Raw genomic sequence first — 57671 nt, forward strand, 5'->3', positions numbered from 1 at the left:
TACCGCTACTTCATCGGCGAACGGCTGGCGGCGATGGACTTGTGCGTAGAGGGCGGCGGCTGCATCGTGGTGCTCAAGACGGCCTACGACGAGGGTATCGGCAACGGCCTGTCGCCGGCGCTCCTGATGCGCGAGGAAGCCACGCGCGACATCATCGAAGCGCGCCGCTTCGAGCGCATCGAATTCTATGGGCGGGTGATGGAATGGCACTTGCGCTGGACCGGCGAGGTGCGCACCATGTACCACCTGAACGCCTATCGCTGGCCCTGGCTGGGCCGGCTGCACGCACGCGCCGCCGGGCGCTGATTTCAGCGCACCGCTTCGAGCGAGCGCGGCGCGACCCCGGCCTGGGGCGCCAGCGCCGCCCCCACCTGCGACAGGGCCAGGAACTGGCCGCCGATCTCGTCGCGGAACCAGGCGCAGTAATCGTGGATCGTGGAAATCAGGCGCTCGCGGTCGGCCGCGTCGCGCACATAGGGCGTGTGGCCAGGCACCAGCGAGGGGCTGTGGTAGGTCAGCGAGAACACTTCGCAGCCATCGGCGCGCAGCGCGCGCGTCAGGCGCCGCATCTCGGCGCCTGTGGCGACTTCGGGACTGAGGCGGATGCGCTCGAGCGCGCGGGTGCGCGCCAGCACACCGCCCATGCGTAGCACGCGTCCCGCCGGGCTGCGCGCCAGGTCGAACAGGCGCGACCCCATGCCGCGCAGCCAGCCGGCATAGCCGGTGGTCACCGGCAGCTCGAGCAGGCGCCGTCCGCCGGCCTCGAACCAGTAGGGATGCTCGTCGAAGGCGCGGAAATCGGGGGCGCCGTCGTCCTCGAAGCGGGTATAGGGCACCACGCTGGCGTCGATCTCGTAGCCCAGCGCGGCCACCGCCTCGGCGCTGTGCGGCCCCAGGCCGTAGCGGCCCGACTTGAAGGCGGTCGGGGCACGCCCGAAAGCGTTGCCGATGGCGTTGGTGAGCATGCGCAGCTTGGCCAGCTCCAGCTCGCGCGGCAGGTTGCCGGCATAGGAATTGAAGCGCGTGACCTGTTCTTCATAAGGCGGCGAGACCCAGGGGTGCAGTTGGGTGCCGATATCGCAGCGTCCTTCCTGCATCAGCCGGCGCAGGGTGGCGACGGCCTGCGGGGCGGTGGCCACCGGCCAGTCGACCATATAAGCCGGCACGATGCCGAAGCGGTCGAACACGCGCTCGTGCATCAGCGGCTGGGCCGCGACCGAGGCGGTATCGACGCTGGCGCGGTCGAATGGCCGGTCCCAGGCGAATTCTTCCTCGGTATCGACGATCACGATCAGGACCGGCGGCCGTCCGGCCGCCAGCCGGGCCGCTACATGGTTGGTTGTGCTTAGCATTGCATCATTTCCGCGAAGCCCGAGTGCGCCACATCGGCGCAGCACAACGGCCGGCACTGTGTCCTTGGATAAAGGGACCAGCCATGTCGCCAGTCCATTGATGTTGTCATCCTAGCACATTAAATAATTATTCAATGTCAACTTCGCAAGGATGCGTGCGCGCGCCCAAGGCATATTCAGCAAATCCGAAACATTGCCGGTGCACAAAAACGCGTTATTCGGCTCAAGTTCTGATTTTGACCCGTCACAAGTGTAAAAAAACCAAGAATATTGTAGCTTTTTTACGTCTTTCGGCAAAAATACGCTTGACTTTATTTGCGTAAATACTTTCAAGTTCGACATTTTCGTTGTTTTTGCGCAGAAAATCAGCAAAATCTGTTCAAAATTGGCCCATGGAAATGTTTGTCAGGGTAAAGTTCAGTTCCACACGGAAATTAATTCCACTGCGAAACGACACCCCAACTCCCATGACCCCTGACCAGATCACCCCGAGCCGCGCGGAACGTGGCAGCAATCACAGCGCCAAGCCGGCCCGCCTGACTGCACGCTGCACCTCCGTCATCGCCACCGCACTGAGCGCCGCCATGCTGAGCGCCTGCGGCGGCGGCGGTGGCGACGACCTCGCGCCCGACGCGGTGTCGTACACCGACTCCGGTACGTCGCTGGCCAAGACCACCACCGGCTTCACCCCGAAACCGACCACCCCGACCGTCCTCACGCCGGTGACCACGCCGGCCGCGATCGTCGCCGGCCCCACCTTGACCGATGTCGAGATCCAGAATACCGGCCTGGCCCAGACGAATGTGCCGTTTACCTTTGGCCAGGTAGTCGCGGCCGGCCAGATGGCGCCGACCGAAGGCCTTGCGGCCCGCCTGTCGAACGGCACCCTGCTACGCCTGCAGACCGATATCAAGGCGACCCACGCCGACGGCTCGGTGCGTCACGTGATCGTGTCCGGCATCCTGCCGACCCTGGCCGTCGGCCAGATCGAGAAGATCCAGCTGGTCAAATCGACCGCGTCCGAAAAAAGCAGGGTGACCCTCGAAGGCCTGGCCGCGAGCGGCCTGAGCGCGAACGTCGTCATCACCGCCGACGGCGTGCAGTACAACGCCTCCCTGGCCGATGCGCTGGCTTCCCCGAAGCCTGTCAGCTGGCTGTCGGGTTCGGTTGCCAACGAATGGATCGTGAGCACCCCGGTGAAGAACGGCGCCGGCGTCGTGCATCCCCTGCTGACGGCCAGTTTCGCCGTACGCTGGTATCCGGGCTTGTCGAAACAGGCACGGGTCGACGTCGTCGTCGAAAACACGAAGACCTTCAAGGCAGGCGCCCGCAACCTCGTATATGACGTGAGCGTCGATGTCGCCGGCCGCCGCATCTACACCAAGGCTGGCCTGACCCATTACCATCACGCGCGCTGGCACCAGAGCGCCTGGTGGGACGCTGCCCGCGCGCCACAGGCGCACGTGCGTCACAATACGTCCTACCTGATCGCATCAAAAGCGGTTTCTAACTACGACCAGAACGTCGTGCCGTCGGAAAGCATGCTGGCCGATCTGGGCAAGGGCATCACCACGGCCAACACCGGCCCGATGAAGATCGGTCCCGTCATGGCGGCCATGGGCACCACGGGCGGTCGCGCCGACATCGGCCCCCTGCCTTCCTGGTCAGTCGCTTATCTGCTGTCGAAGGACCAGCGCGCGCTGAACTCGATGATGGCCGCCGCCGATGGCGCCGCCAGCTGGTCGATCCACATGCGCGACGAGAACACCGGCAACCCGGTGCGCGCCGACAGCGCGGCCAACAAGAATATTTCGACCCACATGAATCTGGCAAACAAGGCTCCGCTGCCGGTGCCGCGTTGCGCCAATAACAACAAGCAGCTGTGCAGTACGCCGTATTCGCACGATACCGCCCACCAGCCGTCGATGGTCTACCTCCCGTATCTGCTGACCGGCGACTACTACTATCTCGAAGAACTGCTGTTCTGGGCGGCTGCGAATCCGCTGGAAACCGATCCAGGCAATTCCGGCTATGGCCAGGGCCTGGTGCGCTGGCAGCAGGTACGCGGCCAGGCCTGGTCGCTGCGCACGCTCGGCCATGCCGCCTACGTCACCCCGGACAGCCACCCGCTGAAAGACTATTTTGTCAAACAGGTCGACAACAACCTGAACTTCTATCACGCGACTTATGTGGTCGGCAATCCAAACCAGCTGGGGGTGTACGACGGCTCTGGCGCCAGTTCGTTCAAGGTGGCCGCTTCGGCCCCATGGCAGGACGACTTCCTGACCTGGAGCTTCGGCTACCTGACCGAACTCGGCTTCGAGAAGGCCCTGCCGATCCTCCAATGGAAGGCGAAGTACGCTGTCGGCCGCATGACCACGCCGGGTTTCTGCTGGATCCAGGCCTCGGCTTATCACCTGGAGTTCCGCCCAAGCGCCAAGGAACCGATCTTCAGCGACCTGACCGCCATGCACACCTATAACTTTGCCGGCGACAGCATTCTGAACGAAAGCAAGCGCCTGAAGCATCCGCAGGGCCTGAAGTATATCGACCAGCCTTGTGCAAGCGTCCAGCAGAGCGATTGGCTGCGCGTCGCGTCGAAGGGGCGCTGGTCTCCGGGCCGCATGTCGGGCTACTCCGATTCGACCATGGGCTACCCGTCCAATATGCAGCCGGCGCTGGCGGTTGCGGCGACTTCGCGCATCGCCAACGCGACCCAGGCCTGGACCGTTTTCAGCGGCCGCGCAGACAAGCCCGACTACAGCAAGGGCCCGCAATGGAACATCGTTCCACGCTGACCGCAGGCGGCATCCCGGCCGGCTTCGCCTGAAGCCAGCGTTCGGGAGCCGATCCGGGGCGGCGCCACCTGGCGGTGGCGCCGCCTTTTTTTACGCCGGGGACGCCGTTCGCCAGGCGCGCAGCCGGCAGCGCAGGCTGCGCAGGCCAAGGCCGGCCAGCGCCAGCGGCGCCGGTGCGCGGCGGCGCGCCGGGATGGTATAGAACAGCAATTCGGCCCAGACCCGGGTACATGCCTCGGCCCGCACTTCTTCACCGCGACGCAATCCGTTCTCGACCATGGCCTGGTACAGCGCCGGCTCGCTCGCCAGGCGCGCCAGCGCCTCCCCGGCCTCGCGCGCCGACGCCACTTCGATGTAATCCAGCGGCGAGCGGCGCAACTCGCGGTAGGCCTGCTCGGGACCGAGAATGGCCGGCACGCCGGCCAGCCAGGCATTGATCAACTTGCTGGCCGGCTTCTTGACGTGCAGGTGCGACACGTCCTTGCGCATCGCCAGCACCACGTCGGTATCGTGGTAGTCGTTCCAGCTGGTCTGGTAAGACGCGGCATTGCCGCCCCATGCCACCGCGTCGCAGCGCCATTCGATGCCCTGGCGCCGCAGGCCGTCGGCCCACTCGGGTGCGGCGAATTCCGGCGTCATCTCGCCCACCGTCCCCTTGAAGGACACCGTGCGCACGGTGTTGCCGCGCTGCGGATCGCGCGCCACCAGGCCTGGCTGCGGCCAGTGCTGGACGTGGAAGGCGCTGCCGCCGTGCGCGGACGCGGCGTTCTGCACGATCTCGACATCGGCATGCGGCTGGTGCGGACGGTCGGCGCGCGCCGCCACGATGGTCAGGGCCGCCCCCCAACGCCGCCGGCACAGCAGCACCGGCACATGGTCGGCATGGACCACCACCAGGCCCGCATCCGGCGCCAGCGCGCTGAGCGCCACCGGATACCCGGCCCGCTTCAGGCGCAGATAGGTTTGCCCGACCCATACCTGCACCCCGGTGCTGAAAAGGCGCCAGTCGCGGTCCGGATCGGCATCCTGCAACAAGCGTACTTGTTGCGGATCCGGCAAGAAAAATGTTACCTGCTGCTTACTCAATGGCGCTCCGTCAGGGATTTGGATGGCGGTATGCCGTCTTCAGGCATGAAGATAATGTCATCTGGCAAAAAATGCAGCACGGAACGCGTGCGCTGCACAATTCAGCATATAATAATCGCGCGCTATTGCAAGAAATGCAATAGTATCACGCCAGCGTCCGGCAAAGCTGCGACGCTTGCCGACATGCGGATACAGGAGTCAGTGAGGATGTCTTTAATTCAGAGGATCGTTCAGCGCCTGAAACGGGATTATTTCCGTTCCCGGCACACGAAGGCGACCCGGCAAATCTTGTCGACCCCTCCGGTCGAGCGCGGCAACCTGCCGTTCATGCTGCTGTCGATGGTCCATACCCGCGACGTTCTCGCCTACCTGGTCGCGCTCAAGTCCTTCGTCCGTTATGCGAACGCGGAACGGGTGGTCGTGGTGTGCGATCCCTCGATCACCGATGAGGACCGTGCCGTGCTGCGCCAGCACGTGCCGCACATCGAGCTGCACCACGCCGACGAATTCGTCCATCCCGACATTCCGCGCGGCGGCGTGTGGGAAAGGCTGTACGCGATCTCGGGCTTCGTGCGCGAAACCTATGTGGTCCAGCTCGACGCCGATACCGTCACGGTCCAGCCGATCCCCGAAATCGTGGAAGGCGTGCGCAACGGCACCGGTTTCGTGCTGGCCGACCTGCCCGACACCCCGCTGCGCCAGCTGCCGGCGGTGCGCGAGCACGCGCTGCGCGTGCTCAAGCCGGGCGCCCACATCCAGACCATTTCCGAGAGCGAGATGGTCAATGTCGGCCTGCCGCAGGACGCCCTGTACGTGCGCGGCTGCGCCGGCTTCACCGGCTTCCCGCATTCGGACACCATGCGCGACGCCATGCTGGACTTTTCGCGCCGCATGACCGCCAAGCTGGGCGAGGACTGGAAGCGCTGGGGCACCGAGCAGGTGACCTCGAACTACCTGGTGGCCAATGCCCGCGGCACCCGCACGCTGCCCTTCCCCAAGTATGGCACCCCCGATTGCGCCACCGCGGAAACGGCTTTCCTGCACTTCATCGGTTCGATGCGCTTCATTAACAGCAAGTATGAAGCCACCTCGCGCGACGTGATTCGCGCGCTCGACGCCGCGCCAGGGGCCGGCGCCACGCTCGCGCAGTCGACCACGGCGGGCTGACGCACCGACGCCCACCGCTGCGATGTCCGGCCCGTCCTCTTTTTCCGCGCCGCGCCTGTTCCGTCTGCTGGCGGCGGCGCTCGTGCTGACCAGCACCGCCGCGCTGGCGGCATCCCCTCTCGCTGAAGTCCGCCTCCAGAACCTGCGCTCCGACCAGGCCGACGTCCCCTTCACCTTCGGCCAGGTCTTCGCGCCGGGCGACCTGGGCAAGAACGAGCGCCTGGCGGCGCGCCTGCAAGACGGCGCCCTGCTGCCGCTACAGGTCGATGTCAAGGCCACTCATGCGGACGGCTCGGTGCGCCATGCGGTCCTCTCCGGCGTCCTGCCACGTCTCGGCGCGCGCGCAAACGCCGACCTCGACCTGGTGAAGGAGCAAGCGCCGCAGCCGCGCGCCGCCGACGTCACCGTCAAGCGCCTGCTCGCCGACGGCCTGACGGCCAGCGTCACGCTCACGATCGATGGCGTGACCTACCGCGCCACCCTGGCCGAGGCGGCCGCCGGCGCCAGGGGCGAGAAGAACACCGGCGCCTGGCTCGACGGCCCGCTGGCGCGCGAGTGGCGCGGCCTGGCGCCATTCAAGGCGCAGGGCGGCGCCGCCCATCCGCTGCTGGACGCGCGCTTTGCCGTACGCTGGTATCCCGGCCTGGAACGACAGGCACGGGTCGAGGTCGTCGTCGAGAACACCAGGACCTTCCAGGCCGGCGCGCGCAACCTCGACTACGACGTCGAGGTCGAGGTGGGCGGACGCACCGTGTATGCCAGGGAAGGACTGCGCCATTACCATCACGCGCGCTGGCGCCAGCTGGCCTGGTGGAACGAGACGCGCGCCCCGGAACTGCACATCCGCCCCGACAGCGCCTACCTGATCGCCTCGCGCGCCGTGCCCAACTACGACCAGGGCATCAAGCCGAGCGAACGTTCGCTGGCTGACCAGGCTTCCCGGCTCGGCTCCGGAAAAACCGGCCCGATGACGATCGGACCCGTCAACCGCTACATGCCGGCGACCGGTGGGCGCGACGATATCGGACCTTTACCGGGCTGGTCGGTGCAATACCTGCTGTCGGCGGACTTGCGCGCGCGCGCCAGCATGATCGCGGCCGCCGAGGGTTCGGGCAGTTGGTCGATCCACCTGCGCGATGAACGCACCGGATACCCGCTGCGCACCGACACACCGGCCAATCGCCTCGTCTCCACCCACATGAACCTGGCAAACAGGCCGCCGCTGCCGGTGCCGCGCTGCGCCGGCAAGGGCTTGTGCGACACGCCCTACAAGCACGACACCTCGCATCAGCCTTCGCTCGCCTACCTGCCCTACCTGCTTACCGGCGACTATTACTACCTGGAAGAGCTGCACTTCTGGGCCGCCAGCAATCCGCTCGAAACCGATCCGGGCAATTCGGGTCGCGGGCAGGGCCTGGTGCGCTGGCAGCAGGTACGCGGCCAGGCATGGTCGCTGCGCACGCTCGGCCACGCCGCCTACATCACCCCCGACGCCCATCCGCTGAAAGGGTATTTCGCCAAGCAGCTCGACAATAACCTGGCCTTCTACCATGCGACGTATGTGGTGGGCAATCCGAATCGCCTGGGCGTGTACGACAGTTCGGGCGCCAGTTCGTTCAAGGTGAAGGCATCGGCGCCATGGCAGGACGACTTCCTTACCTGGAGCTTCGGGTATCTCGCAGAACTCGGCTTCGACAAGGCGCTGCCCATCTTGCGCTGGAAAGCGAAGTATGCGGTCGGGCGCATGACGACGCCCGGTTTCTGCTGGATCCAGGCCTCGGCCTATCATCTCGAATTCCGCCCTGGGCCGAAGGAGCCGCTGTTCGACGACCTGGCCACCATGTACCAGTTTAATTTTGGCGGCGACAGCATTCTCAACGAAAGCAAGAAGCTGAAGCATCCGCAGGGCCTGAAATATATCGACCAGCCCTGCGCGAGCCGCGAGCAGAGCGACTGGCTGCGCACGGCCAGCAAGGGACGCTGGTCGCCCGGCCGGATGTCGGGCTATTCGGACTCGCCGCTGGGCTATCCGGCCAATATGCAGCCCGCGCTGGCGGTAGCGGCGACGTCCGGCATTCCACATGCCGCAGAGGCCTGGAAACGCTTCGACGCACGGGCCGACAAGCCGGACTACAGCAAGATGCCCGTATGGGCCATCGTTCCCCGAAACAAAACGCAGGACGACTGAGTCGCCATGTGGGCAATCACTGGCAGGCACACTCAGTTTTCATGTAAGAAATGTATCGTGCGACCCTGAGGAAATAGGGATGCAGCATATAATATTGTGCATTACAGCAATCGATCGCATGCCGCCAGGCGTGCATGCCGCAGATATTCGTCCATGAAGAATCCGATCCGAGTTCGCACTGCAGACAGCCATCCGTGCCTTGCCCGGCCTGGCGCGCCCATCGTCGCGCCGGGGCCGTGCGCCTGAAGCGCCATCGCCGTCATCGACAGTCCTGACAACCATGGCAAACCTGCGACGATCGCTGTTCATCACCTTCTGTTCCTCGACCGGGGCGACGGTGCTCAAGTTCATCGTCAGCGTCCTGCTCGCGCGCATCCTGAGTCCGAGCGAGATCGGCGTCTTTTCGATGACCGTGGTGTTCGTCAATTTCGCCCATGTGTTCCGCGATTTCGGCGTCAACCAATACATCCAGCGCGAGAACGATCTCACTCCCGAGAAACTCCAATCGGCGGCTGGCGTACTGTTTTCCTCGTCCTGGCTGATCGCCCTGTGCCTGTATCTCGCCAGTGGCCCGATCGGCGCCGCGTTCGACGAGCCTCAGATGGTGCCGGTCATGCAGGTGCTGGCCCTCGGATTCGTGTTCATTCCTTTCGGCTCGATCACCAATGCCATGCTCTCGCGCAAATTCGAAGCGCAGAAGCAGGCCTACGTAACGGCAGCGGGCACCCTGAGTTATTGCGCCAGTTGCCTGGTGCTGGCCAAGCTCGGATTCGGCAGCATGAGCCTGGCGTGGGCCAACCTGATCAATATTCTCGTGAGTATCGTGGCCCTGGCTCCCTTCCGGCCACGCACTATGCCATGGCTGCCCGCGTTCACCCACTGGCGCGGCATCGTCAATTTCGGCGCGGGTTCTCTCATTTCGAATACGTCTGTGGCGATCAATAATGCGATTCCCGACATCCTGCTCGGCAAGCTCGGCTCGGCAAGCCAGGTCGGCCTGCTCAGCCGCGCCAATTCCACCGTCCAGATTTTCATCCACATCGCCGGCTCGACCATGACCTACGGCGCCGTTTCCTACATGGCGCAGATCTTCCACCGCGGCGAATCGCTGGCGCCGGTGCTGACCCGCGCCACCGTCCTGCTGACCGGGGTCGGCTGGACCGCGCTGGGATTGACGGCGGTGCTCGGGCACGACATCGTCCTGGCGCTGTACGGCCCGACCTGGCTCGAGGCGGTGCCCGCCATCCTGCCGCTGACGCTTGCGGCCGCCTCGGTAATGACGTTCCAGTATGTCAGCTTCGCGCTGACCGCGATTGGGCGCCCTTACATGAGCGCGGTGTTCGTGCTCGCCATCCTGTTCGCGCGCATCGGGTTCGGGGTATGGATGTACGATGGTTCGCTGGTGCGCTTCGCATGGTCGCTGTGCCTGGCAACGGTGCTGACCATGCCGCTGCGCGCCTACATCCAGCGTCATTATTTCGACCTCGGCATCGGCCGCCTGCTGCGCGCCCTGCTTCCGAGCGCGGTGGTGGCGCTGGGCACCAGCGGCGCCGCCATGCTGCTGGCGATGGCGCTGCCGTCCTCGCTGGCGCCGCTGCTGCGCCTGCTCGCCATGGCGCCGGTCATCGCCGTCGCCTGGTACCTGCTGCTGCGCCTGACGCGCCATGAACTGGTGGGCGAGGTGCACCGCCTGGCGGCCCCGATCAAGACCCGGCTGGCGCTGCTGCGCCCCAATCCGTGAATGGAATTCGCATGATCCTCGACCAAATCAAGACCATCCTCACCGACGTCCTCAGCCTGGGCGATGCCGGCCGCCAGCTGAGCGCCGACTCGCCCCTGCTGGGCGCGCTGCCCGAACTCGACTCGATGGCGGTGATCAGCCTGATCGCCGCCCTCGAGGAACATTTCGACATCGCGATCGACGACGACGACATCAGCGCCAGCACCTTCTCCACCCTGGGCAGCCTGGCCGCTTTCGTGGACGACAAGCGCGGCGCATGAAGGCCGCCGCCGGCGCGCCGGCCGAACCCTTCTTCCTGAAGGCGGACGGCGGGCAGCGCTTCTGCCTATATCACCCGCCGGCCGGCCCGGCGCGCGGGGCGCTGCTGTACGTGCATCCCTTCGCCGAAGAGCTGAACCGCGCGCGCCGCATGGCGGCGCTGCAGGCGCGCGCCTTCGCCGCGGCCGGCCACGCCGTGCTGCAGATCGACCTGGCCGGCTGCGGCGACAGCAGCGGCGACTTCGGCGACGCGCGCTGGGAACTGTGGAAGGCCGACCTGGCCCAGGCCGCGGCCTGGCTGCGCGAGCGAACCGACGCGCCGCTGCGGCTGTGGGGCCTGCGCCTGGGCGCCCTGCTGGCGCTCGACTACGCGCGCACGGCGGCGCACCCGGTGGCCGGCATGCTGCTGTGGCAGCCGGTGCTCAAGGGCTCCACCTACCTGACCCAGTTCCTGCGTCTGCGCCTGGCCGGCGCGCTGCTGGCCGATGGCGACGCCGGCGGCGGCACGGCGCAATTGCGTGCGGCGCTGCTGGCCGGCGAAGCGCTCGAGATTGCCGGCTACGACCTCGATCCCCACCTGGCGCGCGCGCTCGATGCGCTCGACCCGCTGGACGCCTTCCGCCCGGCCTGCCCGGTCGACTGGATCGAGGCGGTCACCCAGGCCGGCGCCGAGCCGTCCCCCGGCGCCGCGCGCGCCGCCGCCGCCTGGTGCGACGCCGGTGTCGACCTGCGCCTGCACCCGGTCCACAGCGCGCCGTTCTGGACCACCACCGAGATCACCGAGAATGCGGCCTGGCTGGAGACCGGCACGGCCGCGCTGGAGGCAAGACTGCATGGGCATTGAAGGCGTGGAGATCAGGCATATGGAAGCCGCTACCGATCCGGACCGGCCCCCGGAAGAACGGGCGCTCGCCTTCGACTGCGGCGGCGAGCGGCTGTACGGCATCCTGAGCCTGCCGGGTCATGCCGCATCCGGCGCGCGCGGCGTGCTGGTGGTCGTCGGCGGCCCGCAGTACCGGGCCGGCAGCCACCGCCAGTTCACCCTGCTGGCGCGCGACCTGGCGCAGGACGGCGTGCCGGTGCTGCGTTTCGACTACCGCGGCATGGGCGACAGCGAGGGCACGATCCGCCCGTTCGACGACGTCGAGGACGACCTGCGCGCCGCGATCGACGCCTTCATGGCGGCCTCGCCCGGCCTGCGCGAAGTGGTGCTGTGGGGCCTGTGCGACGCCGCTTCGGCGATCGGCATGTATGCGGCGCGCGACCCGCGCGTGACCGGACTGGTGCTGCTCAATCCCTGGGTGCGCACCGAGGACGGCCTGGCGCGCGCCACCCTGCGCCATTACTACCGGGCGCGCCTGCGCGACCCGGCCTTCTGGAAACAGCTGCTGCGCGGGGGCCTCGACTGGCGCCGTTCGCTGGCGTCATTGGTGGCGCTGCTGCGCAAGGCCAGGGGCGGGCCCGCGCCTGCCACCGCCGCCGCCACCGCTTCGCTGCCGGAACGGATGCGCGCCGGCCTGCAGGATTTTCGCGGGCAGGTATTGCTGGTGATCGCCGGCGCCGACCTGACCGCGCGCGAATTCTGCGACCTGGCCGACGCCGACCGCGCCTGGAAAGGCGTGCTGGCCCCGCCGCGCGTGACGCGGCGCCAGATCGACGACGCCGACCATACCTTCTCGCGCCGCGCCTGGCGCGACCAGGTCGCGCGCTGGACCGCCGAGTGGCTGCGCTCCTGGTAAATCCTCAGCGGCGCAGGCAGGCGCCGAAATCCTCGAAGGCGCCGTAAGCCTTCGCCTGGCCACGCGCGGCGCCGCACAAGTCGACGCCGTCCTGGCGCGGCATGGCGCGTGCCGGCGCCCTGTCGTGCCAAAGGAAATCGCCGCTGGCCGGCGCCGCGAACAGGGCGCGCACCGGATGCAGTCCCGCGTACGAGCGCCACAAGGCCGCGTCGCGGTTATCGCCCAGGCGCAGCAGGCCGCCGTCGCGGCTGCGGATCGGACCGTCGACCAGGTTGCCGTCGATCCGTGCGCTGCTGGTGGCGAAGCGCACGTCGATGCCGGCGGTGTCGACCAGGGTGTTGTCCTCGATCCGGGAATCGGCCGCGCTATTGAGATAAATACCGACGTCGGAACAGCCGACGACCAGGTTGGCGCGCACGACACCGCGCTCTTGTTCCGTAATGCAGCGGCCGTCGCGGCAATACGGCTTGCCGGTGCCGCCTCCCCCCAGCGACAGCCCGACGCGCTGGCCCGGCTGGCCAGCCAGCGCCTGCTCGCACCACACCAGGTTGCGCTCGAACAGATTGCCGCTGCCGCCGCCCTTGGCGAAGGCGCCGTAGCTGATCCGGTCGCCGCCCGCCTTGACGAAGTCGCGGATGATGTTGCCGCGCACGGTCCAGTCGCTGGCCGCGACCAGGTCGATCGGGGTCACCGGTTTGCGCGTCGCGCGCGGCGCCGGATTGGACAGGGTGTTCGCCTCGATCAGGCCATGGTCGGGAAAGCGTCCGGCGGCGCCGTTGATCTTGAAGTGGGCGTTGAAGCCTTGCAGGGTGTTGTTGACGGCCGCGAAGTGGCTGGCCGCGCCGGTCACCTGGAAGGCGTGCTCGCAGTCGTCGTGGGCGGCGCAGGCGCCGTCGATGGCGAGGTTCTCGAAGCGCCAGTGCGGGGCGTTGACCCGGATCGCGACCGGCACGTTCGACAGCAAGGTCACCGTGCCCGGCCGCGCGGCGCGCAGCACGACCGGCGCCTGCGCGCTGCCGGGCCGGCTGGCTTCCAGCGCACGGTGTTCGATGCGATAGCTGCCTGGCGCCAGCGTGATCGTCGTGCCCGGCGTGGCCGCGGCCATGGCGGCGCGCAGGGCGCCGACGTCGCCGACCGCGGCATCATCGGAAGCGGCGGCTCCGGCCGGCTGCGGCTGGGCGCCCAGCGTCAGGGCCGCCAGGTCGGGCGCGGGAGCGCCGCCCGCTGCGCCGCGGTCCAGCGCCAGCAGGCTGCGGCTGGCGAACTGGCCGGCGCCGACGATGACGGCGTTGTGGCCGCTGCTGCGCTTTTCGATGTAGGGCGCCAGGGTGCGCGGCATCACGCCGGCACGCTCGGCCGCGAACAGCCCCGCCGCCACGCCGCAGCCGGCCAGCAGGGTCGCCGCCAGCGCCAGACGCGCGCCACGCTTCATGGGAAGCACTTCATAGGAAGCACTTCATGCGCTGCTCTTGATGCCGTGCCGGTTCATCAGGTCATACAGGGTCGGACGGCTCACGCCCAGCATCTCGGAAGCCTTGACGATATTGCCGTCCACCCGCGCTAGCGCGCGCACGATGGCCGCGTGTTCGGCCTCGTCGCGCACCTGGCGCAAATTCAGCGGTTGCTCGACCTGGGTGCCGTCATCGGGCAGGCCCAGGTCGTCGGCCACGATGGTCGGGCCGTCGGCCATGATCACGGCGCGCTTGACGCAGTTTTCCATCTCGCGCACATTGCCCGGCCACTGGTAGCCCTCGATGGCGGCGATCGCGTCGGGCGCGAAGTGCAGGGTCGGGCGCGATTCCTGGGCGCAGAACTTGTTCTTGAAATGGTGGGCCAGCAGGGCCGCATCGCCCTGGCGCGCGCGCAGCGGCGGGATCGTGACCACGATCTCGGACAGGCGATAGTACAAGTCTTCGCGGAAGCGCCCGGTGCTGCACAATTCCTTGAGCTTTTGGTGGGTCGCGCACACGATGCGCACGTCGACCGGGATTTCCTCGTGGCCGCCGATGCGCTCGATCACGCGCTCCTGCAGCGCCATCGGCAGGTCGCCCACTTCGTCGAGGAAGAACGTGCCGCCGTTGGCCAGTTCGACCTTGCCCTTGGTCTGCTTGGCGGCGCCGGTGAAGGCGCCCTTCTCGTAGCCGAACAGTTCGCTCTCGAGCAGGTTCTCGGGAATCGCGGCGCAGTTGATCGCCACGAAGCGCTCCTTGGCGCGCGGCGACAGCGCGTGCAGCGCGCGCGCCAGCACTTCCTTGCCGGTGCCCGATTCGCCCAGGATCATCACCGAGGCCGAGGTCGGGGCCACCTTCTCGATGTTGCGGCACACCTTGAGCATGCCAGCGTCGCGGCTGATCACGCCCGCCATCGGCGAATCGGCCTGGTTCGACTGCATGCGGCGGTTTTCCATCTGCAGGTTGTGCAAAAAGAACGCGCGCTGGATCACCAGGTTCAGCACCTCGGGCTCGCACGGCTTCTGGTGGAAGTCGTAGGCGCCCATGGCGATCGCCTTGACCGCGTTGGCGCGCTCCTGGTTGCCGGTCAGGACGATCACGCGGGTGTCCGGCGCCAGCGCCAGGATCTGCTCCAGCGTGGCCAGGCCTTCGGTCGAACCGTCCGGATCGGGCGGCAGCCCGAGGTCCATGGTGACCACCGCCGGCTCGTGGCGGCGGATCTGCGCCAGCGCGCTTTCGCGGTCGCCGGCGACGACCACGTCATACGCATCGAAGCTCCAGCGCAGCTGCTTCTGCAGGCCGGGGTCGTCTTCGATGATCAACAGTTTCGGTTTGTTTTGGGTCACGGCTATTCCTCAGTTCACGCTGCGCGATCGATGGCGCCGGCGGCAATGCCGGCGCCGGCCTCATGGTACAACGGCAGGGTGACGGTAAAAGTGGTTCCGACCGAGGGCGTGCTGGTCAAGTCCAGCGCGCCGCCCAGTTCAGTGATGTATTCGCGGCTCTCGAACACGCCGATGCCCATGCCGGCCGGCTTGGTCGACTCGAACGGCTTGAACAGGCGCTCGCGAATGAATTTCTCGGTCATGCCGGCGCCGGTGTCGGCCACCGTGATCGCGACCCGGTTGCCCTGGCGGCGGATGCTGACGTTCACTTGGCCGCTCTTGGGCGTGGCCTCGATCGCGTTCTGGATCAGGTGGCCCAGCACGCGCTCGAGCCGTTCGCGGTCGGCCAGCACCATCAGGCCCTGCTGCTCGACCTGCAGCGACGGATGCGGCTCGAGGGCGCTCTTGAGCGCGATCGCCTGGCGCACCACGGCCTCGACCGACAGGGCGCGCGGCCGCGCCGGGGCATCGTTGCGGCTCAGTTTCTGCAGCATCGACGTCATCTTCTGGATCGAATGGTCGACCGTATCGAGCATGTCGCGCTGGAACTCCGGATTGTCGCGGTGCTTTTCGGCGTTGGCGTTCATCAGGGACAGCTGGGACACCAGGTTCTTGAGGTCGTGCACCACGAAGGTCGACATGCGGTTGAACGAATCGAACTGGCGCGCCACCATCAACTCGTTGGCGGCGTCCTGCTGCGCCAGGTAGCTGGCGGCCTGGCTGCCCGCGATCTCGAGCAGGTCGAACACTTCCCAGTTCAGGGCCACCGTGCTGCGCGCGTCCTGCAGCACCACGAAGCCGAACAGTTTCGAGTGCATGATCAGGGGCACCACCAGCCAGCCGCGCGGGAATGCCTTGAGCCATTCCGGCAGTTCGAGGTCGCCGTACTTCTCGGGCAGGGCCTTGTATTCGTGCAGGTCGATCACCCACTGGGTGGTTTCCAGGAAGCGGCAGAACTTCGAATCGGCCGGCTCGACGGCGCTGCTGGAAGCCTGCCAGCCGGCCGCCGGGCGATAGGCGCCGGCGCCGCCGCTGTCGGGTTCCCCGTCGCGGCGCTGCCACAGCACCCCGCCCGGGCTTTCGACCAGGGCGCCGACCGCCTCGATCGCGCGTTCGCCGATATTGGCGCTGTGCTCGGACAGGGTGCGCGTGAAGCGCATCCATTCCTCGCGGTAGTCGTAGCCGTAGCTGTAGAAATGCTTGCTGATGAAAACCTTGAGCCAGGCGCGGAAGGTGCCCGAGAACAGGGTCCCGGCCAGCACCAGCAGCGCGCCGCACAGGAACACCACCTGCATCACGCCGCCCCAGCTGCCGCCGAAGTAGCGCAGGTAATAGCCGGCGAAGCCCATCGCCATCAGGTACAGCGCGGAGCCGAACAGCGCGGTCGAATGGAACATCACGCGCCGCGACAGCGCCAGCGCATTGGCGCGTGAGGCGCCGCGCTTGATCGCGGTGCCGATCAGCGGCATGGCCAGGGCGTTGACGATGCCGCGCGCGGCCCAGGTGTCCTGGTGCATCTCGTGGAACAGCATCGCCTGGCTGTACATGTAGAAGTCGTAGGCGAACATGGCGCCGATGCCGAGGCAGGCGAACTTGATGGCCCAGCGCTCCTGCACCGTCTTGTTGCGGTACACCTGCTCGACCAGCAGCATGCCCAGCACCGCCTGGCACACGCGCGCCGTCACGTTCGGCAGCAGGCCGTCGAAGTTGAGCATCAGGTCGGTGCGCAGCAACGCCGTCGCCAGCAGCAGGCCCAGGTAGACCATGCCGCCCACGAATACCGGGGTGCGCAGGCCGAACGGCCAGCGGCTGCCCGGATCGCGGTAGTTGCCCAGCAAGAGGAGCAGCACGACGCACCAGGCGCCGCTGCGCAGGATCTCGAGCTTGTCGGTCCAGACCGACCACAGCCCGAGGCCGGACGCGGCTTCCAGGGCCAGGGCGCCGGACCAGAGCGCGGTGAGCGCGCAGGCGATCGCGACCGGCGCGACGTGGCTGCGGCCGCGCCAGATCGTCAGCAGGAGACCGATCAGCAGGAAGAAACCGACGGCGGCGACGCTATAGCTGTAGACGGCAATGCTGGTCAACGTGCGCCATCCATGAGAACGTGCATTGAAAAAATCCGGGTAAGGAGGCCACACCGATGCCTGGCCCCGGGACCACCCGGGGCACGGCCGTCAGCGCCCGCTGCGGAACAGCACGACCTTGAGCGTATTGATCAGGACCAGCACGTCGAGGAACAGGCTGTTGTTCTTGACGTAATACAGGTCGTACTGCAGCTTTTGCAGCGCATCCTCGGCCGAGGAACCGTAGCCGTAACGCACCTGGGCCCAGCCGGTGATGCCCGGCTTGATGCTATGACGTACATTGTAATACGGCACCACCTCGATCAGCTGCTCCACGAAATAAGCACGCTCGGGCCGCGGACCGACGAAGGACATCTCGCCCTTGAGCACATTGAACACTTGGGGCAGTTCGTCGATGCGGGTCTTGCGCATGAAATTGCCGACGCGGGTGACGCGCGGATCGTTCTGGGCCGCCCACTGCGGCTTGCCGCCTTTTTCGGCATCGGTGCGCATGCTGCGGAATTTGTGCACCCGGAAGATCTTGCCGTCCTTGCCGACCCGTTCCTGCGAATAGAACACGGGGCCGCGGTCTTCCAGCCACACGGCGATCGCCGCGGCCAGCATGATCGGCAGGGTCATGACCATGATCAGGGTGCTGCACACCAGGTCGAAGCCGCGCTTCATGAAAGTGCGGATGAAGCTCTGGTCGAAGCCGCCGCCGAACACCAGCCAGCTCGGCTGAAGCGAATCGACCCGGATCTGGCAGGTTTCGCGTTCGAAGAAGGTGGCGGCGTCGGTGACCTTGAGGCCCTGCAGTTTGCAGTCCAGCAGTTCCTTGATGGGGAAGCTGCCGCGCCGGTTCTGTACCGAGACCACGATTTCCTGCACGCCGTACTGCTTGGCGACCTTGACCAGCGAATCGCCGTCGCGCACCTTGAGCAGGTCGCCGGCAGGCACGCAGACCTCTTCGCTGGCGACCGGAATGAAGCCGGCGATATTGTAGCGGTGGTAGCTGGTCTTCTTCTGCGCCAGTTCGCTGCACTCCTTGGCCAGCGGACCGCTGCCCAGGAACATGATGCGCGACTGCATCAGGCGCAGCTCGGACGTCTTGAAGAAGATGATGCGCGCCGTAAAGATGCCGACCGCCGCCAGGCCGAACACCAGCAGCAGGATGCCGCGGCCGAAATACAGGTCGGGGGCGATATAGAACACCAGGGTCAGGATCAGGAAGCCCATCAGGAAGGCGGGCATCAGCTTCATCAGGAAGGGATGGCGCAGGCCTTCGTCGAAATCGAGCTGGTACATCCCCATGGCGCTCATGCTGAAGCTCACCGCCACCGCGAAGGCGATTGCCGAGGCCATGAAGTGATCGAGCTGCAAGGCCGTCGCCGGCGCGCCGACATCAAGAAAACGCATGGCGGCGCCCGCATAGGCGGCCCCAAGCAGGATCAATATCTCTACGAACAGCAGGACGAATACGATCTTCGACACATAGTGATTAGAGATCCGAAACATTTTATTCCCCAGAATTTATTATTGCTTCACTGCTTGCTGAGTTGGCAAAACGACCACAAGGCATCGGCTGCATCGACAGCAGCGCGCGCATGGTCTCATACAATAGCTATAACGTGTCGCGCTCGCCAGGACGTGTTGTATTGACGACAATCGCCGACCTCGTCCGCCTCCTGGTTAATAAATTTTCCTACGCGACATTATCAATATAGCAAAGATTGAGATTTGTTTCTTTATCGCTAGATCTGCCGTGCGCGGGGTAGAAAAAATTTCCCACAGGGCAACAGCCCTGTCATCATGTTTCCCCACGCCGCTTGTCGCTGATCATGTGCTCGCCATAGTAGGTCAGCGCTGTGTAATGTCGATGACTTGTCGCCTGTACAAGCAAATCCAGACAACCATTGCTTAACCATGCATTTTATATATCACAAGCATGGTAGTTTTTTGCTATATTTTTAACAGTAAATATAGCATGGAAACACAAGCAGACTCAACGATGGTTCACTGCCGCGTCAGGTCAATGCAACACGGGTAAGACAGACTGTTGCAAAGCTCACCTGCGCTTAGGGAAAGAAATTTTAGCATTGACTCAACAGTATGCAGCGCAACGATGGATATCGTGCGCTATTGTTTTAAAGCTAATATTGATTTATAGCAAGTGTGCGCCTCAGAGTTTCGCCCCGGCGGCCTGGGGCGCATCCACCACCGGCATGGCGCCGGCCGCCGGTGCCGGCTGCCGCGCGCGTCGTCCTGCGCCTATGAGCAGAGGGAACAGCCGCGGCATCAGGACGTTGGCGATACGGTAGACGGCGACCAGGATGGCCGTCACCAGCACCGGCGCCATGACCCAGTACAAGGGATAGGGCAAGGCGCTGCCATAGCGGCTGTACAGGAGCCAGGTCAGCAACAGCACCGGGGCGTGTGCCAGGAACATGAAGAAGCTGTACTTGCTCATGCCGACCAGCCAGGGCCCGAGCCGGCTCGCCGCCAGCCAGGCGGTAGCCGGCCAGATCAGGAACGGAGCGACCAGGCGCAGATAGGTCGTGTTCGCGACACGGAAATGCACGATGGCGGCGCAGGCGAGCAAAAACAACAGGAAGCACGGCACTGCGTATCGGTCGAGCAGGCGCAGGTTCCAGCCGCGCACGGCGGCCATGCCGCCCACATAGAACAGCACCGCCATCACGTCGCGCAGCACCAGCACGCCATCGTAGTTTTTGAAGAACACCACCGACACCAGCACCAGGCCCGGCCAGGCGTAATTGCGCAGTAACCAGCCGAATGCCGGCGCGAGCAGGATGAGCACCAGCAGGTCGCGCAGGAAGTTCAATGGGTAATTCACGGGCGACGCCGTCAGGCCGAAGGCGGCGTTGAGCCAGGCCATCGGTTCAAAAGGCCACAGTTGCGCGGACATCTCGACACCGGCAAACAGTTGCGCTCCGAGCGCCAGGGGCAGCAGCGGCAGGTTGAAGCACAGGAAGGGCAGCAGGATGGTGCGCGCCTTCTTGCTGAACAGGCGGGCCGGCGCACGATCGAGGGCGGCGCCGAACAGCAGGAATCCCGAAATGACGGTCAGCACCGGGACGGTGGCGCGGAACACGGCGAGCTGGAAAAAGGCCTTGGTGGCATCGAACCAGCCATTGCCGATCTCGGCCATGGGCACGTACTGCGGTGTATGCAGCATGATGACGCCGAAGATCATGACGAACCGCAGAAGTGCGATACGGTCGCGAAGGCCATGGTCGAGGGTCATGGAAGGTCCTTTTCAAGAGTGCGGAACATGCGCGGGAAAGTCGTCGCGCATGGCACGAGAAACTGCCGAATCGAGCCTGCCGGCAATGAAGGGCCTGCCAACTCCCACTTACCTTAAAGTCAACACTGATCAATGTCAATTGTGCGCGTGCGTCATTACACAAAAGTGTCGAATGCGCGGTATGAGCGGCGAGCACGGACGCGAGACCGCGACATGCTGGCGCATGCGGGACGTTCGGAAGGAGAAAGGAAAACGATGGCAATGATGCCGGAATGGCGCGGCTGGCTGGGATCGAACCAGCGACCCTTGGCTTCGGAGGCCAATACTCTATCCACTGAGCTACAGCCGCGCTGGAGGCGTGACGAAGGATACAGTCTTTCCGCAAGTACGTCCATGGGGAGAGGCGGAAAAACCCCTACACCAAAGCAGGATTACACTATAATAAGATTCTTGACGGCATTTGCAAAAAGCCACTAGATCGCAGTGCCCCAGTGGCCGGTTTTTTTAATTGAATTAAGGAAATCATGAGCGACGCACACAACGAACACCAATCCCTCATCCGCACGCCTAAACAGCTCGTCGTTGCCGTCACGGGATTCTTCTTGGTTATTGTTCTAGGTATCATTTTACTCGTCACGTTCGTGACCAGTACCGCCACCACCGGCGCCGGCACCGACGGCCAGAGCGCCGAAGCCATCTCCAACCGCATTCGCCCCGTTTCCGAAGAAGGTTTCACCCTGGTCGACGCCAATGCGCCGCGCGTGCTGCAGGCCGGCGGCGCCGTCTATGCCGCCACCTGCGCAGCCTGCCACGACAGCGGCATGGCCGGGGCGCCGAAGACCGGCGACAACGGCGCCTGGGGCGCACGCCTGGCGCAAGGCTATGACACCCTGCTGAAACACGCCATCGAAGGCATCCGCGCGATGCCGGCCAGGGGCGGCAATCCGGACCTGGACAATCTCGAGGTCGAGCGCGCCGTCGTCTTCATGACCAACAAGAGTGGCGCCAGCTTCAAGGAGCCGGCCGAGCCCGCGCCTGCCCCGGCTGCGGCCGAGGCGCCGGCCGATGCCGCCGCTACCACCGTCGCACCGGTAGCGCCAGTTCCGGCCGCAACGCCCGCCGCTGCCCCGGCAGCCGCGCCAGCCATTGCCAGCGCCGACGCTGGCAAGAAAGCCTACGATTCAGCCTGCATCGCCTGCCATGGCGCTGGCATCGCCGGCGCGCCGAAATTCGGCGACAAGGCGGCCTGGACCGCGCGTCTCGGCCAGGGCGCTAACGTGATGTACGAACACGCGATCAAGGGCTTCCAGGGCAAGGCCGGCTTCATGCCCCCAAAAGGCGGCTCTACCCTCCCCGATGCCGAGATCAAGGCCGCGGTCGATTACATGGTGGCCGCCGTCAAATAAGACGCGCTGCGGCTCCAATAAAAAAGCACCCAGCCGGGTGCTTTTTTGTTTGAAAGATCATGAACGTTGTTGCAGCGCAACCCAGCAATAACGTCGCTTCGATCAGTGCAGGCGGCGACGGCGCGTGGTCAGCATGGCCATGAACCCAAGTCCGACCAGCAGGACGCCAGCCGGCTCGGGGACTGCGGTCGGCTCGGTGCTCACGAAGAAATCGAAGTTAATGCCCAACACGCCAAGTCCGCCGATTTGTTCGGTTCCGAACGCATCGTCAGTGGCCGGGAAAAAACCGTCCCAAGGATAATTCTGATATACCCCGTCAGCAAGATTATCCGTTTCGATGAGCAGCTTATTATTTGAATCGAGGAAAGAAATACGGGCCTCGTACAAATTAACGACGCTCATCAATTCGAGCGGATAATCGAACAGACCGATACCCAAAATCGCTGTTTCTCCCAACACCGGGAATAAATCGCCAGTGCTTCGAATCTGAATACTGATGAGTGATCGACCATTGCCCAAGTCACTCTCGGATTCGCTCACGGTGAGAAAACTATCTCCCCGAACCGCCATGGCTGCCTCGTCATCGAAAGTGGCGACGCCGGCAAACGCCTCATCGCTTTCGCTCCCTTGCAGATAGAAGGAGTAGGCGGAACCGACAGTGACGACCGGCGCCGCGACCGCAGCCTGCGACCCCGCGCCCAGTGTTGCGGCGACTACAAGAATCGATCCAATAAATTTACGCATGCTTTCCCCTTGATGCAAAATATTATACTTACATCAAAGCAAAATTCATGCCTTTTGGCCTGATTTCTATAAAAATCAGTGAATTAGCTCGAGCTTACCGGAAGCAAATCCAGGCGCTGTAAATTATACCGACACTACCTCAAGTCGAGCGATCACCTTGCACTATCGGTCTTCTGCGCAACTTTTCGTTCATTCTCCTCCTCTCGCAAGCTTCCCGGGCAGCTTCCAGCAACGGATATATGCCGCGTGGTATTTCGCTGCACTGTATTGCCGTTGAATCCCTTATCGTGAATTTTCTTGAATACCAAAATAAAACCTGATTCAAAATATTGCTCGAAAGAAAATTTAAACTGCTCAGAAACAGTTGGCACTATTGAACAAAAATACTTGCATGAAATAGTTGCCGTTCATATTCATTGGTTAGTAATTGTTAAATATTTCCATATTGCACTGTCACAATTAGTTACAAGTAGACTGCCGTAAATATCGTATCCTTCAAAACTTTCCCACCGGAACAAATTCCAAGCGGAATTTTTTACAGGATAAATACCATGCAATTCTGCAACTCTGCATCGACCAAACACCACGTCTTTCGCCTGAACGCCGCGCTGCTGATGTCGCTGGCAGCCATTGGCAGCACCTCGGCCGCCACCCTGTCCGTCGGTCCTGGCAAGACCTACGCGGCGCCCTGCGCCGCTTTCGCCAAGGCCAAGGCCGGCGACATCATCGAGATCCAGGGTGGCAAGACCTATAGTGGTGACGTCTGCGCCATCAGCCCGAGCGACCTCGTTATCCGCGGCGTGAACGGCCGCCCGAAGATCGATGCTGCCGGCAAGAATGCTCAAGGCAAGGCGATCTGGGTGGTCAAGGGCAATAACATCACCGTCGAGAACGTCGAGATGTTCGGCGCCAAGGTGCCAGACAAGAACGGCGCCGCGCTACGCCTTGAGGGCACTAACTTCACGCTGCGCTCGTCCTACCTGCGCGGCAATGAAAACGGAATTCTGAGCGGCGCCAACGCCAACAGTAATATCGTGATCGAATACAGCGAATTCGAACGCAATGGCGCGGGCGATGGCTATTCGCATAACTTATATATCGGCAATGTCGCCAGCCTCGCGTTCCGCTATAACTATTCGCACGACGCCCTGGTCGGCCACAATCTGAAGTCGCGCGCCAAGGTCAATACGATTAGCTACAACCGTTTCTCGAGCACGCCATCGGCCACTGCCAAGGCAGGTGCACCAAGCTATGAGATCGACCTGCCGAATGCCGGTACCGCCTACGTCGTCGGCAACGTGATCCACCAGCCGGCGGTCCACAATAATCCAGGCATGCTGGCCTATGGCATGGAAGGTGCGACAAATCCGGGCAAGGACTTGTATGTCGTGAACAATACCTTCCTGAACGACGACAGCTCGCGCGGCACCTTCGTCCTGGTCGGCAGCAAAGTGACGACCCCGGTCTTACTGCAGAACAATATCTTTAGCGGCACAGGCACCGTGACCAGCCAGGGCAGCGCCGTGCAGAAGAGCAATTATCGTTCGGTGGCCGCAGGCTTCGTCAACCGCGCGCAGTTCGACCTGCATCCGCTCGCCAACGCACTGGTGATCAATGCCGGCACCGCACCGGGCAAGTCGGCGGCCGGCGTCAGCCTGGCCCCAACCGCGCAGTACAAGCATACGGCTTCGGGAGAATCCCGTCTGGTTTCCGGCACGCTCGATATCGGTGCCTATGAAGCGGCAGGTTCGACGGCGGCGCCGACGACTCCTGCGCCTGTGCCTGCGCCTGCGCCGACGACGCCGGAAACCTGGAAGCAGTGCGCCACCGAAGGTTATACCTGCTCTTTCACCGGTACCCGTGAGGTGCGCTACGGCGTGCCGGGCGCCTACAGCACCAAGGTCATTACTGCAAAAACCGCCTGCACCTCCGCCGTATTCGGCGATCCGAAGAAAGGCTATTCGAAGACCTGCAGCTATTCCAGCCTGGCGCGCTGACCGTCCTGTATCGCGGGGAACGGCCGACCAGCTCTTCCGCGCGTAGCCACGGTACAAGCACAAAGGCCCGGTCGTCGTCGACCGGGCCTTTTATATATGCAGCACTATTTTCGGCTTGGACAGCCCTGGCTTACCAGATGATCACGCGATCCTTCGGCGCCAGGTACATCTTGTCGCCCGCCTTGACCCCGAACGCCTCGTAGAAACCAGGCTGGTTCTTCAGGGTGCCGTTGGCGCGGTACTGCGCCGGCGAGTGCGGATCGGTCTTGATCTGGGCGATCTGCGCCGGTTCGCGCATCTTGGTGCGCCACACCTGGCCCCAGCCCATGTAGAAGCGCTGGTCGCCGGTGAGACCGTCGATGACGGGCGCCGGCTTGCCCTTCAGCGAGATCTTGTAGGCTTTATAGGCGATCGCCAGGCCCGAGTTGTCGCCGATGTTCTCGCCCAGGGTCAGTTCGCCGTTGACGTGGTAACCCTCCAGCGGGCTGAAGGCGGCATATTGCGCGATCAGCGCCTTGGTCTTCTCGCCGAAACGCTTGCCGTCTTCTTCGGTCCACCAGTTGCGCATATTGCCGTCGCCGTCATACTGCGAACCCTGGTCGTCGAAGCCGTGGCTGATCTCGTGGCCGATCACGGCGCCGATGCCGCCGTAGTTGACCGCGTCGTCGGCATTGGCGTCGAAGAACGGCGGCTGCAGGATCGCGGCCGGGAACACGATCTCGTTCAGCTCCGGGTTGTAGTAGGCGTTGACGGTCTGCGGCGTCATGCCCCACTCGTCGCGGTCGATCGGCTTGCCGAGCTTGTTCAGTTCGCGGTTGTATTCCACTTCGCGCGAACGCATCACGTTGCCGACCAGGTCATCGCGCTTCACGGTCAGGGCCGAATAGTCCTTCCACTTGTTCGGGTAGCCGATCTTCGGCGTGAACTTGGCCAGCTTGGCCTGCGCTTCCTTCTTGGTCGCGGGGCTCATCCAGTCCAGAGTGTCGATCGACTCTTTATAGGCGGCCAGCAGATTGTTGACCAGGACTTCCATGTGCGCCTTGCGCTCGGCCGGGAAGTGCTTCGCCACGTACAGCTTGCCGACCGCGTCGCCCAGGCTCGATTCCAGGGTCGAGACGCCGCGCTTCCAGCGCGGTTCCAGTTGCGGGATGCCGGCCAGGGTGGTGCCGTTGAAGGCGAAACGCTGGTCGACGAAGGCTTTCGACAGGTAGTTGGCGTAGCCGTTCACGGTCTGGAACTGCAGATAGGCTTTCCAGGTTTCCAGCGGAATACGACCAAGAACGTCAGCGAAGCCCTTCAGGTAGGTCGGCTGGCTGACGATCAGGTAGTCGGCCTTGCCCTGCAGGCCCGACGCCTTCAGCCACTGCTGCCAATCGTAGCCCGGCGCCATGGCGGCCAGTTTCGAGAGTTCGACCTTGTTGTAGGTCTTGATCGGGTCGCGGTTCTCGACCTTGGTCCACTGCGCCTTGGCCAGCTCGGTTTCCAGCTCGACGATGGCTTTCGCATCGGCCTTGGCATTCTTGCCGCCGGCCAGCGCCAGCATCTTCTCGACGTGCTGCTGGTACTTGGCGCGGGTGTCCGCCAGCTTGGCGTCGTCCAGCTTCAGGTAGTAGTCGCGGTCGGGCATGCCCAGGCCGGCCTGGTACAGGTCAGCCACGTACTTGGTCGAATCCTTGGCGTCCTGGTGGATGAAGAACACGAAGGGCACGTTGACGCCGATGCGGCCCAGGTGGGCGAACATGGCCGGCAGTTCATTCTTGTTCTTGAGCGCGGCGATCTTGCCCAGTTCGCCGGCCAGCGGCTTGGCGCCCAGCTGTTCCAGGCGCGCTTCGTCCATATAGCTGGCGTAGAAGTCGCCGATCTTGCGCGCTTCGGTGCCGTTGGCCGCGCTGCGTTCCATCGCAGCTTTCTCGATCACGGCGCGCAGTTGCGGCAGGGTGTCGTCGCGCAGCTGGTGGAAGGCGCCCCAGGTCGACTTGTCGGCCGGGATCTCGACGCTCTTGAGCCACTTGCCGTTCAGGTGTTCGAAGAAATCGTCCTGCGGGCGTACGCCGGCATCGATGTACTGGGTGGCGATGCCCGACGCTGCCGCGCTGGCCTTGGCGGCGCTGGCAGGGGCGGCAGGGGCGGCGGCGCCGGATTCGGCGTGCGCGAACGAAGCTACCAGCACGAGTGCGGCAGCGCTGAACAAATGTCGTTTCATGTTCTCTCTCTTTGTTGTGAGTGCAATGCAAAACGGGCCGGCGCTCATGACGCCGGCCCGTCCTTGGACCAGATTACCAGATGATGACGCGTTCTTCAGGCGGCAGGTACATCTTGTCGCCCGGTTTCACGTCGAAGGCCTTGTAGAACTCGGCCATATTGCGCACGGTGCCGTTGGCGCGGAACTGGCCCGGCGAGTGCGGGTCGGTCTTGACCTGGTTGATCTGCTGCGCTTCGCGCATCTTCGAGCGCCACACCTGGCCCCAGCCCATGAAGAAGCGCTGGTCGCCCGTGAGACCGTCGATCACCGGCGCCGGCTTGCCGTGCAGCGAGATCTGGTAGGCCTTGTAGCCGATCGCCAGGCCGGCGTTGTCGCCGATGTTCTCGCCCAGGGTCAGTTCGCCATTGACGTTATAGCCCGGCAGCGGGCTGTAGCCGTTGAACTGGTTGACCAGCTTGTCGGTGCGGGCCTTGAACGCGGCCTTGTCCTCGGCGGTCCACCAGTTGCGCAGGTTGCCGTCGCCATCCGACTGGCTGCCCTTGTCGTCGAAGCCGTGGCCGATTTCGTGGCCGATCACGGCGCCGATCGCGCCGTAGTTGACGGCGTCGTCGGCGCGCATGTCGAAGAACGGCGGCTGCAGGATCGCGGCCGGGAACACGATCTCGTTCATCGTGCTGCGGTAGTAGGCGTTCACGGTCTGCGGCGTCATGCCCCACTCGGTGTGGTCGATCGGTTTGCCCAGCTTGCCGATGTTGCGCTCGTACTCGAAGGTCGAGGCGCGCATCGCGTTGCCCACCAGGTCGTCGCGCTTGATGGTCAGGCGCGCGTAGTCGCGCCACTTGTCCGGATAGCCGATCTTCGGCGTGAACTTGGCCAGCTTGGCGCGCGCTTCCTTCTTGGTCGCAGGGCTCATCCACTCCAGGTTGTCGATCGACTGGCCGTAGGCGATGATCAGGTTCTTCACCAGCTCTTCCATGCGCGCCTTGCGCTCGGCCGGGAAGTGCTCCTTCACGTACAGCTTGCCGAGCGCCTCGCCCAGCGCGCCTTCGACGGTGGCCACGCCCTTCTTCCATTCCGGACGCTGCTCGGTCACGCCGGTCAGCGCGGTGCCGTAGAAGGCGAAGTTTTCGTCCACGAAGGCCTTCGACAGGTAGGGCGCGTATTCGCGCAGCAGCTGCCATTCGAAGTACGACTTGACGGTCGCCAGGTCGGTCTTCGCCAGCAGTTCATTGAAACCGGTGAAGTAGCTCGGCTGGTTGACGATGATGTATTCCAGCTTGTTGCCCACGCCGGCGGCGCCCAGGGCCGCCTTCCAGTCGTAGCCCGGCGCCAGCTTGGTCAGTTCAAGCACGCTCATCTTGTTGTAGCGCTTGACGGGATCGCGGTTCTCGACCTTGGTCCACTGCACCTTGGCCAGCTCGGTCTCGAAGTCGACGATGGCCTTGGCCTGGGCCGCGGCGTTCTTCTCGCCGGCCAGGGCCAGCGTCTTCTCGACGTGCTGCTGGTACTTGGCGCGGATCTCCGCCAGCTTGGCGTCGTCCTGCTTCAGGTAGTAGTCGCGGTCGGGCATGCCAAGGCCGCTCTGGCTGATGTAGGTGGCGTACTTGGTCGACTCGCGCATGTCCTGGCCGACGTAGATGCCGTAGGGGCTCGAAACGCCGATCTTCGCCAGGTGGGCGGCCAGGGCCGGGATGCCCTTCTTGTCCTTCAGCGAGCGGATCCGCGACAGCTCGCCGGTCAGCGGCTTGTAGCCCAGGGTTTCGCGGCGCTCGGCGTCCATGAAGCTGGCGTACAGGTCGCCGATTTTCCTGGTCTCGGTGCCGGCCTTGGCGCCGGTGTCTTTCTGTGCGGCCTCGATGATCGCCAGCAGCTGCGGCGTGGTGTCTTCGCGCAGCTTCATGAAGGTGCCCCAGCTCGAACGGTCGCTCGGGATTTCGGTGTCCTTCAGCCACTTGCCGTTCAGGTAAGTGAAGAAGTCGTCCTGCGGACGCACGCTGGTGTCGATGTACTGGGTGTCGATGCCCGAAATGACGCCGGCCGGCGCGGCGGCGGTGGCGGCGGTGGCCGGCGCAGCGTCGGCAGCCATGGCCGGCGCAGCGAAGGCGGCCATCAGGGACAGGGTCAGGGTGCTCAGGAGGTGTCGCTTCACGGGAAAAATCCTTACTTGCAGTGCGATTGCAGGGTGAATCGGTTCCGGCCGGATGGTCGGCAAAAAAACCATTCTAGCGGTTAGGCAATAAACCTCGCTGGCGGAGCACGGATTTTTACTTTTCGATACACGGCACACATGTGTTTTCGCGTATGCATGTGTTGGAAGATGACAACACGATGACAGGCGGGATGACATGTGCGCCCCGTGTCCGGTGAAGGGGAATGTACAATCTCCGCAGAGGCAGCCGACAGATCGCACAATGTGCGAAACCGGGACCGGAAAGAAAAAAGCCCGCGGTGGAGGCCGCGGGCAAAGACCACTTCAAGAGTGGAGAGAGAGAAAAACTGGTTCCAACTATAGGCTGCCTCATCCGCACGCTCTTCTACTCTTACAATTGCTTACCATCGTAGGATCGGGTGTAACAACTCCGCCTCCCAACGCATCCTTTTTCATTCCAGCTCGATAGCTTTTGCGCCGCCGCCCGCAGCCGCGCACGAACCGGTTTATACTGGCCTTGCGCTACCTCAGGCATAAGTGCGCCTGCCGGTTCCGTGCGCAAATGCCTCAACGGATCAACCACATGGGTTCCACCTTCAAGAATTCCTGCCTCGTCGGCCTGGGCGTGATCGCCGGGGTCGGCCTGACCATGCAATTCTCCGCCCTCGCCTTCAAGCCGCCGGTCGACGCCAGCATGCCGATCGCCGAGCTGCGCCAGCTGGCCGACGTCTACGGCGTCATCAAGTCCACCTATGTCGAACCGGTCGAAGATAAAGCCCTGCTGTCCGAGGCGATCGCCGGCATGGTCGCCTCGCTCGACCCGCATTCGGCCTACCTCGATCCGCGCGCCTACCGCGAGCTGCGCGAAGGCACCGAGGGCCGCTTCGTCGGCGTCGGCATCGAGATCGCCGTGAGCGAGGACGGCTATATCGAGATCGTCACCCCGATGGAAGATTCGCCGGCCTACCACGCCGGCATCAAGGAGGGCGACCTGATCACCCGCATCGACGGCCACCCGGTCCAGGGCACGCCGATCGACGACGCCATCAAGCGCATGCGCGGCGAGCCGGGCACGCGCGTCACGCTCACGGTCGCGCGCAAGGACGCGCCCGAACCACTGAATTTCACCATCGAGCGGCGCGAGATCGTGCAGAAAAGCGTCAAGGCGAAGATGGTGGAGCCGGGCTACGCCTGGCTGCGCATCGCGCAGTTCCAGGAACCGACCGTGGACGACATGGCCGCCAGGCTGCAGGCGCTGTACCGCGAAGATCCGGACCTCAAAGGCCTGGTGCTCGACCTGCGCAACGATCCGGGCGGGCTGCTGCAGGGCGCGATCGGCGTCGCCGCCGCCTTCCTGCCGAAGAACGCCGAGATCGTGTCGACCAACGGCCAATTGGCCGATTCGCGCCAGCGCTTCTACGCGCGGCCCGAGTTCTACATGCTGCGCAGCGGCGCCGACCCGCTGGCCACCTTGCCCCCAAGCTTCAAGGACTTGCCGATGGTCGTGCTGGTCAATACCGGCTCGGCCTCGGCTTCCGAAATCGTGGCCGGCGCCCTGCAGGACTATAAACGCGCCGCCATCCTGGGCAGCCAGACCTTCGGCAAGGGCTCGGTGCAGACCATCCGCCCGATCGGGCGCGACGCCGCGGTCAAGCTGACCACGGCGCGCTACTACACCCCGGCCGGGCGCTCGATCCAGGCGCGCGGCATCGTGCCCGACCTGCCCGTGGACGAAACGCTGGAAGGCGACGGCCTGAACGCGCTGCGCATGCGCGAGGCCGACCTGCAGCACCACCTGTCGAACGGCGCGGGACCCGAAGCCGCCACGCGCGAGGACGACATCGAGGAACAGATGCGCCTGCTGGCCGAGGCGCGCACCCGCAAGCCGCTCGACTACGGCAGCGCGGACGACTTCCAGCTGGCCCAGGCCCTGCGCCACCTCAAGGGCCAGGAAGTGGTGCTGTCCAAGCGCGCCGCCCCCGCCACCACGCTGGCCCAGCACGGGCGCAAGGACCAATAAACGCGACTGAACAGTCCCTGCGGCAGCCGATTCCCAGGCATGCGCCGAGCGTGTAGAATCGGCGCATCTTGCGGACAACCCCGCTTATTTTCCCTGAAAGTTTGCTGAATATGAAACCTGTCGTCATCAGCGGCACCGGCCTGTTTACCCCGCCGCATTCCATCTCGAACGACGAGCTGGTGACAGCCTTCAACGCCTATGTCGAACTGCACAACCAGGAGCATGCCGCGCAAATCGCGGCGGGCGAGGTGACGGCGCTGGAACCGTCGAGCAGCGCCTTCATCGAAAAAGCGTCGGGCATCAAGTCGCGCTACGTGATGGAAAAGAGCGGCATCCTGGACCCGAGCCACATGACGGCGCGCATTCCGGAACGGGCCGACGACGAGATCTCGCTGCAGGCCGAGATGTGCGTGGCCGCCGCGCGCGAAGCGTTGACGCGCGCCGGCAAAACGCCGCAGGACATCGACATGGTGCTGGTCGCCTGCAGCAATATGCAGCGCGCCTATCCGGCCATGGCGGTCGAGGTGCAAGAGGCGCTGGGCATCGACGGCTTCGGCTTCGACATGAACGTGGCCTGCTCCTCGGCCACCTTCGGCATCGCCACCGCGGTCGACGCGGTGCGCAATGGCCGCGCACGCGCGGTGCTGGTGCTGAACCCTGAAATCACCAGCGGCCACCTGAACTTCCGCGACCGCGACAGCCACTTCATCTTCGGTGACGCCTGCACCGCGATCGTGATCGAGGCCGCGGAGACGGCAAGCAGTGCGCACCAGTGGGAAATCCTCGACAGCCGCCTCAAGACCAGTTTCTCGAACAATATCCGCAACAACTTCGGCTTCATGAACCGCTTCGACGAAGCGGGCATCGGCCAGCCCGATAAACTGTTCCGCCAGCAGGGCCGCAAGGTATTCAAGGAAGTCTGCCCGATGGCGGCCCAGACCATCGCCGACACGCTCGCGGCGGCCGGCCTGGAAACGAAAGACGTGTCGCGCTACTGGCTGCACCAGGCCAACCTGAACATGAACCTGCTGATCGTGCGCACCCTGCTGGGCCGCGACGCGACAGCCGACGAAGCGCCGGTGATCCTGGACAGCTATGCCAACACCTCGTCGGCCGGCTCGATCATCGCCTTCCACCGCTACCAGGACGACCTGCCGGCGGGCGCCAATGGCGTCATCTGCTCGTTTGGCGCAGGTTACTCGATTGGTTGCGTGGTGGTGCGCAAGAAGTAATCAACTTCGAATCCACTTCGAATCCACATCGGCGCGGCTCACAGCCGCGCCGCCAGTTCCGCCCCTTCGCGGATCGCGCGCTTGGCATCCAGCTCCGCCGCCAGCGCCGCGCCGCCGATCTTGTGGAAGCGCGGGCCGCCCGTGGCCCCATCCGCCGGCATCAGTTCCGCCAGGCTTTCCTGCCCGGCGCAGATCACCACATTGTCCACCTCGAGCAGGCGCGCTTCGCCCCCGACCGTGATGTGCAGGCCGGCGTCGTCGATGCGCTCGTACCCCACGCCGGCCAGCATGGTCACGCCATTGCGCGCGAGCGTGGCGCGGTGCACCCAACCCGATGTTTTCCCCAGGCCGGCCCCTGGCCGCGTGGTCTTGCGCTGCAGGAGCCAGACCTGGCGCGGCGGATGCGGCGCCACCGGCGGCGCCAGCCCGCCCGGCGTGGCGACCAGCGGGTCGACGCCCCACTCCTTCATCCAGTGCGCCGCCGGCACCGGCAGGGCTACTCGCGGATCGTGCACCAGGAATTCGCCGGTATCGAAACCGATGCCGCCGGCGCCGATGATCGCCACCCGGCGCCCGACCGGGCGGCCGTCACGCAGCACGTCGAGATAGCTCAGGACCTTCGGATGGTCGATGCCGCGAATCGATGGTTGTCGCATGCGGATGCCGGTCGCCACGATCACGTCGTCGAAGCCCTGGGCCAGCAGTTCCTCGCGCGTAATCAAACAGTTCAAGCGAATGTCGACGCCCAGCAATTCGAGGCGGCGGCCAAAATAACGGATCGTCTCCGCGAATTCTTCCTTGCCTGGAATGCGCATCGCGATATTGAACTGGCCGCCGATGCGGTCCTGGGCGTCGAACAGGGTCACGCGGTGCCCGCGCTCGGCCGCGACCGTCGCCGCCGACAGCCCGGCCGGCCCGGCGCCGACCACCGCGATGCGGCGCGCCGTGGCGGCCTTGCGAAACACGAGTTCGGTCTCGTGGCAGGCGCGCGGGTTGACCAGGCAGGTCGCGCGCCGGTTGGAGAAGGTATGGTCCAGGCAGGCCTGGTTGCAGGCGATGCAGGTATTGATCTCGTCGCTGCGGCCGGCGGCCGCCTTGGCGACGAAATCGGCGTCGGCCAGGAAGGGCCGCGCCATCGACACCAGGTCGGCGTCGCCGCGCGCCAGGATGCCCTCGGCCTCGGCCGGCATATTGATGCGGTTCGAGGCCACGACGGGAATGCCGATTTCCTTGCGCAGCCGCCCGGCGACCTCGGCGAAGGCGGCGCGCGGCACCGAGGTGACGATGGTCGGGATGCGCGCCTCGTGCCAGCCGTAGCCGGTGTTCAGGATCGTGGCGCCTGCCGCTTCCAGCGCCCTGGCGGACAGCACGATCTCGTCCCAGGTATTGCCGCCTTCGACCAGGTCGAGCACCGAATGCCGATACATCAAAATGAAGTCCGGCCCGACCGCGGCGCGGATGCGGCGCACCACCTCCACGGCGAGCCGCATGCGGTTCGCGATCGGCCCGCCCCAGCGGTCGGTGCGGCGGTTGGCGCGCGCGCACAGGAACTGGTTCAGCAAATAGCCCTCGCTGCCCATGATCTCGACGCCGTCGTAGCCGGCCGTGCGCGCCAGCCTGGCGCAGCGCACGTAGGCGCGGATCGTCGCTTCGATGCCGGCCTCGGTGAGCGCCCTGGGTTTGAAGCGCGAGATCGGCGACTTGATGTTCGAGGCCGACACCACGAAGGGCTGGTAGCCGTAGCGGCCCGCGTGCAGGATCTGCATCAGGATCTTGCCGCCCTCCTCGTGCACCGCGCGCGTGACGCGCCGGTGGTTGGGCACGTCGAACAGGGAGTTCAGGGTGCCGCCGAAGGGCAGCAGCCAGCCCTGGCGATTGGGCGAGATGCCGCCGGTGACGATCAGGCCCACGCCGCCGCGCGCGCGTTCGCGGTAGAAGGCGGCCAGCTTGCCGTAGTTGTAGAAGCGGTCTTCGAGCCCGGTGTGCATCGAGCCCATGATCACGCGGTTCTTCAGGGTGGTGAAACCCAGGTCGAGCGGCGCAAGCAGGCGGGGATAGGTAGCAGTAGTCATCGCGGCATTACACCGCGATTTTCTGGAGCCGTGCGTCTAAACGGCTGGAAGGCGCATCAAGCCAGGTGGCTTTCGCGGTCGCGCAGTTCGGCGAAGCTTTCGATGCTGCCGATGCTGACGACCACCGGGTTCAGGCTGGCGCCGGGGGACATCGGGCGCCAGGCGAACTGCCATTCCTTTTCGCGCGCCTGGCCCAGGCTCTTGGTGAAGGCCGCGCCCAGCGGCGAACGGTTGCCGTACTCGATGGCGCCGTCGATGCCGGCCCAGTTGGGCAGCAGGCGCTGCACGGCGCGGTGCAGGCGCTCGCCGAATTCCTCGGTATTGTGGATCACCAGGCAGGCGTCGCTCGGCGTGATGATGTCGAACAGGCGCTTGTCCCAGACGGTGGAAAACGAGACGTGCAGGAAGCCGCCATTGGGCTCGAGGCGGAACTGGCCGGTCTTGAGCGCGTTTTCGAGTTCGGCGCGCAGCGCGTAGCGGTGCAGGGTCGGAGGGCGTTGGTAGTCGTGCATGGGATTCTTTCTTGCCGCATTCAAGGCTGCGAGGTTGGCGATGGTGGTGGCGGCGGCGGCGATTGCAGCATCATGATGGCCTGGTGCTGCATGCGCATGAACTTCGACGCGATGAAGATCTCGCGCAAAAAATAGACGAAGCTGCTGATCAGGGCGATCATCGCGAACACGAAGCAGGCGGCGATGTACTGGTCGAGCGGAATGCCGGTGGTGTCGCCCGCGAACAGCATCGCGATGACCACGCACACCAGCAGGCCGCAGGCGGTGCTGGAGGCGATCGCGAAGTTGATCAGGTGCGAGCGCTGGTAGAGCAGTTCGAGTTCGCTTGAAAACTCGGCGTTGGGGCTGACCTTGAGCCGGTCTTCGAGCACGCGCGTGCGGTCGATGATGCGCGCCAGCCGGTTGGTCAGCACGGTCAGCTTGGTGGCCACGCCGGTGAGCAGGAAAACCGGCGCGATCGCCAGCTGGATGACATGGCCGATGTCGCTGATCTGGATATTCATAAGAACACGTTCGAATTGTTGTAATGTGCCTGGTGCGTCAGGTGCGCAGCTGTGCTGCCTGGGGACTCGACAGCATGCGTAGGGTTGGCGGCTACGCCGCCGACGCGTTCAACTCCATGACACATAGTGTAGCAGCCAACAGCACCCCGACCCAGCCTCATTCGAACCGGCGCAGCCGCTTGAACTGCTCGGTGGCCGCCACCAGCGCGCGCGCGATGCCCGCCTCCAGCGCGCCATGGCCGCCGTCGGCGATCATCTCCAGCTTCGAGCCGGGCCACGCCGTGTGCAGGCGCCAGGCCGACAGCGGCGGGCAGATCACGTCGTAGCGGCCCTGCACGATCACCGCCGGCAGATGGGCGATGCGCGCCAGGTCGCGCAGCAGCTGGTCTTCTTCGAGGAAGGCGCCGTTGAGCATGTAATGCGACTCGAGCCGGCCGACGCCGAGGTCGAGCGTATCGTTCGAGACTTCCTCGGGCTGCGGCAGCAGGAACACGCGCCGGCCTTCGAAGCGGCTCCAGGCGCGCGCGGCCGGCCAGTAGACATCCGGGTCGTGGCACAGCAGGCGGCGCGCATAGGCGTTGAGCAGGTCGTGCCGCTCGTCCTGCGGAATCGGGGCCACGAATTCCTCGTACAGCTCGGGATAGAACCAGCGCACCTCGTTGATGAACCAGTCCACCTCGGCGCGGGTGCACAGGAAGATCCCGCGCAGCACGAAGCCCAGGCAGCGCTCGGGATGGGCCTGGCCATAGGCCAGCGCCAGGGTCGAGCCCCAGGAGCCGCCGAACACCAGCCACCGTTCGATGCCGAACAGCGCGCGCAGGCGCTCGATGTCCTCGATCAGGAGCTGGGTCGTGTTGTTGCGCCACTCGCCCAGCGGCGTCGACTTGCCGGCGCCGCGCTGGTCGAACAGGATCACGCGGTAGGCCTGCGGATCGAAGAAGCGGCGGTGCTGGGGCGACAGGCCGGCGCCGGGGCCGCCGTGCAGGAACAGCACCGGGATGCCGTCCGGATTGCCGACTTCTTCCCAGTAGATCGTGTGCATCTCGTCGACCGCCAGCATGCCGTGGCGGATGGGCTGGATCGGCGGGAACAGCGACGGCGGCGTGACGGGCATGGCGGCTCTTGTTGGCAGTGATTCAAGAAGCCGATTGTAGCGTATGGACGGTCTGTTTCAGAAATAGGTATTGAGCGCGTAGCGCACCGTGTAGGCGTCGTCCACGGCCAGCAGCAGCGGCCACTTGTCGAAGGTGGTGCACGGGTGCGAGATGCCGCAGCCGACCAGGTCGCCCACCGCCAGGCTGTCGCACAGCGGGTCGCCTTCCGGCAGGCGCAGATAGGCGTGCTGGTCGTTCATCTTGAAGATCGTGCAGCCGGACGGCAGCGCGGCCGGCACGGCAGCGCCATCGGGACGCGCCGAGTAGAGCGGAATCGGCAGGTCGGCGTCGTAGGAGGCGTCGCGCTTGCCCATGGTGAGGATGGCCAGGGTCGGTTCGGGGCGCGACTGGACCATGCTCCAGACTTCGAGCGCAGGACGTAACCCTTCCTGCAGGCCTTCCTCCCGGCCGCCTGCGCGCGCGTTCAGCTCGTCGATGTGGCGGCGGTACATGCCGTGGTCGCTCGTCAGGTAGCAGCCGCTGCGCAGGATGGCGCGCACTGGACGCGACAGGCCATCCACATCCTGGAAACCGCGCGCCACCAGGTCGAAATAGGACGAGCCGCCGGCCGAGATCACGATCTCGGACGTGGCGAACAGGCCCTCGGCATCGGCGCCGCGCACCAGCGCCACCAGTTGAGCAAGGAAAGCGTCGACCTGGCGCAGGTCGGCGGCGCGGTCGTCGCTGACGAGCAGGCCCTCATAACCCTCGAAGCCGGCCAGCGCCAGGCCGTCGGCCAGCGCGATGGCGTGCGCCACCTCCATCGCTTCCTGCGGCGTGCGGCAACCGGCGCGCTTGCCGGCCAGGCCCAGCTCGACCAGCACCAAGAGCGGACGCGCCAGCCTGTGCGCGGCGACCGCCTGCGCCAGGCGCGCCACGCCGGCGGGCGAATCGGCCAGCACGATGCACTCGAAATCGGGATCGCCATGCAGCAGGGCCAGCACGGCGTCGATGTCGCTGCGCGCCACCAGCTGGTTGGCCAGCAGCACGCGGCGCACGCCGAAGCGGTGCGCCACCTGGACCTGGATCGCGGTGGCGAGGGTGATGCCCCAGGCGCCATTGGCCAGTTGCGCGCCGAACAGCTGCGGACTCATCGTGGTCTTGCCGTGCGGCGCCAGCGTGGCGCCGTGACGCTCGCAAAAGGCGCGCATCCAGGCCAGGTTGTGGCGCAGGCTCGACTCCCTGAGCACGGCGACCGGATAGCTGGTGTCGCCGCGCAGCACATTCCACCCCTGCACGCCGATCGCGCCCTGGCGCAGCGGTGCGCGCAGCGGCAAGCCCTTGGTGCCGGGGAGCAGCAGCTGTTCGTCGAGGCTGGACAGGGCGAGGCCGCCGTGGGGCAAGGTGTGCATGATCTGCTCCGAAAATGGGTGGTCGTTTATTGTAATCGGCGAAAAAAAAGCACCGCCTGAGCGGTGCTTCGTGGTTCGCCCTGATGGATCAGGACATGTGCTGCCCGCCATTGATGGCGATATTGGCGCCGGTAACAAATGCCGCCTCGTCCGACGACAGATACGCCACCAGGCCGGCCACTTCTTCAGGCTTGCCCAGGCGGCCCATCGGGATTTGCGGGATGATCTTGGTTTCCAGCACTTCGCTCGGGATGTCCATCACCATCTTGGTGCCGATATAGCCCGGCGAGATGGTGTTGACTGTCACGCCCTTGCGCGCCACTTCGAGCGCCAGCGCCTTGGTGAAACCGTGCATGCCGGCCTTGGCCGCCGAGTAGTTGGTCTGGCCGAAGGCGCCCTTCTGGCCGTTCACCGACGAGATATTGATGATGCGGCCCCAGCCGCGCTCGACCATGCCGTCGCAGACCGGCTTGGTCATGTTGAACACGGAATCGAGGTTGGTCTTGATCACGGCGTCCCAGTTGACCTTGTCCATCTTTTTGAAGGTCATGTCGCGGGTGATGCCGGCGTTGTTGACCAGCACGTCGATCGGGCCGACGTCGGCGATCACCTGGCGCACGCATTCCTGGGCGGCGTCGTAGTCGGCCACATCGCAGGCATAGGCCTTGAAGTCATGGCCCTGCTCTTTCATGGCGCCGAGCCACGCATCGACTTTGGTATTGCCAGGCGAAAAAGTGGTGACGACCTGATATCCCAATGCGGCCAGCTTGATGCACACCGCTTCGCCCAGGCCGCCCATGCCGCCGGTTACTAATGCTACTCGAGCCATTGTCTTCTCCAGTTTTATATTGTGTCACTTCACACCGCTTGAAACCGACGGCGCCGCCAGGCGGGCCGTCGCTGCCTGTCGCCAGGTCGTGCTCAGTCGCGCTCGACCGCCAGCGCCACGCCCATGCCGCCGCCGATGCACAGGCTCGCCAGCCCGCGCTTGGCGTCGCGGCGGATCATTTCGTGCAGCAGGGTGACCAGCACGCGGGCGCCGGAAGCGCCGATCGGGTGGCCCAGGGCGATCGCGCCGCCGTTGACGTTGATCTTGGACGTGCCCCAACCCATCTGCTTGTTGACGGCGATGGCCTGGGCGGCGAAGGCTTCGTTGATTTCCATCAGGTCGACGTCTTCGTGGGTCCAGCCGGCCTTCTTGAGGCACAGCTGCGAGGCCGACACCGGGCCCATGCCCATGATCGACGGGTCGAGGCCGGCCGACGAATAGGCCTTGATGCGCGCCAGCGGGGTCAAGCCCAGTTCTTTCGCTTTCGAGGCGCTCATCATGATCACGGCGGCGGCGCCGTCGTTGATGCCCGACGCATTGCCGGCGGTGACCGAACCTTCCTTGTTGAACGCCGGACGCAGGCTGGCCAGCGCCTCGAGGGTGCTGCCATGCTTCGGGTATTCATCGGTGTCGAAGACGGTCGTGCCCTTCTTGGTCACGATCTCGATCGGGATGATCTCGTCCTTGAACTTGCCTTCTTTTTGAGCAGTTTCGGCCTTCAGCTGCGATTGCAGCGCGAATTCGTCCTGCTCGGCGCGCGAAATCTCGTATTTCTTGGCGACGTTCTCGGCGGTGACGCCCATGTGGTACTGGTTGTAGACGTCCCACAGGCCGTCGACGATCATGGTGTCGGTGAGCTTGGCGTCGCCCATGCGGAAGCCGTCGCGCGAGCCGGCCAGCACGTGCGGCGAGGCGCTCATGTTCTCTTGCCCGCCGGCGATGACGATCTCGGCGTCGCCGCAGCGGATCGCCTGGGTCGCCAGGTGGGTGGCCTTGAGGCCGCTGCCGCACACCTTGTTGATGGTGTAGCCGGGCACCATGTCGGGCAGGCCGGCCTTGATGACGGCCTGGCGCGCCGGGTTCTGGCCCACGCCGGCGGTGAGCACCTGGCCCATGATGACTTCGCTGACCGACTCGGGCGCGATGCCGGTCTTGGCCAGCAGGTGCTTGATCACTTGCGCGCCGAGCTCGGCGGCGGGAATCTTGGCGAGGGTGCCGCCGAATTTGCCGACGGCCGTACGACCGGCGGCGACGATGACTACGTCTTCCATGTTCAAATCTCCGTTCAGCCGGCCGTGGCCGGCAACATACAGAATTCCCTCGGACTCGGCGCGCCATTCTGCGATGGCGGGCTTTGTGCATGGGATCGATAAAAACCTCAAGTTACGGAATGAGGAACCCATGCTGCTGTTAAAGCATCAGCAATCTTAGCAGTTTATTCATCGAAAACAACATGCCAATCGTGCGTGTTTGATCTATCGCATGACTTAATTTCTGGTTGCTGACAAACGTTCAATTTCCGTTAGGAATGATGCGTGCGCTTCTGTCCTTTTCCACAATTTTCACAGTAGAATGCACAAGCGCAACGCCAACTACACCGTTTTATGCCTAAAACCACGCTTCCCATCGAAATCAAGATTTCCACGGTCGTTGCCATCTCCACGATCCTGCACTCGGCCGACCCGGAAGCCATCGATTCCGCCCTGGAGCAGATGACGGGTGGCGTGTCCGACTTCTTCGAGGACGAGTTCGCGGTGATCGACGTGGCCGCGATCGCGCCTGACGCGCCGCGGCTCGACTGGGCGGCGCTGGTCACCCTGCTCAAGAAATATCGCCTGAACGCGGTCGCCGTGCGCGGCGCCAGCCCGGCGATGATCGAGGCGATCCGGGCCCAGGGCCTGGCGCTGGACGACGGCTCGAGCGGCGTGCGCGCCGGCGGCCACGCGGCTACGCCGCCCGCCGCCCCAGCGGCGCCGGAATCGGTTGCTCCCGCGGTTGCCCCGGCGACGGCTCCCGCGGCGCCGGCCCCGGAACCGGCCGCGGCCCAGGCGCCGGCCGCCCTGCCCCTGATCATCGACACCCCGGTGCGCGCCGGCCAGCGCATCTATGCGCGCGGCACTGACCTGATCGTCACCGCCGTGGTCAATAATGGCGCAGAATTGATCGCCGACGGCAGCATCCACGTGTATGCGCCGCTCAATGGCCGCGCGCTGGCGGGCGCCTCCGGCAATCCGGACGCGCGCATCTTCGCGCTGTCGATGCAGCCGGAACTGGTCTCGATCGCCGGCGTGTACCGCACGTTCGACGAAGGTTTCCCGTCCGACCTGGCGCGCCAGCCAACGCAGATCCGGCTGGTCGGCGACCGGATCGACATCCAATCGCTGGCTCCGGCATCCCGCTGATCCCGAACTGAACAGATACTGTAAAGGACTTTTTTGTGGCAAGAATTATTGTTGTGACGTCCGGCAAGGGCGGTGTGGGCAAAACGACCTCGAGCGCTAGCTTCTCCACCGGGCTGGCCATGCGCGGCCACAAGACGGCAGTGATCGACTTCGACGTCGGCCTGCGCAACCTCGACCTGATCATGGGCTGCGAACGCCGCGTGGTCTACGACCTGATCAACGTCGTCAATGGCGAAGCGACCCTGCACCAGGCGCTGATCAAGGACAAGCACTGCGACAACCTGTTCATCCTGCCGGCCTCGCAGACGCGCGACAAGGATGCCCTGTCCGAAGAAGGCGTGGAGCGCGTGCTCAACGACCTGGTCAAGATGGACTTCGAGTTCATCATCTGCGATTCGCCGGCCGGCATCGAGCACGGCGCGCTGATGGCGCTGACCTTCGCCGACGAAGCGATCGTGGTCACCAATCCGGAAGTCTCGTCGGTGCGCGACTCGGACCGCATCCTGGGCATCCTGCAGGCCAAGTCGCGCCGCGCCCAGAGCGGCAGCGAGCCGGTCAAGGAACACCTGCTGATCACCCGCTACTCGCCGAAGCGCGTCGAAGCGGACGAAATGCTCTCTTACCAGGACGTGCAGGAAATCCTGCGCATCCCCCTGATCGGCATCATTCCGGAATCGGAATCGGTGCTGCACGCCTCGAACCAGGGCAACCCGGCGATCCACTTCAAGGGGACCGACGTGGCCGATGCCTACGAGGACGTCGTCGCGCGCTTCCTGGGCGAAGAACGCCCGCTGCGCTTTACCAACTACGAAAAGCCGGGACTGTTCCAGCGCATTTTCGGAGCCAAGTGAGATGGCATTGCTTTCATTCCTCTTCCCCGAAAAAAAGAAGAGCGCGACAGCCGCCAAGGAACGCCTGCAGATCATCATCGCACGCGAACGGACCAACCGCGCCGGTCCGGATTTCCTGCCGGCCCTGCACCAGGAGCTGATCGCCGTGATCTCGAAGTACGTCAAGGTCAATCCCGACGACATCAAGGTCTCGCTCGACCGCCAGGGCAACCTGGAAGTGCTGGACGTGAACGTGGTGCTGCCGGATACCTGAGCGGCAAGGCCCTTCGCCCGACGATGCCCGCCTGGTGCGGGCATTTTCTTTGGTGCCGAGCATAGTAGCAGTGAGACGATCGGGCAATTATTAGTGAAATCCGAGCATTCAAAGTATCGACGGGCCTGCCTATACTGGATTCATGGCTGCAACACATCGGACAGCCAGCCACACCCGACGAACTTTCGACAAGGAGCTTCACCATGACCCGTCTCGCCTCCCGCCCCGTCCCGGACGCCACCGGCGCCGCCGCCCAACTGTTCAGCGCCATCCGGGGCGCCGTCGGCAAGGTGCCGAACGCCTACCGCGACATCGGCAGCAACAGCCCGGTGGTGCTGGAATCGGTGCTGGCCCTGGACGCCAGCCTCAAGAAAACCACGCTGTCGGCGCGCGACGTCGAAGTCATCAAGCTCGCAGTCAGCGCCGTCAACGGTTGCGACTACTGCGTGGCCGCCCACAGCCTGATGGGCAAGATGGCCGGCTTGTCCCCCGATGCGCTGGCCGCCGTGCGCCAGGGCCAGGCCACCGGCAATGCCCGCGAAGACGCGCTGGCGGAGTTCGCGCGCCACCTGGTGACGACCCGCGGCACCGTGGACGCGAGCAGGATCGAGGCGGTCAAGGCGGCCGGCGTGAGCGATGCCCAGATCGTCGACCTCACCCTGGCGATCACGGCGATCACGCTGACGAACCTGTTCAACCGGATCAACGATACGGTGGTCGATTTTCCGAAGGTTGCCTGAACGCGCGGGGACTGCGCCGCCACGCGTCCGGGCCCCCTCGCCTTACATCACCAGCACCGGCTCCTTCGCCGGTCCGCTGACCGCGCCGCCATTGACCTGTACAGTGGCGGCGTCATCGTTCTCCTCCACCGGCTGCGGCGCTTCGCCCGCGGACTCGGCCCGCTCCAGCTCCTGCACCACCTTGACGCAGGCTTCCACGTGCTGCGCCCCCATCCGCTTGAACAGCGTGTAGCCGATCGCCGCCGACGCGATCTGGCCGGCCAGCGGCACCATCTTGGCCGTGGTCTTGACCGCCATGCGGCCGGCCACGACCCGGAACAGGCGCGCCACCGCGCCGCGCGTCACCAGTTTGCCGACCAGCATGCCGCCCACCGACGCCGCCGCCTTGTAGGCGATCACGCGCATGCGTGGGTTGAGGCGCTCGATCTGCTTCTGGGTCAGGCCGAATTCGGCATTGATCTGGTCGACCAGGGCCGCGAAGCCCGTGATGTCGGCCAGCAGGTCGAGGCCGGGCACCGGCACCGCGGCCACCGCCGCCGACATGGCGGCGCGTTTCTTGACCAGGGCCAGGCACTGGATGCGGGTGGTCTCGATGGCGGCGCCGCTGACGGGCACGCGATCCTCGGGCACCGTCACGTTTTTACGTGTAAACAACATAATTTACCCCTCTACATTATCTGAATGACATATGAAATTCAGTCTACGCCTTTAGCGAGATTTACTGCGTGGTCCCCTTAACACAACAGTCTTATAGTACAAATGTCACCTTTTGGTGTCTGGGCGAAGTTTATCAGTAGCATCGTTTTGTGAAAGTCTGATATATTTGGTTTAACTTTGTAGGAATCTTCCTACATAGGCAACCAAACAACATTTCGCCCGTCATGAAGATCGCCGTACTGGAGCAAGACCGCCCCCAAGCTGACCTGATTTGCCAGGTCCTCAGCGCTGCTGGCCACAGCTGTCAATCGTATGACAGCGCCAAGGAGCTGCTGGGGCAGCTGCGCAAGGACAGCGCCGACATGCTGGTGATGGACTGGAATGTCCCCGATATGGAAGGCACCGAAGTGCTGCGCCGCGCCAAGGAAAAGCTGGCGTCCGCCGCGCCGACGATGTTCCTGGTCGGGAATAACGCCGAAGACGACATCATCGCCGGCGTCACCGCCGGCGCCGACGACTACCTGGTCAAGCCGCTGCGCCGCGGCGAGCTGGTGGCGCGCGTCTCGGCCCTGCTGCGCCGCGCCTATCCGTCGCAGAACAGCGCCGAGCAGCTGCAGTTCGGCCCGTACACCTTCGAGACCCGTCCCGGACGGCTGCTCAAGGACGGCTCGGTGATCGACGTGACCCAAAAAGAGTTTTCGCTGGCGCTGCTGTTCTTCCGCAACATCGGCCGCCCGCTGTCGCGCGCCTACATCCACGAATCGGTGTGGGTCCGCGAAAACGACGTGCCGTCGCGCACCATGGATACCCACGTTTCGCGCGTACGCAACAAACTCCATCTGCGGCCGGAGAACGGCTTCCGCCTCGTGCCGGTCTACAGCTATGGCTACCGGCTGGAAAAGCTCGGCGCCTGAAACCCTGACAGCAAGAAGGTATAATGGCCCCAGTCCATTGACCTTCGCCCTCCCTCCGAAATGCAACTGCTTGCCGTCGGCCTGAACCACACCACAGCACCGGTCTCGCTGCGCGAGCAGCTGGCGCTCGCGCCCGATCAGATCGGCACGGCGGTGCAGTCGGCGCGCGGCTGGTTCGCGCGCCAGGGGTCGGTCGGCGGCGAAGAGGCGGCGATCCTGTCGACCTGCAACCGCACCGAGCTGTATGCGGCGACGAGGCTGCCCGATCCCCTCGACGCTTCCGCCCAGTTCCTGGCGCATTATCACGCCCTGAACTACGCCGAGCTGCGCCCCCACCTCTACCTGCTGCCGCAGGACGACGCCGTGCGCCACGCCTTCCGCGTCGCGTCGGGCCTGGACTCGATGGTGCTGGGCGAGCCGCAGATCCTGGGCCAGATGAAGGATGCGGTGCGCACCGCCGATGCCGCCGGCGGCCTGGGCACCTATCTGCACCAGATGTTCCAGCGCACCTTCGCGGTGGCCAAGGAAGTGCGCACCACCACCGAGATCGGCGCCCACAGCGTGTCGATGGCCGCCGCTGCGGTGCGCCTCGCGCACCGCATCTTCGACCGCATCGCCGACCAGCACGTGCTGTTCATCGGCGCCGGCGAGATGATCGAGCTGTGCGCGGCCCACTTCGCGGCCCAGAACCCGAAATCGGTCACCATCGCCAACCGCACCATGGAGCGCGGCGAGGCGCTGGCCGCGCGCTACAACGGCCGCGCGATCCGCCTGGCCGACCTGCCGGACAACCTGCAGCAATTTGACATCGTCATCTCGTGCACCGCCTCGACCCTGCCGCTGATCGGCAAGGGCCTGGTCGAGCGCGCGGTCAAGGCGCGCCGCCACCGCCCGATGTTCATGGTCGACCTGGCCGTGCCGCGCGATATCGAACCCGAGGTCGCGCGCCTGGACGACGTGTTCCTGTACACGGTCGACGACCTGGCCCAGGTGGTGCAGACCGGCATGGAAAGCCGCCAGGCCGCCGTGCGCCAGGCCGAAGCCATCATCGAGACCCGGGTCCAGTCCTTCATGCACTGGGTCGGCGACCGCGCCGTGGTGCCGGTGATCCGCGACCTGCACGAATCGGGCGAGGCATTGCGCCAGGCCGAGCTGGAACGCGCGCGCAAGATGCTGGCGCGCGGCGACGATGCCGAAGCCGTGCTCGAAGCGCTGTCCAAGGGCCTCACCGCCAAGTTCCTGCACGGCCCGCAACAGGCCCTGCACCAGGCCCAGGGCGACGACCGCGCGCGCCTGGCCACCCTGCTGCCGCAGCTGTTCCGCGGCCGCCGTTAGCGCCCGATCCTCCCGGCGGCCCCGCCCGCCATGCGCGCCAGCTCGCGCAACCCGGCCCTTCGCTGCGGCCATCCGACCATCTTCATACCGAGACTGCCCATGAAACCTTCCATGCTGTTCAAGCTGGACCAACTCGCCAACCGCCTCGTCGAGCTGGATGAACTCCTGATGAGCGAAGGCGCCACCGCGAACATGGACAGCTACCGCAAGATGACGCGCGAGCACGCCGAACTGACGCCGCTGGTGGGCGTGTACTGCCAGTACCAGGGCGCGCTCGCGGATACCGAGGCGGCCCGCGAGCTGCTGCAGGATCCGGACATGAAGGACTTCGCCCAGGAGGAAATCGAGGCCGCGAAGGAACGCATGGCGGGCCTGGAACTCGAGCTGCAGAAAATGCTGCTGCCGAAGGACGCCAACGACGAGCGCAACATCTTCCTCGAGATCCGCGCCGGCACCGGCGGCGACGAATCGGCCCTGTTCGCGGGCGACCTGCTGCGCATGTACACCCGTTTCGCCGAGCGCAATCGCTGGCAGGTCGAGATGGTGTCCGAGTCGCCCTCCGACCTGGGCGGCTACCGCGAAGTGATCGTGCGCGTGGTGGGCCATGGCGCCTATTCGAAGCTCAAGTTCGAATCGGGCGGCCACCGCGTGCAGCGGGTGCCGGCCACCGAAACCCAGGGCCGCATCCACACCTCGGCCTGCACGGTGGCGGTGATGCCCGAGGCCGACGAGGTCGAGGACGTCGACATCAACCCGGCCGACCTGCGCATCGACACCTACCGCGCTTCCGGCGCCGGCGGCCAGCACATCAATAAAACAGATTCTGCAGTGCGTATTACCCACCTGCCGACCGGCCTGGTGGTGGAATGCCAGGACGACCGCAGCCAGCACAAGAACAAGGCCTCGGCCATGAAGGTGCTGGCGGCGCGCCTGAAGGACGCCCAGCTGCGCGAGCAGCAGTCGAAGGAAGCGGCCACCCGCAAGAGCCTGATCGGCTCGGGCGACCGCAGCGAGCGCATCCGCACCTACAACTTCCCGCAGGGCCGCCTGACCGACCACCGCATCAACCTGACCCTGTACAAGCTCGATTTCATCATGGACGGCGACCTGAAGGAGCTGACCGATGCGCTGGCCCAGGAACACCAGGCCGAATTGCTGGCGGCGCTCGGTGACTGATAACTTAAGTCATTGTTAAGTTGCCAGATTGAAAATGCACGACGTCGGGCGTAGCCGCTTCATGCGAAAATAAGCGCTTGCTCCGCCCCTTGGTACACGTTCTGAGAAAGCCACGCATGCCTACCAACCGCCAGGTCCTGTTCGCCATCTCGTCGATCTCGTTCGCGCTGATCGCCGTCGCCCTCTATCTGCAGCACATCATGGAGATGCGGCCCTGCCCGCTGTGCGTGATCCAGCGCTACATGTTCCTCGCCATCGGCGTGTGCACGCTGGTATCGGCCATCAGCGGCAAGGTGCGTGAAGGCACGATCCTGGCCCTGCTGGCGGCCTTCGGCGGCCTGTACACGGTCGGCAAGCACCTGTACGTGATCGCCAATCCCGGCTTCTCGTGCGGTATCGACCCGATGGAAACGATGCTCAACAAGATCCCCACCGCCGAATACCTGCCGTGGCTGTTCCGCGCCGACGGCCTGTGCGAAGGCGCGACCGACGCCATCCTGGGCCTGGCCATCCCGCAATGGTCGGCGGTCTGGTTCGTGGTGCTCACCGTGCTGCTGGGCTGGGTGCTGCTGCGCCACTTCCGCGCCAAGCGGGCATGATCGAGGCCGGCGCCACCCTCGGGCAGGTGCGGCTGTCGCTGCCGCTCGATCCGCTGGAAAACCGCATCCTGCTGTGCCATGCGCTGCGCCTGCCGCGCGTGGCCCTGATCACGCAGTCGGAACGCGTGCTCACCCCTGAAGAAGCGGCGCTCCTGGCGGCGCTGGTGCAACGCCGCCTGGACGGCGAACCGATCGCCTACATCGTCGGCGAGCGCGAATTCTTCGGGCTGCCGTTCAAGGTGACGCCGGCGGTGCTGATCCCGCGTCCGGACACCGAACTGATCGTCGAACTCGCGCTGGAGCGCCTGGCGCCGCAGCAGCGCGTGCTCGACATGGGCACCGGCAGCGGCGCGATCGCCGTCGCCGTTGCCCACACGCGGCCCGACGCCGACGTCACCGCGCTCGACGTGAGCGAAGAGGCGCTGGCCGTCGCGCGCGTCAATGCCGCCGCCAACGGCGCGCGCGTGCGCTTCCTGCGCAGCGACTGGTACGCAGCCCTCGGCGCCGAGCGCTTCCACCTGATCGTCTCGAACCCGCCCTATATCGTGGCCGGCGACCGCCACCTGATCGAGGGCGACCTGCGCTTCGAGCCGATCGACGCCCTGACCGACCATGCCGACGGCCTGTCCGACCTGCGCACCATCGCCGATGGCGCGGCGGCGCACCTGGAACCCGGCGGCTGGCTGCTGCTCGAGCATGGCTACGACCAGGCCGAGGCGGTGCGCGGCCTGTTGAGCGCGCGCGGCTACGGCGAGGTGCGGAGCTGGCGCGACCTGGCCGGCATCGAACGGGTCAGCGGGGGCCGCCGCGGTGCCTAGGGCGCCTGGGGCGCGCACGCCTGGGAATGGACTTGTTAAAATGACCAGTCCTGATTCCGGAGCATGCATGCGCATCCTGTTCGCCTCTCTCGTCCTGCTCGCCCCGCTGCATGGCGCCGCCGCCGTGCCGCCCGCGCCGGCCGCGCCGCCTGCCGTCACCCAGGATGCGCCTGGCGAGCAGCCGTCAAGGCTGGCGGCCCGGCTCTACGAGCGCGACTGGCAGTGGCAGTTGCGCCATGCGCCCGAAAAGGCCACCGCCCTGGGCGAGCATCGCTACAACGCCTGGCTGTCCGACACCTCGCTGGCGGGACGCGCGGCCGCGCTCGAGCACGAGCGCGCCATGCTGGCGGCGGCGCAGAAGATCGACCGCGCGCAGCTGGTTGGTGAAGACCGGGTGTCGTACGACCTGTTCGTGGCCGACAAGGAGCGCCTGATCGCCGCCGGCGCGCTGACGCCCTTCGATCCGCTCCCGATCACCGCCTACGACGGTCTGCAGGTGCGCTTGCCGCGCCTGGTCGCGCAGATGCCGTTCGCGACCGACGCCGACTACCTGACCTATCTGGCGCGCCTGCAGGCGCTGCCGGCCCACGTCGACGGCCTGATCGAGCAGCTGCGCGCCGGCAAACAGGCCGGCTGGACGATCCCGAAGCCCGCCGTCGCGCAGGTAGCAGACGCCTTGCGCGCGCTGCGCGAAAAGCTGGCCGAAGGACCGCTCGGCGCGCCCTTCCGGCGCATCCCGGCGACCATCGCGCCCGAGGTGCGCGAGCAGTTCCGCGCGGCCGGCAAGGCAACCCTCGAACAGCAGGCGGCGCCCGCCCTGCGCAAGCTCGAGGACTTCCTGCGCCAGGACTACGTGCCCGCCGCACGCGACAGCATCGGCGCCGCGGCGCTGCCGGGCGGCCCCGCGTGGTACGCCCAGCTGGTGAAGGACAGCACCACCACCGCGATGACGCCTTCCCAGGTGCATGCGCTCGGCCTGCAAGAGGTGGCGCGCCTGCGCGCGGACATCGAGCGCCTGATCCCGCGCACGGGCTTTCGCGGCGGCTTCGCCGAGTTCATCGCCTTCGCGCGCAGCGACCGGCGCCTGTTCTTCGTCGACGCGGCGGCCCTGCTCGACCGCTACCGGCGCACGCTGGCGCTGGCCCAGGCGCGGCTGGGCCGCGTGGTGACGGTCGTCCCGGCGGCCGGCATCGTCGTCAAGCCGATGGGCGGCGACGGCGCCAGCCAGCCGGCCGCCTATTACGAGGCCGGCAGCGCGGCGCGCACCGCCGCGCTGGTGGTCGACACGGCGCGCCTGGACGCGCGTCCGATCTGGCAGGTCGACACCGTGGCCCTGCACGAGGCGGTGCCCGGCCACCACCTGCAGGTGGCGCGCGCGCAGGAACTGGACCTGCCGGCGTTCCGGCGCCACGGCTGGTACGACGCCTACGGCGAAGGCTGGGCCACCTATGCCGAAAGCCTGGGCCCCGAACTCGGCCTGTTCCAGGATCCGTTCTCGCTGTTCGGCCACCTCAACGAAGAGATGTTCCGCGCCGCGCGCCTGGTGGTCGACACCGGCATCCATTCGCTCGGCTGGACGCGCCAGCAGGCGATCGACTACCTGAACACGCATACCGCCAATCCGCCGCTGGACAACGAGGCCGAGGTCGACCGCTATATCGCGCGCCCGGGCCAGGCGCTGGGCTACAAGATCGGCCAGCTGCGCATCCTGGCGCTGCGCACCCAGGCGCGCTCCGCGCTCGGCAAGCTGTTCGACCTGCGCCGCTTCCACGACGCCCTGCTCGGCGGCGGCGCGCTGCCGCTGGCCGAGCTGGAACGCCGGATGGGCCTTTGGCTCGTGGCCGAGAAGGATCCCGCCACGCGCGCCGGCGCGCCGCAGGCCGCGGCCGCCCCCGATGCCGAGTTCAACGCCGAATTCGCATCGCGGCCGGAGCCGACCTGGATGCCCGCCTTCGAATTCGATTTCGTGCTCGACGGCGAACTCCCGCCGGGCTACGACCCGGGCCCGGCGCCCGATTTCGCGCCGCCGTCCCTGCCTGCTCCGCCGCCTGCCAGCAAATCGTTCCGGGCGCCGCTCTGGGATGCGCCTTCGCCTGAATGAGGGGCGCCCGAACGCGCAGTCCGTTTTTCGGTTAATCTCTGCACCAACCGAACTGGCAGTATAAGAAAGGAAACACTGTGTCGAACCAATTCAACCGCCGCCTGGCCCTGCTCGACGACGACGACCACCGCGCCCTGCTGGGCCAGGGCCTGCGCGGCATCGAGCGCGAGACCCTGCGGGTCGACGCGCAAGGCCGGCTGGCGCGCACCCCGCACTCCCCGGCGCTCGGTTCGGCCCTGACGCACCCGCACATCACGACCGACTACGCCGAGGCGCTGCTGGAATTCATCACGCCGGCCGAGCACGACATCGCGCTGGCGCTGCACCGCCTCGATGCGATCCACCGCTACGCCTACGCCAAGCTGGGCGACGAAATGCTGTGGGGCGTGTCGATGCCGGGCGAACTGCCGCCCGAGGAAGAGATCGAGATCGCCTGGTACGGCAAGTCGAATATCGGCATGCTCAAGCACGTGTACCGGCGCGGCCTGGCGCTGCGCTATGGCAAGGCCATGCAATGCATCGCCGGCATCCACTACAACTATTCGCTGCCGGAACGGTTGTGGCAGCTGTTCGCGCAAGAAGAAGGGATCACCGAGGAACGCCGCCATGCGCTGCGCGACTTCCAGTCGGAAAGCTATATCGCGATGATCCGCAACTTCCGCCGCTATTCCTGGCTGCTGATGTACCTGTTCGGCGCGACGCCGGCGCTCACCACCAGCTTCCTGCGCGGCCGTGAGCACCAGCTCGAGACACTGTCCGACGACACCCTGTACCTGCCGTACGCGACCAGCCTGCGCATGAGCGACCTGGGTTACCAGAACGACGCCCAATCCGGCCTGCGTCCGCACGAAAACAGCCTGGAAAGCTATGTCACGAGCCTGATGGATGCGGTCAACCGTCCCTACGAGCCTTATGCCAAGCTGGGCACCAAGAAAAACGGCGAGTGGATCCAGCTGTCGACCAATGTGCTGCAGATCGAGAACGAGTATTACTCGACCATCCGACCCAAGCGCGTGATCCGCACCGGCGAGCGTCCGGTCCAGGCCCTGTGCAATCGCGGCGTGCAATACATCGAGGTGCGCTGCCTCGACGTCGACCCGTTCGAACCGGTCGGCATCGCCCTCGATACCGGCCGCTTCCTGGACGCCTTCCTGCTGTTCTGCGCGCTCGAGGAAAGCCCCCTGATCAGCGCCCACGACAGCCAGCTGCACGCGCGCAACTTCGCGCGCACGGTCAAGGAGGGCCGCCGCCCCGACCTGACCCTGACCCGCGACGGCGTCGAGGTGCCTTTGACGGAATGGGCGCTGGAACTGATCGAGCGCATCCGTCCGGTGGCGCAGCTGCTGGACGACCAGCACAACGAGGGCGACGTGCACCAGGGTTCGCTGGCCAGGCAGAAGGCGAAGATCGAGGATCCCTCGCTCACCCCGTCGGCGCGGGTGCTGGAAGAAGTGCGCGCGCTCGGCTCGGCCGCGGCCTTCGGCCTGCAGCAGAGCCGCCTGCATGCGGCCACCTTCCGCGACAGCCCGCTGATGCCGGCCGAGGAAGCGCTGTTCGACGAGATGGCGGCCAACTCGCACGCCGAGCAGGCGAGCATCGAGCAGACGGACACCGGCAGCTTCGACGACTTTGTTGCGGCCTACAATTGCAGTAGGCTATGCTCCAACAACTAAGTTCCGGTAGGCTGTAGTTCGACGGGGCGCGCCAGCGCCGCCACGGCCGCTCGCGCTTACCGCTTGACTCCGCAGCCCCGAGGACCACTTGCTCACGTTTTACAACGAACACCATGCCCAGCATGACGGCCGCGTCGAGCTCGATCGCGGCGAGCTGGCGCCTTGTTCGGAAAAACCCGAGCGCGCCGCCATCGTTCTGAAGGAATGCGAGCGGCGCGGCCTGGGCGCCATCGTCACGCCGCACGGCGTGCCGCTCATGACGCTCGAGCGGGTGCACAGCCCGCGCTATCTGCACTTCCTGCGCCAGGCCTGGAACGAGTGGATCGGTCTCGACCCGCGCAATGCCGGCAAGGATGCCTTGCCGGGGGTGTGGCCGGTGCGCACCCTGCGCGCCGATATCGAGCCGGACGATGTGTGCGCGCGCCTCGGCCTGTACTCGATGGATGCCGCTACGCCGCTGACGAGCGGCACCTGGATCGCGGCCAAGACCGGCGCCGACTGCGCCGTCAATGCGGCCCATGCCCTGCGGCGCGGCGAGCGCGGCACCTTCGCGCTCACGCGCCCGCCCGGCCACCACGCCGGCAGCGATTTCTTCGGCGGCGCCTGCTTCCTGAACAATGCCGCGCTGGCGGCCCAGCACCTGCTGGACGACGGCCTGGAGCGCGTGGCCATCCTCGACCTCGACTACCACCACGGCAACGGCACCCAAAGCATTTTTTATCATCGCAACGACGTGCTGTTCGTCTCGATCCATGCCGACCCGCGCCAGGCATATCCGTTCTACCTGGGTCATGCCGACGAGACCGGCAGCGGCGCCGGCCTCGGCTACACGATGAATATCCCGCTCGCGCCCGGTTGCGGCAGCAGCGCCTGGTTCGCGGCGCTGGAAACCGCCTGCCTCAAGATCGCCATGGCCCGGCCGCAGGCGCTGGTGGTCTCGCTCGGCGTCGATACGGCCGCGCAAGGACAGGATCCGCGCTTCGGCCTGCAGGGCGGCGATTTCCTGCGCATCGGCGAACGCATCGCCCACCTGGGCCTGCCCACGGCCTTCATGTTCGAGGGCGGCAACGCCGGCCCCGAGCTCGGCATCCATACGGTCAATGTGCTGGAAGGTTTCGAAACCGCCGCCGAATGACCGCCGTTCCACATTCCACCACCATCGCTTCGCATTTCATGACCACCTCTAGCCTCATCGACTGGCAATTCTCGCGCTTCGCCGACCTTACCCCGTTCGACCTCTACGAAGTGCTGGCCCAGCGCCAGAACGTCTTCATCCTCGAGCAGACCTGCCTGTATCCCGACATCGACGGCCACGACCCCGAAGCCCACCACCTGCTGGGCTGGCGCAGCGTCGACGGCAAGCGCAGCCTGGCCGCCTACCTGCGCGTGCTGGCCCCGGGCGCCAAGTACGACGAGATGTCGATCGGCCGCGTGATCACCACCCCGGCCGCGCGCGGCACGGGCGCCGGCCGCGCCCTGCTCGACGAGGGCATCCGCCAGGCCGAGGCGCTGTATCCGGGCCACCGCATCCGCATCGGCGCCCAGCAATACCTGGAGCGCTTCTACGGCAGCTTCGGCTTCCAGACCGTCTCGGAACCCTATGACGAAGACGGCATCATGCACATCGACATGCTGCGCTGAACCGCCCGCACGGCTGCGGGCGGCGCCGCGGCCATGGCCTGCAGGCGCCGCGGCCTCAACAGTCGCACGGCGGCGGATCGAGCCGCACATACTGGCAGTCTTCGAGACGGCAGGCCAGGGCCAGGATCTGGCGCGCATCGTTGATGTCGGTCGCATCCACCAGCGTCCAGCCGGCGGGCATCGCGCTCAGCGCGTTCAGGTCGCGCATCGCGCCCCGCTCGTAGAGGAAGGCGTGCGACGCCGGCCCATCGGGCGTGTCGGCGCTCGACGAGCCGACCACCGATGCGGCGTTGTTGAGGCCGTTGGCGACGCCATAGCCGAAGCCGCCCAGCGCGCCCAGGCCGTACATCACGCCGCCCGAATACAGGAACGGTTGCCATAGATAGCTGGCGCCGTCGATGACGATGCCGGTATCGGCGACGCCCACCACGTCGCCCGCATCGTTGATGTCGAAGGCGCTGCTGTTCTTGCCGCCCAGCGTCCCCAGGCTGCGCATGATCTGGTCGCGATACACGTAGGCAAGGTAGTGCGGCACCGGGATCGCGTCGCCCGTGACCGACGCGGTGCCGGTCACGGCGCCGTGGCGGTTGATCGCGGCGGAACCGCCCCAGGTGCCGCCGAACGTGGGAATGATGCGCGTGATGCCGTTGGCGACGACGAAGCCGCGGCCACGCTCGCCGACGCCAAAGGCGGCGTTGCCGGATACCGCCCCGCTGTCGTTCAGGCCGCTCGCCGAATTGAAACCCACCAGCACCCCGCGCCCGGCATTGCGCAGGCCGGCGGGCGAGAACACGTGGGCGGCATCGACGTAGGCCCCGGCCAGGTGGCCGTGACCGTTGATCGCGGCGGCGCTCGAACCCGGCGCCAGCGCGGCGTAATCGCGCACGGTGGCGCCATCCCACACGGCGGCCGCGCCGTTGCTGCCGGCCACATGGCCCTTGCCATTGATGGCCCTGGCATTGAGTTCGGCCGGAATGAAGGTGACCCGGAACAAGCCCGGCGCGGCCTGCGCCGCTTCCACCGGCGCTGTGGCCGGCGCTGTGGCAGGAGTAGCGGCCGCTGCCAGCGGCGCCGCCAGCGGTCCGATCAGGAGCGCCGGCGCCATCCGGTGCAGGCGCGCGCGCGGGCGCCGGCGCGCGCGCCAGGCCAGCAGCGCCAGCCCAGTCCCCAGCATCGCCCAGGTTCCGGGCTCGGGCACCGCCGTGACCAGGTCGAGCCGTACCGCACGGCAGTCGCCCAGCCCGTTGCAGGCCTGGACCAGGATCTGGCCGGCATCGTTGACGTCGAGCGCATTCACCAGCTGCCAGTCGCCGCGCTCGCCCACCAGCGCGTTGAGGTCGAGCATGCCTTCACGCCCGCCGTCGGCCCCATACACGAAGGCATGGTAGTCGAAGCCGCCCACGCTGCCGATGCCGGACAGGCCCACCACGAGCCCGGCATTGTTGAGCGCATTGGCGCGCCCGGACACGCCGCCCAGCGTGCCGAGATCGATCATGCGGTCATCAAGGGGCGAGAACAGGAAGGGCCGCTCGCTGAAGTTGTCCTCGAGCCCGGACCAGCCGGCGACGAAGCCGGCGTCGTTGATGTCGTTCGCTTCGCTGAACCAGCCGCCCAGCGAGCCGAGGTCGTGCTGGACGCCGTCGCGGTAGACCGAGGCGGTGCGGCGCGGATCGCCCCAGTCGGCGCCATCGCCGGCGCGGCTGGCGAAGCCGGCGATGTGGCCGCTGGCATTGATCGCGTTGGCCACGCTGATCGTGCCGCCGAAGCTGCCAAGCTGGGTCACCGCGCCCGACTGGTACAGGAAGGCGTAGGTCTCGGAAAAGCCGACGGCGCCGAAGCCCGCCACCTGGCCGGCGTCGTTGATGGCGGTGGCCCAGGTGCCGTAGGCCGGCGGCACGTTGAAGATCGAGAACGCGCCGCCGGCATACACGAAGGCGTCGCTGCCGACGCGGCCGACGATGGACCCGCCGTTGTTGATCGCCAGGCCTTCGCTGCCCGGCAGGAGCGAGGCCAGGTAGGTGGTGCCGCCCGTCGACCACACCGCCGCCCCGCCCTGCGCGGTGCCGACCACCCGCCCGGCGCCGTCGAGGCCGGCGGCGGTGAAGTCTTGCGGCAGCCAGGTCATGCGGTACAGCGGCGCCGCCATGGCCAGTCCCGGCAACGCCATTATTATCACCAACAATTTATTTAAGAAATGTTTGCGCAGGGACATGATCGATCCTTCCGGTGACCGGGGAATCTCAACGATGTCGCAAACACGGCGGGGACGTTCTGCGCCAGCGCAGGCGTGCACGGGTCAGGAGGCGGCCAGGCGGCCTGCCCCGAGCAGCAGCAGCGCGGCGGCCAGCAGCAGCCAGGCGGGCGGGTCGGCGGCGAGAACGGGATCAGCGACGACGCAAGCCGGGGAGACCGGCGCGGGCGCGGGCCTGGTGGCGGCGAAGGCAGAGTAGCTGGGCAGCAGGCAGACGGCAAAGTGGAAAGAAGAACGCATGATCGGCTCGGCCTAAAATCCCGAGCATCGCCTGCCGCCGTCACGTGGACCGTGCGCCAGGTCAGCCGTACACGCAAAAAAAGACCGGGGCGGTGCCCCGGTCCGGTAGGTCATTGACGCCGGGCCTGGCCGGCTTACTCGACCTTGGTCAGGATGATTTCATACACCAGGCCCGAGTTCGGCGGAACCGGACCGTTGCCGGTCGCGCCGTAGGCCTGGTTAGCCGGGATCAGGACGGTGCGCTTGCCGCCGACCTTCATGCCGATCACACCCTGGTCGTAGCCGGGAATGACATTGCCGCTGCCGACGACGTAAGGGCGCAGATTGCCCGATTCCAGACGCGTGCCCTTGAAGTCGGCGACCTTGTCGTTATACAGCCACAGCGTGTACTGGGTGGTCACCGTCTTGCCGGTCACGGCCTCGGCGCCGGTACCCACCGTGTTGTCGGTCTTGGTCAGCGCCGCGGGGCTGCTGACGACGGGCTTGTCGTCGTCGCTGCCGCCACCGCCGCAGGCGGTCAGCGCGAGCATGGCGGCAAAGGCGGCAATCAGGGGAAACTTCAGCTTCATGGGGGTCCTCGACAGGAAAGGCAAATAAGGTTGGTGTAACGAAACCTCGTACCTTATCGAATCAGTCCCATGAAACTGTCTTGAATTTGTCTGATAATTGTCGTGCCATTCTGCAACGGACGTGCCGGGACGACAGCGAGAAAAGTCAACCTCGCCCCCTCGGCCCGAAACGGCCGATGCGGGATGCCATGGCATTCCGCGGCGCTCAGCGACGCGACGCGATATCGAGCTGGTCGAGATAGAGTGCCAACGGACTGTACCAGTGTGTAGACGCACTGAAGGCTGAACTGAAGAGGGTCCGCACAGCGCGTGGAAGGGCAAAGCGCTTGTTGATCAGTCGTGATGATGGACGAAGCAGCAGGCGCTTGGCTACCTTCCTGCCAAATTCGGCGTGAAGCAGCATGAAGTCTGGCGAATCGGCGCGCTTTCCTTTGTCTTCATATGGAAGTCCTGCGTACTCGGGATATGCGCGGCTGATTGTATCTGTATGGAAGGTATGATCGACTAACATTTCTACAGGCAGTCCCGTAAGAAAGTCGTAGAGATCATGATCCAGGAATGGAGCATACACGGTTGGCACATCTCCCAGCAGGCCATAGGGTACCAAGGCAATCTCGCGTCGTGTACGGTTCCAGAAGAAGAACGAACCGACCGGATTTGGACTATCCAAATGAGTTTTTACTTCTTTTTCCAGATGGGTGACAGCAAGTTCCAGGCTTGTACTACGGTATAACTGCGGCGTCAGAAGATTGCTGAGTTTCCTCTCGGCTTTGCTAAGGAGCTGT

At 65.5% G+C, this 57671-nt stretch carries 47 protein-coding genes and 1 tRNA gene (2 of these 48 cut by a window edge); 25 read left to right on the top strand and 23 right to left on the bottom strand.

The genetic code is table 11. The annotated features are described in order from the left end of the window. Window positions 1–306 carry the 3' end of a GNAT family N-acetyltransferase gene (locus tag HMPREF9710_RS03290; RefSeq protein WP_005663886.1) on the top strand. It extends 720 nt beyond the left edge of the window, so the window shows 306 of its 1026 coding nt (coding positions 721–1026); its start codon lies beyond the left edge, outside the window; its stop codon occupies window positions 304–306. A gap of 2 nt (window positions 307–308) precedes the next feature. Here HMPREF9710_RS03290 and HMPREF9710_RS03295 read toward each other — a convergent pair whose 3' ends face one another. Further along, window positions 309–1352, bottom strand: a complete 1044-nt coding sequence (locus HMPREF9710_RS03295) for a polysaccharide deacetylase family protein (RefSeq protein ID WP_005663888.1) — start codon at window positions 1350–1352, stop codon at window positions 309–311. A gap of 467 nt (window positions 1353–1819) precedes the next feature. Here HMPREF9710_RS03295 and HMPREF9710_RS03300 point away from each other — a divergent pair, with 467 nt between their 5' ends. Further along, complete coding sequence (locus tag HMPREF9710_RS03300; protein ID WP_005663890.1) at window positions 1820–4150, top strand: hypothetical protein; 2331 nt, start codon at window positions 1820–1822, stop codon at window positions 4148–4150. A 90-nt stretch (window positions 4151–4240) separates the two neighbouring features. On the opposite strand, the gene HMPREF9710_RS26420 is transcribed toward HMPREF9710_RS03300, so the two are convergent. Continuing rightward, on the bottom strand, window positions 4241–5185 hold the full coding sequence (locus HMPREF9710_RS26420; RefSeq protein ID WP_157225420.1) for a hypothetical protein: 945 nt from the start codon (window positions 5183–5185) through the stop codon (window positions 4241–4243). 339 nt (window positions 5186–5524) lie between these two features. On the opposite strand from HMPREF9710_RS26420, the gene HMPREF9710_RS03310 reads away from it, so the two are divergent. The 6 genes from HMPREF9710_RS03310 (at window position 5525) to HMPREF9710_RS03335 (ending at window position 12329) form a co-directional block, all read left to right on the top strand. Further along, entirely contained in the window at window positions 5525–6403 is an 879-nt protein-coding gene (locus HMPREF9710_RS03310; protein WP_040774951.1) for a glycosyltransferase family A protein, read from the top strand. Window positions 6404–6425: 22 nt separating this feature from the next. After that, on the top strand, window positions 6426–8591 hold the full coding sequence (locus HMPREF9710_RS03315) for a glycosyl hydrolase family 79 C-terminal domain-containing protein (RefSeq protein ID WP_005663896.1): 2166 nt from the start codon (window positions 6426–6428) through the stop codon (window positions 8589–8591). A 280-nt stretch (window positions 8592–8871) separates the two neighbouring features. Then, complete coding sequence (locus tag HMPREF9710_RS03320; RefSeq protein ID WP_005663898.1) at window positions 8872–10332, top strand: oligosaccharide flippase family protein; 1461 nt, start codon at window positions 8872–8874, stop codon at window positions 10330–10332. 11 nt (window positions 10333–10343) lie between these two features. Continuing rightward, entirely contained in the window at window positions 10344–10592 is a 249-nt protein-coding gene (locus HMPREF9710_RS03325; RefSeq protein WP_005663900.1) for an acyl carrier protein, read from the top strand. Next, window positions 10589–11434 (top strand): hydrolase 2, exosortase A system-associated, encoded by an 846-nt coding sequence (locus HMPREF9710_RS03330; RefSeq protein WP_005663902.1) that lies wholly within the window; start codon window positions 10589–10591, stop codon window positions 11432–11434. Before HMPREF9710_RS03325 ends, HMPREF9710_RS03330 begins: the two co-directional genes overlap by 4 nt. After that, window positions 11424–12329, top strand: a complete 906-nt coding sequence (locus HMPREF9710_RS03335) for a hydrolase 1, exosortase A system-associated (protein WP_005663905.1) — start codon at window positions 11424–11426, stop codon at window positions 12327–12329. The genes HMPREF9710_RS03330 and HMPREF9710_RS03335 overlap by 11 nt, the downstream gene beginning before the upstream one ends. Window positions 12330–12333: 4 nt before the next feature. Here the strand turns inward: HMPREF9710_RS03335 and HMPREF9710_RS03340 are convergent, their stop codons facing one another. From HMPREF9710_RS03340 to HMPREF9710_RS03365, 6 genes are all read right to left on the bottom strand, one after another. Further along, the gene (locus tag HMPREF9710_RS03340) at window positions 12334–13761 is read right to left on the bottom strand and encodes a NosD domain-containing protein (protein ID WP_005663907.1); all 1428 of its coding nucleotides are present in this window, start codon (window positions 13759–13761) and stop codon (window positions 12334–12336) included. Between the two features lie 24 nt (window positions 13762–13785). Beyond that, on the bottom strand, window positions 13786–15126 hold the full coding sequence (gene prsR, locus HMPREF9710_RS03345) for a PEP-CTERM-box response regulator transcription factor (protein ID WP_005663909.1): 1341 nt from the start codon (window positions 15124–15126) through the stop codon (window positions 13786–13788). Window positions 15127–15140: 14 nt separating this feature from the next. Further along, window positions 15141–17249 (bottom strand): XrtA/PEP-CTERM system histidine kinase PrsK, encoded by a 2109-nt coding sequence (gene prsK, locus HMPREF9710_RS03350; RefSeq protein WP_005663911.1) that lies wholly within the window; start codon window positions 17247–17249, stop codon window positions 15141–15143. A gap of 90 nt (window positions 17250–17339) precedes the next feature. Beyond that, window positions 17340–18743 carry a TIGR03013 family XrtA/PEP-CTERM system glycosyltransferase gene (locus HMPREF9710_RS03355; RefSeq protein ID WP_005663912.1) on the bottom strand — a complete coding sequence of 468 codons (1404 nt, stop codon included), beginning with the start codon at window positions 18741–18743 and terminating at the stop codon, window positions 17340–17342. A 664-nt stretch (window positions 18744–19407) separates the two neighbouring features. Then, window positions 19408–20493 carry an acyltransferase family protein gene (locus HMPREF9710_RS03360; RefSeq protein ID WP_005663913.1) on the bottom strand — a complete coding sequence of 362 codons (1086 nt, stop codon included), beginning with the start codon at window positions 20491–20493 and terminating at the stop codon, window positions 19408–19410. Window positions 20494–20766: 273 nt separating this feature from the next. Then, window positions 20767–20842, bottom strand: a tRNA-Arg gene (locus tag HMPREF9710_RS03365). A gap of 175 nt (window positions 20843–21017) precedes the next feature. Between HMPREF9710_RS03365 and HMPREF9710_RS03370 the strand changes: the two genes are divergently transcribed. Beyond that, window positions 21018–21899 (top strand): c-type cytochrome, encoded by an 882-nt coding sequence (locus HMPREF9710_RS03370; RefSeq protein ID WP_005663914.1) that lies wholly within the window; start codon window positions 21018–21020, stop codon window positions 21897–21899. 102 nt (window positions 21900–22001) lie between these two features. On the opposite strand, the gene HMPREF9710_RS03375 is transcribed toward HMPREF9710_RS03370, so the two are convergent. After that, window positions 22002–22643, bottom strand: coding sequence for a PEP-CTERM sorting domain-containing protein (locus tag HMPREF9710_RS03375; protein ID WP_005663915.1), 642 nt, complete (start codon window positions 22641–22643; stop codon window positions 22002–22004). A gap of 551 nt (window positions 22644–23194) precedes the next feature. Between HMPREF9710_RS03375 and HMPREF9710_RS03380 the strand changes: the two genes are divergently transcribed. Beyond that, window positions 23195–24640: a right-handed parallel beta-helix repeat-containing protein gene (locus tag HMPREF9710_RS03380; protein ID WP_005663916.1), complete on the top strand. Its 1446-nt coding sequence runs from the start codon at window positions 23195–23197 to the stop codon at window positions 24638–24640. A 130-nt stretch (window positions 24641–24770) separates the two neighbouring features. Here the strand turns inward: HMPREF9710_RS03380 and HMPREF9710_RS03385 are convergent, their stop codons facing one another. Together HMPREF9710_RS03385 and HMPREF9710_RS03390 are read right to left on the bottom strand one after the other, a co-directional pair. Then, on the bottom strand, window positions 24771–26843 hold the full coding sequence (locus tag HMPREF9710_RS03385) for a M13 family metallopeptidase (protein WP_005663917.1): 2073 nt from the start codon (window positions 26841–26843) through the stop codon (window positions 24771–24773). A gap of 73 nt (window positions 26844–26916) precedes the next feature. Continuing rightward, complete coding sequence (locus HMPREF9710_RS03390) at window positions 26917–28992, bottom strand: M13 family metallopeptidase (RefSeq protein WP_005663918.1); 2076 nt, start codon at window positions 28990–28992, stop codon at window positions 26917–26919. A gap of 583 nt (window positions 28993–29575) precedes the next feature. Here HMPREF9710_RS03390 and HMPREF9710_RS03395 point away from each other — a divergent pair. Continuing rightward, window positions 29576–31012: a S41 family peptidase gene (locus HMPREF9710_RS03395; protein ID WP_005663920.1), complete on the top strand. Its 1437-nt coding sequence runs from the start codon at window positions 29576–29578 to the stop codon at window positions 31010–31012. 110 nt (window positions 31013–31122) lie between these two features. Next, the gene (locus HMPREF9710_RS03400; RefSeq protein WP_005663922.1) at window positions 31123–32244 is read left to right on the top strand and encodes a beta-ketoacyl-ACP synthase III; all 1122 of its coding nucleotides are present in this window, start codon (window positions 31123–31125) and stop codon (window positions 32242–32244) included. A 38-nt stretch (window positions 32245–32282) separates the two neighbouring features. Here HMPREF9710_RS03400 and HMPREF9710_RS03405 read toward each other — a convergent pair whose 3' ends face one another. The 7 genes from HMPREF9710_RS03405 to HMPREF9710_RS03435 all read right to left on the bottom strand — a co-directional run bounded on the left by HMPREF9710_RS03405 (window position 32283) and on the right by HMPREF9710_RS03435 (window position 39937). Next, window positions 32283–34316 carry an NADPH-dependent 2,4-dienoyl-CoA reductase gene (locus tag HMPREF9710_RS03405; protein WP_005663926.1) on the bottom strand — a complete coding sequence of 678 codons (2034 nt, stop codon included), beginning with the start codon at window positions 34314–34316 and terminating at the stop codon, window positions 32283–32285. Window positions 34317–34372: 56 nt separating this feature from the next. Then, entirely contained in the window at window positions 34373–34828 is a 456-nt protein-coding gene (locus tag HMPREF9710_RS03410; RefSeq protein WP_005663928.1) for a hypothetical protein, read from the bottom strand. A 20-nt stretch (window positions 34829–34848) separates the two neighbouring features. Further along, window positions 34849–35331: a DUF2721 domain-containing protein gene (locus HMPREF9710_RS03415; RefSeq protein ID WP_005663930.1), complete on the bottom strand. Its 483-nt coding sequence runs from the start codon at window positions 35329–35331 to the stop codon at window positions 34849–34851. A 157-nt stretch (window positions 35332–35488) separates the two neighbouring features. After that, window positions 35489–36445 carry a prolyl aminopeptidase gene (gene pip / locus HMPREF9710_RS03420; protein WP_005663932.1) on the bottom strand — a complete coding sequence of 319 codons (957 nt, stop codon included), beginning with the start codon at window positions 36443–36445 and terminating at the stop codon, window positions 35489–35491. 57 nt (window positions 36446–36502) lie between these two features. Further along, window positions 36503–37837, bottom strand: a complete 1335-nt coding sequence (locus HMPREF9710_RS03425; RefSeq protein WP_005663934.1) for an amino acid deaminase — start codon at window positions 37835–37837, stop codon at window positions 36503–36505. Between the two features lie 88 nt (window positions 37838–37925). Continuing rightward, complete coding sequence (phbB, locus tag HMPREF9710_RS03430; protein ID WP_005663936.1) at window positions 37926–38666, bottom strand: acetoacetyl-CoA reductase; 741 nt, start codon at window positions 38664–38666, stop codon at window positions 37926–37928. A gap of 92 nt (window positions 38667–38758) precedes the next feature. Then, entirely contained in the window at window positions 38759–39937 is a 1179-nt protein-coding gene (locus HMPREF9710_RS03435; RefSeq protein ID WP_005663937.1) for an acetyl-CoA C-acetyltransferase, read from the bottom strand. Window positions 39938–40270: 333 nt separating this feature from the next. Here HMPREF9710_RS03435 and minC point away from each other — a divergent pair, with 333 nt between their 5' ends. The 4 genes from minC (at window position 40271) to HMPREF9710_RS03455 (ending at window position 42912) form a co-directional block, all read left to right on the top strand. Then, entirely contained in the window at window positions 40271–41068 is a 798-nt protein-coding gene (minC, locus tag HMPREF9710_RS03440; protein WP_005663938.1) for a septum site-determining protein MinC, read from the top strand. 35 nt (window positions 41069–41103) lie between these two features. Continuing rightward, window positions 41104–41919 (top strand): septum site-determining protein MinD, encoded by an 816-nt coding sequence (gene minD / locus HMPREF9710_RS03445; protein ID WP_005663941.1) that lies wholly within the window; start codon window positions 41104–41106, stop codon window positions 41917–41919. A gap of 1 nt (window position 41920) precedes the next feature. Next, window positions 41921–42172: a cell division topological specificity factor MinE gene (minE, locus tag HMPREF9710_RS03450; protein ID WP_005663943.1), complete on the top strand. Its 252-nt coding sequence runs from the start codon at window positions 41921–41923 to the stop codon at window positions 42170–42172. A 203-nt stretch (window positions 42173–42375) separates the two neighbouring features. Next, the gene (locus HMPREF9710_RS03455; RefSeq protein WP_005663944.1) at window positions 42376–42912 is read left to right on the top strand and encodes a carboxymuconolactone decarboxylase family protein; all 537 of its coding nucleotides are present in this window, start codon (window positions 42376–42378) and stop codon (window positions 42910–42912) included. A 42-nt stretch (window positions 42913–42954) separates the two neighbouring features. Here the strand turns inward: HMPREF9710_RS03455 and HMPREF9710_RS03460 are convergent, their stop codons facing one another. Continuing rightward, complete coding sequence (locus tag HMPREF9710_RS03460; protein WP_005663945.1) at window positions 42955–43569, bottom strand: hypothetical protein; 615 nt, start codon at window positions 43567–43569, stop codon at window positions 42955–42957. Between the two features lie 224 nt (window positions 43570–43793). On the opposite strand from HMPREF9710_RS03460, the gene HMPREF9710_RS03465 reads away from it, so the two are divergent. The 9 genes from HMPREF9710_RS03465 (at window position 43794) to HMPREF9710_RS03505 (ending at window position 53826) form a co-directional block, all read left to right on the top strand. Next, window positions 43794–44483 (top strand): response regulator transcription factor, encoded by a 690-nt coding sequence (locus HMPREF9710_RS03465; RefSeq protein ID WP_005663947.1) that lies wholly within the window; start codon window positions 43794–43796, stop codon window positions 44481–44483. Window positions 44484–44543: 60 nt separating this feature from the next. Beyond that, on the top strand, window positions 44544–45818 hold the full coding sequence (gene hemA / locus HMPREF9710_RS03470; protein WP_005663950.1) for a glutamyl-tRNA reductase: 1275 nt from the start codon (window positions 44544–44546) through the stop codon (window positions 45816–45818). A gap of 99 nt (window positions 45819–45917) precedes the next feature. Continuing rightward, a complete protein-coding gene (gene prfA / locus HMPREF9710_RS03475; protein ID WP_005663952.1) occupies window positions 45918–46994 on the top strand; it encodes a peptide chain release factor 1 in 1077 nt (358 codons plus the stop codon). A gap of 116 nt (window positions 46995–47110) precedes the next feature. Continuing rightward, window positions 47111–47593, top strand: coding sequence for a disulfide bond formation protein B (locus HMPREF9710_RS03480; RefSeq protein ID WP_005663953.1), 483 nt, complete (start codon window positions 47111–47113; stop codon window positions 47591–47593). Then, window positions 47590–48411 carry a peptide chain release factor N(5)-glutamine methyltransferase gene (prmC, locus tag HMPREF9710_RS03485; protein WP_005663954.1) on the top strand — a complete coding sequence of 274 codons (822 nt, stop codon included), beginning with the start codon at window positions 47590–47592 and terminating at the stop codon, window positions 48409–48411. The genes HMPREF9710_RS03480 and prmC overlap by 4 nt, the downstream gene beginning before the upstream one ends. Before the next feature lie 67 nt (window positions 48412–48478). Beyond that, window positions 48479–50512 carry a DUF885 domain-containing protein gene (locus HMPREF9710_RS03490; RefSeq protein WP_005663955.1) on the top strand — a complete coding sequence of 678 codons (2034 nt, stop codon included), beginning with the start codon at window positions 48479–48481 and terminating at the stop codon, window positions 50510–50512. A gap of 77 nt (window positions 50513–50589) precedes the next feature. Continuing rightward, on the top strand, window positions 50590–52185 hold the full coding sequence (gene gshA / locus HMPREF9710_RS03495; protein WP_005663956.1) for a glutamate--cysteine ligase: 1596 nt from the start codon (window positions 50590–50592) through the stop codon (window positions 52183–52185). Window positions 52186–52273: 88 nt separating this feature from the next. Then, window positions 52274–53320: a histone deacetylase family protein gene (locus HMPREF9710_RS03500; RefSeq protein WP_005663957.1), complete on the top strand. Its 1047-nt coding sequence runs from the start codon at window positions 52274–52276 to the stop codon at window positions 53318–53320. Window positions 53321–53358: 38 nt separating this feature from the next. Further along, window positions 53359–53826, top strand: coding sequence for a GNAT family N-acetyltransferase (locus tag HMPREF9710_RS03505; protein WP_005663958.1), 468 nt, complete (start codon window positions 53359–53361; stop codon window positions 53824–53826). A 55-nt stretch (window positions 53827–53881) separates the two neighbouring features. Here the strand turns inward: HMPREF9710_RS03505 and HMPREF9710_RS03510 are convergent, their stop codons facing one another. The 4 genes from HMPREF9710_RS03510 to HMPREF9710_RS27660 all read right to left on the bottom strand — a co-directional run. Beyond that, the gene (locus tag HMPREF9710_RS03510) at window positions 53882–55993 is read right to left on the bottom strand and encodes a PEP-CTERM sorting domain-containing protein (protein WP_169331310.1); all 2112 of its coding nucleotides are present in this window, start codon (window positions 55991–55993) and stop codon (window positions 53882–53884) included. A gap of 129 nt (window positions 55994–56122) precedes the next feature. Further along, window positions 56123–56317 carry a hypothetical protein gene (locus tag HMPREF9710_RS03515; RefSeq protein WP_005663961.1) on the bottom strand — a complete coding sequence of 65 codons (195 nt, stop codon included), beginning with the start codon at window positions 56315–56317 and terminating at the stop codon, window positions 56123–56125. A 134-nt stretch (window positions 56318–56451) separates the two neighbouring features. Then, complete coding sequence (locus tag HMPREF9710_RS03520) at window positions 56452–56886, bottom strand: FKBP-type peptidyl-prolyl cis-trans isomerase (protein WP_005663963.1); 435 nt, start codon at window positions 56884–56886, stop codon at window positions 56452–56454. Between the two features lie 205 nt (window positions 56887–57091). Then, window positions 57092–57671: the end of an asparagine synthase-related protein gene (locus HMPREF9710_RS27660; RefSeq protein ID WP_005663965.1), read on the bottom strand. 908 nt of this gene lie beyond the right edge of the window; only the last 580 of its 1488 coding nucleotides appear in the window; the start codon falls outside the window, past its right edge; its stop codon occupies window positions 57092–57094.

The organism is Massilia timonae CCUG 45783, assembly GCF_000315425.1.
GTDB lineage: Bacteria > Pseudomonadota > Gammaproteobacteria > Burkholderiales > Burkholderiaceae_D > Telluria > Telluria timonae.

What these genes read in the sequence shown, in the direction of transcription:
- pip (WP_005663932.1), bottom strand. Translation starts at nt 36,445, where the DNA reads ATGCCCGTCACGCCGCCGTCGCTGTTCCCGCCGATCCAGCCCATCCGC.
- HMPREF9710_RS03320 (WP_005663898.1), top strand. Translation starts at nt 8,872, where the DNA reads ATGGCAAACCTGCGACGATCGCTGTTCATCACCTTCTGTTCCTCGACC.
- HMPREF9710_RS03380 (WP_005663916.1), top strand. Translation starts at nt 23,195, where the DNA reads ATGCAATTCTGCAACTCTGCATCGACCAAACACCACGTCTTTCGCCTG.
- HMPREF9710_RS03480 (WP_005663953.1), top strand. Translation starts at nt 47,111, where the DNA reads ATGCCTACCAACCGCCAGGTCCTGTTCGCCATCTCGTCGATCTCGTTC.
- HMPREF9710_RS03300 (WP_005663890.1), top strand. Translation starts at nt 1,820, where the DNA reads ATGACCCCTGACCAGATCACCCCGAGCCGCGCGGAACGTGGCAGCAAT.
- HMPREF9710_RS03370 (WP_005663914.1), top strand. Translation starts at nt 21,018, where the DNA reads ATGAGCGACGCACACAACGAACACCAATCCCTCATCCGCACGCCTAAA.
- HMPREF9710_RS03415 (WP_005663930.1), bottom strand. Translation starts at nt 35,331, where the DNA reads ATGAATATCCAGATCAGCGACATCGGCCATGTCATCCAGCTGGCGATC.
- HMPREF9710_RS03295 (WP_005663888.1), bottom strand. Translation starts at nt 1,352, where the DNA reads ATGCTAAGCACAACCAACCATGTAGCGGCCCGGCTGGCGGCCGGACGG.
- phbB (WP_005663936.1), bottom strand. Translation starts at nt 38,666, where the DNA reads ATGGCTCGAGTAGCATTAGTAACCGGCGGCATGGGCGGCCTGGGCGAA.
- HMPREF9710_RS03435 (WP_005663937.1), bottom strand. Translation starts at nt 39,937, where the DNA reads ATGGAAGACGTAGTCATCGTCGCCGCCGGTCGTACGGCCGTCGGCAAA.
- HMPREF9710_RS03510 (WP_169331310.1), bottom strand. Translation starts at nt 55,993, where the DNA reads ATGGCGTTGCCGGGACTGGCCATGGCGGCGCCGCTGTACCGCATGACC.
- hemA (WP_005663950.1), top strand. Translation starts at nt 44,544, where the DNA reads ATGCAACTGCTTGCCGTCGGCCTGAACCACACCACAGCACCGGTCTCG.
- HMPREF9710_RS03315 (WP_005663896.1), top strand. Translation starts at nt 6,426, where the DNA reads ATGTCCGGCCCGTCCTCTTTTTCCGCGCCGCGCCTGTTCCGTCTGCTG.
- HMPREF9710_RS03325 (WP_005663900.1), top strand. Translation starts at nt 10,344, where the DNA reads ATGATCCTCGACCAAATCAAGACCATCCTCACCGACGTCCTCAGCCTG.
- HMPREF9710_RS03355 (WP_005663912.1), bottom strand. Translation starts at nt 18,743, where the DNA reads ATGTTTCGGATCTCTAATCACTATGTGTCGAAGATCGTATTCGTCCTG.
- HMPREF9710_RS03335 (WP_005663905.1), top strand. Translation starts at nt 11,424, where the DNA reads ATGGGCATTGAAGGCGTGGAGATCAGGCATATGGAAGCCGCTACCGAT.
- HMPREF9710_RS03455 (WP_005663944.1), top strand. Translation starts at nt 42,376, where the DNA reads ATGACCCGTCTCGCCTCCCGCCCCGTCCCGGACGCCACCGGCGCCGCC.
- HMPREF9710_RS03400 (WP_005663922.1), top strand. Translation starts at nt 31,123, where the DNA reads ATGAAACCTGTCGTCATCAGCGGCACCGGCCTGTTTACCCCGCCGCAT.
- HMPREF9710_RS03375 (WP_005663915.1), bottom strand. Translation starts at nt 22,643, where the DNA reads ATGCGTAAATTTATTGGATCGATTCTTGTAGTCGCCGCAACACTGGGC.
- HMPREF9710_RS03340 (WP_005663907.1), bottom strand. Translation starts at nt 13,761, where the DNA reads ATGAAGCGTGGCGCGCGTCTGGCGCTGGCGGCGACCCTGCTGGCCGGC.
- prmC (WP_005663954.1), top strand. Translation starts at nt 47,590, where the DNA reads ATGATCGAGGCCGGCGCCACCCTCGGGCAGGTGCGGCTGTCGCTGCCG.
- HMPREF9710_RS03395 (WP_005663920.1), top strand. Translation starts at nt 29,576, where the DNA reads ATGGGTTCCACCTTCAAGAATTCCTGCCTCGTCGGCCTGGGCGTGATC.
- HMPREF9710_RS03505 (WP_005663958.1), top strand. Translation starts at nt 53,359, where the DNA reads ATGACCACCTCTAGCCTCATCGACTGGCAATTCTCGCGCTTCGCCGAC.
- HMPREF9710_RS03465 (WP_005663947.1), top strand. Translation starts at nt 43,794, where the DNA reads ATGAAGATCGCCGTACTGGAGCAAGACCGCCCCCAAGCTGACCTGATT.
- HMPREF9710_RS03360 (WP_005663913.1), bottom strand. Translation starts at nt 20,493, where the DNA reads ATGACCCTCGACCATGGCCTTCGCGACCGTATCGCACTTCTGCGGTTC.
- HMPREF9710_RS03460 (WP_005663945.1), bottom strand. Translation starts at nt 43,569, where the DNA reads ATGTTGTTTACACGTAAAAACGTGACGGTGCCCGAGGATCGCGTGCCC.
- HMPREF9710_RS03405 (WP_005663926.1), bottom strand. Translation starts at nt 34,316, where the DNA reads ATGACTACTGCTACCTATCCCCGCCTGCTTGCGCCGCTCGACCTGGGT.
- HMPREF9710_RS03515 (WP_005663961.1), bottom strand. Translation starts at nt 56,317, where the DNA reads ATGCGTTCTTCTTTCCACTTTGCCGTCTGCCTGCTGCCCAGCTACTCT.
- HMPREF9710_RS03330 (WP_005663902.1), top strand. Translation starts at nt 10,589, where the DNA reads ATGAAGGCCGCCGCCGGCGCGCCGGCCGAACCCTTCTTCCTGAAGGCG.
- HMPREF9710_RS03425 (WP_005663934.1), bottom strand. Translation starts at nt 37,837, where the DNA reads ATGCACACCTTGCCCCACGGCGGCCTCGCCCTGTCCAGCCTCGACGAA.
- prfA (WP_005663952.1), top strand. Translation starts at nt 45,918, where the DNA reads ATGAAACCTTCCATGCTGTTCAAGCTGGACCAACTCGCCAACCGCCTC.
- HMPREF9710_RS03410 (WP_005663928.1), bottom strand. Translation starts at nt 34,828, where the DNA reads ATGCACGACTACCAACGCCCTCCGACCCTGCACCGCTACGCGCTGCGC.
- minE (WP_005663943.1), top strand. Translation starts at nt 41,921, where the DNA reads ATGGCATTGCTTTCATTCCTCTTCCCCGAAAAAAAGAAGAGCGCGACA.
- HMPREF9710_RS03520 (WP_005663963.1), bottom strand. Translation starts at nt 56,886, where the DNA reads ATGAAGCTGAAGTTTCCCCTGATTGCCGCCTTTGCCGCCATGCTCGCG.
- HMPREF9710_RS03490 (WP_005663955.1), top strand. Translation starts at nt 48,479, where the DNA reads ATGCGCATCCTGTTCGCCTCTCTCGTCCTGCTCGCCCCGCTGCATGGC.
- minC (WP_005663938.1), top strand. Translation starts at nt 40,271, where the DNA reads ATGCCTAAAACCACGCTTCCCATCGAAATCAAGATTTCCACGGTCGTT.
- HMPREF9710_RS03385 (WP_005663917.1), bottom strand. Translation starts at nt 26,843, where the DNA reads ATGAAACGACATTTGTTCAGCGCTGCCGCACTCGTGCTGGTAGCTTCG.